The organism is Neorhizobium sp. T6_25, assembly GCF_002968555.1.
Lineage (GTDB): Bacteria > Pseudomonadota > Alphaproteobacteria > Rhizobiales > Rhizobiaceae > Neorhizobium.
In genome coordinates this window covers 1-50,047 of sequence record NZ_PVBL01000009.1, presented here as the reverse complement: position 1 = coordinate 50,047, position 50,047 = coordinate 1, and the positions used below count along the sequence as shown (strand labels likewise).

Below are 50,047 nucleotides of genomic sequence, written 5' to 3'. Positions count from 1 at the left end.
GCAAAAAATCGAACATAGCCCAGCCTCAGCGGGATAGAGCCCGACCTCATGCCGACCGGTGGCGAAGTGTCAGCAATAACAAGCGTATGCGCCAGAATGCCTCGTCCGGCCAAGAGCCGCGGGCCGTTTGTACGTTTCTGACAATCTCAAGATGCGGCGGCCCTGGCTGTGGCCAGGCTTACGTGATCGATGATCTGAACGGCGGCCGAAAAGGAAAGAACGATGACAGTGAAGCCATTCTCATCCGTGACGTTCATGATCCAGGCCGAAACGTCGGTCTCGGTCAGCATAGAACCCTTCAATCGTTCGGCGATGGTCTCGATCGCCTCACTGCGGGCACTCTGAATGTCGGGGTGCTCCGAGCCGACAGTATCAGGCAAGTTGACACTATCATGGAGATTGAAGAAGTACCGGGCCATATGGCTGTCGCTCCTGTCCAGGCAAGAGCGAAACGTAATCTCTCAGCCATCCACGCCTGTGATCGATGGCGGATGATGAAGGACTTATCGCATTTAATAACGTTCTAAACAAGGCCGCGCCGTCCCCGCAGCCATTGACGGCGCTGAGTTCCGAGCTTCTCTTGGGATATTCAGCTCGGCATCAGATGGTAGGTCAGCAAGCTAAGGCTACGGATGCAATGAACGGAGCGGTGGGAAAATGATCGGGGCGATCATCATCTGCGCGTCGCTGACCGCCGTGGACGGCGACACCGTAAAATGTGACGGGCAGAACATGCGCCTTCTCGGACAAGGCGTCGTCGACGTCCGAGGCATAGACACGCCTGAAATCGGCAGCCATGCGAAATGCGAGAAGGAGCGCAAGCTGGCCTTGATCGCGAAGCGCCACTTGGCCGACCTCATCCGAGGCAAGCGGATCAAGATCGAGGCGAAAGGCGTCGACGATTTCGATCGTCCGCTCGTGAACCTTTATCTGCCGGACGGGCGCGAGGTTGGGCAGATCCTGCTGAAGGACGGAACGGCGCGCGAATGGTGGCCGGGGAACAAGAACGACTGGTGCAAATAAAAAAAGGCCTCCCCCGCCCGTGAAGGCAGAGGAGGCCAATCAGGTCCGCTGTGGATCGCGGACGGACTATATCAAAAGTTAATCACGGGTAGAAGTCGGTTGTGGTGGTCCAGAACGGATGACACCGATGGGTCAGCTGGGCGAAGCTTCGGTTTCGAACCTCGCTGACTGGCAGGCCAATGATCCATGGGCCAGCGCGCTGATACCCGACCGGGCGGTTTGGGCTCGACGTATCGTTCGGCTCTCGCATCAACTGCACCGAGACCCTGTCGAAGTCTCCCGGCCGGTCTCCTGAAAACCAAGCTATGCCGACATATTCACAATCGCGGATCTTCCGGAACGCCGCCCGGATCTGCGTCTGCCCGTCTGCCGTCGGCTCGATCGTGAGGATATCGAGCTTGCCGACCACGGGGAAGAACCTGGTCTCCATCGCCGGCCCGACCGCATAGACGGTGAAGACCATGGCGAAGAAGGCGACGACAGCGCAAAGCATCTTCACGCCCACCACGATGGCATGAGAGATCCTATTGCCCAATGACCAGTCCTCCCTTGAACACAAAATTGGCGATGAGGGCGACAGCCGAACTACCGAATGCGGCGAGAACCCACCATCCCAGCTTGTAGACGGCCTTGATGCTGTTCTCGATGCCGGTAAGCCGCTTTTCGAGATACTCATCTCTTACCTCCTGAACGGCCTTGTCCTTGTCCATCTCAGCACTGATTTCCTCAATGCCTTTGCTGATCGCGGAGATTTTGCCGTTGTATTCGGTGATGATGCGGGCATGTCCTTGGACGTCCCTTTCGAGGAAGTCGATCCGCTCTGGACTCATCCTCTCCCCTTTCTATGCGGTGAAGGCCTGCTATTTTACTGCCGGGCATGATGGATTTCAGGGGGCGCCAATGCGCCGGTGCAAAGACTGCCGCGATACCGGGTGGGTCTGCGAGGACCACCCGACAAAGCCTTTCACGGGGACTCACGGATGCGGATGCGGCGCCGCCGGCATGCCCTGCCCCAGATGCAATGAGCGATGGGACAGCCCGCCGGACGTGTCAAAGGTGTTCCAGTCGGTTATTCACGTCAGCGGGAAGAAGGTGAACTGACGATTCTGCTCTTCATGTCCTCGCCCCATTGGGCGCAGTCCGCTGATTGCCGATCGCGATTGTCCGCGACCACGTCCCAGCGCTTCAACGTGATCACGCGCGGCTCGCTCGGCTTGGGCTTGACCCGTTCCATTTTCGCCGTGCAGCCGGCAGGAAGGTCAGGGAAAGAGGTCGAGGCCTGTGCCCGCCCCCTCGCCTCCGCTGCATTCTCCGCTCGCTCCTGAACGCTCTGGCAGCCGACCAGCAGCGTCAAAAGGATCAGTGACGCCCGTACCATTGCAACTCCTCCTCGCTCCAGGTGTCGAGGCCATCCTTGCGGGCCTGCGCATCGAGCTGATCTATCTTTGCCTCGGCTGCCTGACGTGCCAGCTCCGTCGCATCAGCGCGCTCCTGCGCCTTGGCGGATGCCGCATCGGAAATAGCCCTGCGGCGGCGCTCCTCATCGAGCTGCGCTTGAACCGTGTCGCGTTCGAACTTGGTGACCATGTTGGCCGTGGCCGCATCCATGCGGTACCTGACAATCCCTGGGACGATCTGGCCGATGAACGGAAGGCGAATGCCCTCGTAGAATAGTACGGAAAGGCCAATGCCTACCAGGACGGCGATCGGCAGCTTGATGAGGTCGGATAGGCTCGCGAACATCAGAGGCCACTCACGCAAAGCTCAGCTTCGCCGATGCGCTGCGCGTCACCCATTTCCCGGCGGCGAACCAGCCCCGTGACCACCTGACCTCCTGCCCGGTTCCAAGCGGTCTGAGCTTCGCACGCCTCCCGATATCTGCCGTCACGGATGAAACCGGCTGCTCGGGATCCGCACATGCCGGCGACACCGAAGTTATAGGCGCCGGAGATCGCGGTCGCCTGGACGCTGATCGGCTTCTTGTCAAAGTTTGCGATGCATTTCGTCAGCGGGGTGTAATAGTCCCGGTAGACGCGCTTGATCAGCATCGCCTCGCATTCGGCCGGCGTCTTCGTCATGCCAGCAGTGATGCCCTTAGTCTCGCCGTAGCAGATGTCCCAGATCTTGGCGAACGGGTCCCAATGCGATTTGAGGACCAGCCCTTCCCACGGCTTGATGAGATGGTCGACGGCAAGAACGACCGCGACCGGCGGCTTGCTGGCGAGATAGGCACTGTACCCGCCACCGCCGGCGAAGAGAGCGAGCACGCTCGCAATGGCTGCCTTGCCGCGGCTACTGCTGCGGATCTTGTTTATCGGCATGAACCGGCTCCTGTTGGACAAGTAGGCGCGCAACGAAAGCGCAGCACGTTGCGAGGAATGAAAGGGCTGCGAAGATGCCGGGAGGCCAGTCGAGCCAAAGCTGGATATCGGGAAGCGAGAGGACCAACTCGATCCCCGAGAGTATCCCCGCGATGATCAACAGCCGGATCGACCACGCACGGCGAAGCACCCGGCGCCAGTCCGCTACGAATTTCATAGGTGATGTCCTTGAGGGTTAGATCAGATCGGCCAGACGATCGGCGTGACGCCGCCGATGAACTCTTCAATGGTCGGCGGTGCGATCTCGCCTGCCTGGACAGCGGCGAGCTGATCGAACATGTAGTCCAATGCCGCATCCCGCCATGCGATGTAGGCCGCCGCCTCGGCGGCCCACTGTGGCTTGGTGCTGCCCTCGTAACTGACGATCGTGAGGCGATTGTCGTATTGCCTTTGAGCCGCGACAGCGTCGAGATGATGATCGAACGCGACCTTGTAGTGATCAAGCGTCGGAGCAATGCCAGGCAGGATGGCGGTTCCCCAGGAAGTCAGCATCAGAAGTTCCCCCACTGTGCTCCACCCGCAGAGACAATCGTCTTCTTGCCGGTCAGGTTACGGATGCGATATTTCATGTTCATACCGCTCGGTTGGGATGCGAGGCTGGCGTCACCCTGATAGAGTTTGTGCCCGCCGACATCCGAGATGAGCGCCACGGCCGCGGCTGTCCAGGTAGCGCCGTTGTCTCTGGAGATCTCGCCCACGAAATCGGTGTTCGGGACAAGAGTATCGCTGCCAACCCCCGTCTCGATGAGCACGCGGCCCTTTGCTGGAGAGCTGGTGGACGCTACGGCGATAGATTCAAGAACCATATCATCGTAGGTCTTCAGGTCTGTCTTTCCTTCGATTCCGAGGAATGCCAGGAAAGTTCCTGCAGCAAGAGCGGTGTAAGTTACTGGTGCTGCGACACCAGCTTCTTGGGCGGTCGTCTTCGAATAAGCGTTCACCATTCCAACGCCCTGCGCAGTCTGACTAAATAGTCCAGAGGTAACTGGGCAGTCGAGAGATACGACAAGGTCTCTAGCTAGATCAGGAGTAAACGCTATCCAATCGGACCAATGGTCTGTGGCAGCAAGAGGCTGAAAGCCGTTAGATCCGCCGTTCCATGTGACACGAGTGATCGTAGCCGGATCCATATCCCAAGCATTACCCGCCGCCGCCTTCTGCCCGATGAAGACGTTCGCGATAGGCTTTTGTACGCCGGTAGCTGCGCCAGCGATACAAATGCGAATGTAGGGAGTCGAGAGCCTTAGCAAGGCTGCGGATATGACAGTTCTCAACGTATAGATGGTTGCGACCGCTGCGGAATTTATTCGTGTTCCTTTTACTTGCGCAAGCTGGGTCTTCAGTTCTCTCGGATACCATTGGAATCCAGTAGAATCGTAGAGGGCAAGTTTGGTCGATGTCGTTCCATTACCGTACGGCGCTACAGGAGGTGTAAATGGTTCGAAGTTTCGCGCGATACCCTTACTAATTCTTATTTCGTCCAGATATCCGTTCCAAGAAAATGTTGCATCGAAGCCTCCACCGATAGTAGGCCCGTTTGTATTATGGACAACGTAGCTATTTGCATCAACGTAGTTCGCGCCTTCTTGAACACCGTTCAAGAACATTTTAGTAACACCAGCCTGGCGAACGACCCTCCAGTGAAACCAAGTGCTCAATGGAACTGTCGTTGTACCTGTTATTCTCGTGGCAGCGCTGACGTAGTAGAGCATGACGTTCGCTGCGCTCACATACAAAAGAGGAGCGGCGGAAGTCGCTGCAGTACGAAAATCCAGGATATAGTGAGCTACACCCGCGACGTTGCGGTAGGCCCAACCCTCCATATCGAAGTCGCCGGTTCCAAGGGCGAAATCATCAGACCCATCACCCATAAGTCTGCAATTGTTCACTCCGTCGAATGCAGCCGAGAATCCGCCAAATCTGGACTGAGCATCACTGACCTGAAAAGTTCCCTGTGGAGTCCAAGAATGCTTCGGAGATCCTGAAGCATAATCTTCATATCCACTGTCTGTGATAGACTTCTTTCCGGTTAGTGGTCCGTCAAAATGGAGCATCGAAACGGTGTACTGGTCGATCCCGCCATTCGGAAGATTGATGCCGGCCGTGTTGCGATAAGAGTCCGCAAATCCCCCGTTCATCCCCTGTATGCTGCCTGTGAGGTCAGCAAGAGCCAAGGCAAACGCGGCGTCATTCTTGCCGCCTGCGTTCGCAGCCAGAACCTCAATCGCCGTCTGGAGGGTCGCCGGAGAATCCGGAAGTTGCGCAACCGCGTTGTTGAACGTGACGTCGGCTCCCGCAATTGCAAGCCAGTTTTTCGCCTGCGCATTCGTCAACGCCTTGAGGACTTTGCCCGTCGCGCCGTCATAGCCGGCGAGCGCGCCGTCCGTCGATGCTCCCGGCCCGGTTACAAGATCGGCAACCAGCTTGCCTCCATCATCGATCGCCTTGCCGGTGTTGCTGCTGAAGGCGGCGACGCGGCCGACCGTAGCGCCGCCAGGGCCGAGCACATCACCCGTACCTGTGCCGTCGGTTCCCTTCGCCGCGGCCAGCTGCCAGTAGGCGTTGGCAGTCGCCGGCAGAATAGGCGGCGCGTTCCCGGTGGTCGCTTGGAGGGCGATCCAAGAGGAACCATTATTCAACACCATGTCACGGATGACGTAGGCCGTCGCGCCGGAATAGGCGCCACGGAAGTTCACCCCGATCTCGCCGGCGGGGATCGTGAAGGTGATCTGGTAGGGATCGCCCGGTTCACCGCTACCGGTCACCTCCATCTCGGCATTCGTGCCAGGCGCACCGGTGACGACCGGCTCAAAATCGATCTCAGGCGCCGGTCCGGCCGGACCAGTGCCATAGCTGAACGGACCCGCCCAATCGCCTGAAGTCGCCGAGGCCTTGATGTAGAGAGCGGCCGGATTGACGTCGATCGCCAGGAAGGCAAAGCCGGCCGGCCTCTCGTCATAGGTCGCGAGATCGGCCGTCTCGGCAGCCACGTCGTACCGATAGAGCGTCCCCGCCTCCATCGCGACCAGCAGCCGGGACAGGATGTTGCTGTTCGTTTCCAGCTGCTCGCTGAACGCCGTCGCACGAAGCAGAGCATAGGCATAGGTACCGGTTGCGCCGGTCCATTCCAGCGCTGCCGTCGCCGCGGTGTCGCCCTCGATCGACGCCAAGGGAAGCGGATTGCCTTCCCCCTGAACGAAGATCGTGCCGCCGGCCACCTGCGCTATTGCCCAGGCAGTATCAATGCCGGTCACGGCCTTGCTGCCGTTGGTCAGCTGAACTGACCCGGTGATGTAATAATCAGCCATGTGATGGAAACCCTAAGAGGTCGGGATGCCGAGGATGTAGTAGCGAATGCCGACGATGCGCGAAGCTGGGTAGTCAAATGCCCAGGCGTTGTTAGACCATCGCTCCTGATACGGGTTGCCCTCGTAGGTCCAGAAGGTCGCCTGGTTGCTGCCAAGAATGCAGAAGCTGCTATTGCCGGCGTTGTAGCGGGTCGAGTTGTTGTAGCTTTCGATGAGACGGGCGGACGGCGCCTTGACCCCGACACCAGCATCGGCGTCGGACATCACCGTCATGTATTTGACGAAGGGGAAGAACCCGGCTCCGTTAAAACCGATCGTGAAGCTCTGCCCCGCGTTCACCGAATTCGGCGGGGCATATTGAGGCTGCGCCCCGATCACCCGATACCCTTCGGCCAGGATCTGGATCGCAGGCCAGCGGCTATCGAGGACGATGTCAGCGAAGTTCGGCGGGTCAGCAGCGCCAGGTCGAAGGAACTGGACGACGTCCTGGTCGCCATCTTCGAACTGCCGCAGCACGTTGTTATTACCCGACGTCGGCGGTAACTGATTGTTCGAAAGAACAAGGTACCGAACCCGGCACGGTCCAGAGAGATTGTTGATGTAAAGCTTCGTCCCAGAGAACCAGTATTCGCACCTGGTGTCAGTGAAATAGCCACTGACGGGGTAGGAGATAACCCCGTTCTCATACTGCAGCATGTCGCAGATGGTGGTGTTATCGACCGGATAGCCGACCTCGATCTCGGTGAGCCCGGACGGCAGGGCAATGTCCCCCGCCTTGATCACCGCGAGCGGGCGGCCGGAGGAGTCGAAAGCCATCTGGGTCGGCGTCGCCGTCCGGGTGTCAAATCCCGGCTTTGCGACCCGACAGAACTCGCTTGTAATTTCCACCCCGCGCAGTCCAGGGACGGGCGATGGCGTGTCGCTGTCAAGCAGAGGTACGTTCGTCGCGGGAAGCCTCCAGACCACCAGCTTGATCAAATAGGACCCGCCGTCGAACCCGCCAAAGGTGTTTGTGTAATAGCGAATGCCCTTCCCTAACGGCGGGCTGCCGTAAAAGGTTTGGGTGTCATTGAGCCACCAGCCGTTGTTCATCCAGGCGATCATTGTGCGATAGCCAGGCTCTTGGCCGTTGTTATCTTCTGCGCCCTGGGTGAAGACCCTGAAGTTCTCGACGTAGCGGCCATCGGAGAGGCGCTGGTATTTCAGGTCGTAGACTGGCAGATCGTACGGGAGCGCGTCCCCGAAATACGAATTGCGGATCATGATGTAGCTGAAGCCAGCGACCGACCCGGGCATCTTCTTCTTCTGATAGTTTGCGTTGTTCGTCCCCGCCGGCCAGTAGGTCGTGGAATTCGGAGAGAACGACGTACTGTCTATGTCGACGATCTTCACGTCGTCGGCGAACTTGGAATTGTAGAGGAATGAGCTCCTGTTCGCGTCCGGCTCGGTGATCGGGTCGATTTCGCCCTTGGTGATCTTCACGCAGGGGACACCGAGGCTGTCAAAACCAATGAGCGTCTGGGTCATGAGCTGATCACGATCGTGCCGTTGTTGACGTCAATAACCATCTTGCCGTTCGGGCTCTGGATGATGCCGGCGTTGACCGTGCCGATGTTGGCGATGTTGAGCTTGAGTTCTCCGCTCTCAAACACCATCGGATAGCTTGCGTCGCCGCCGTCAGTGACGACGAACTGGTCGACGTTGAAGGCGGTCCGGGACTTGATCACGCCCTCGTCGGTATAGAGCTCGATGAAGAAGCCACTCTCCTTGAACTCATCCTCGATCTCAGCCTTGAGCAGGATGGCGTAGCGGACATTGACGCCTGCAGGGGCCGCCACCGCCTGAAAGGCTACCTTTCCGTTCGCCAGATTGTTGCCGAACTCGGCGATCAGCTCCTCTGTGACGGCAACGACGTTGGCGATGTCCGACGTGATGATCGCGACTTCTTCGGTGAAGCTCGCGCCGAGCTGCTGGAGCTTGCGTCCAATAGTCTGGGAAACGCCGCCGTTGATTTGGAGGTTCTGCTGCAGGCGCGCGAGGAGCGTTTCGTTGCGGTTCAGGCTGGCGTACAGTTCGGTGAAGACCGCCATCACATCGTCGCGCAGGTTGCCCAACCCGACCTCGATATCCGCGTTGCCGGCATCAGCCGAGGTTACAGTGATCGGGACGGTCCAATTGGTCGGGCGGTCAGCGATCAGCCTATGACGGAACTCATAGTCCGTCAGGTTCAAGATCCCTTCCTGGATGAACGTGACGGCCGCCTGTCGGTCCACCTGGCGGGTGAACTTGTTCGCCGGCTCGGTCTTGATCCACCACTCGAACACCACGCCGGTGACCGTCACGTCGTCGATCGGCGCCCAGGTCATGCGGAAGGCCGGATAGGTGCGGCCATCCGCTCCGGTCGCTATCACAGCAATGACGGCCCAGTCCTGAAGGGCATTCAGATAGACCGGCTCGCCGTTCGGGATCGGCACGTTCGGCGGGATGAGGCCGACCGAAGCGTAGATCTCGCCGGAGCGCTCCTGCAGGGACAGAACCACGTTGCGCGGCCCGTCGCTGCTCAAAGCCCGGATCGAGCGGCTCTGGACGACGAACACGATCGAGCCATAGCGCGCGGAATTCCACTGCACCCAATCGCCGACGCGGATCGTCTGGAACCGAGGGCGCAGAACGATGTCCGCAGTCGCCTCGTATCTGTTCTCATTGTAGTAGATCGATGCCAGCTGGTTCGCCTGGCGCTTCGAGCGCACCGTCGGAAAGTTAAGTTGGACGTCGCGCGTGCGCCGGTCGAGCGCCACCTGCGTCGGGTTGCTCTGGGTGTCATAGCCGGCCGGCGACCACATGTTTGCAGGCTCCGGATAGGTGCCGGAAACGGAATTGGTGAGGTCCGCCATTGAGCGGCGCTTCTGGAATCGCACTGGCTCCGTCACGATCAGATCGTCGTCGGTGAAGGTCTCGACGATGGGCTGTTCGGTTCCGATGATCGGCCAAGAGCCCTCGACGCTGTCGACGACGATCCCGCCGCAAGAAACCATGATGGATTCAATATTGTCGCCATGGTCGACGTCGGCGTCGAGCAGGACCGAGCAGCGGTAGCGAGGCTCGCCGCCGGCGTTCTCGTCGCAGATGTTCGCGGCGACGGCATAGCGGTCGATCGGCAGGTCGACAGCGTCCATGTCCATGCCGAGGAACAGGTCATTGTTCCACGAAAAGCCGCGCCGGTAAATGTAGTCGACTACGACGGGGTTTTCCGAGAACTGGTAGGTCGAGTAATCGCCCCAGCGATGCGGGCCGGAACCGCCGACAGTGTCGTCCTTGCGGAAGTCATACAGGCGGGCGCCGCGGATCTCGAAGAAGAAATCGGGGAACTGCGAAAGCTTCTCCTGGTCATACGTCAGGCGGGCGATCAGGTAGCACTGGCCGGAACCGACATGCGCGGCTGTCCAGCGGCCGAGCGGGTTGGAGTTGCCGATCAGTCCAGCATCGGCGGCCGTCTGGGTGCCGTCGTAGAAGACGAAGCTCATACGGCCGGCATAATCGCCGGTGACAACCGAGTAGTTCTTGCCGTTGGCGGTCGAGAGCTGCAACTGCTGGCCGCCGGCCCAAATCTTTGAAAGACCGTCGCAGGGGAAGTCGGAGAAGACGAACACCTGTTCAAGGAACTTGTTCGACTCGCCGTAGGTGTTCACGTAGCAATCATGGCCAGCGATGCCGACGACGCCGCAGGCCACCTTGCGGCTGATGTTCTCGCCATACTCACGCTCGAACTGCGTGCCGGATGCCTGCTTCTGCGACTTCTTCGAGCGATCGGCCTGGATCTTGGCGACGACCAGGCTGATGCCGATCCCGATCACCGCCTTGGCAATGGCAAGACCGATCGTGCCGAGACCAAGCGCGCCGCCGATCGCGCCAACGACTGCTGAGATAAAGGGCATTTATCGGACCTTGTAAGCGCGCTTGACGAACAGAACGGACGTGATTTCGAGCTCCGATCCGGTCGTTATCTCGATGCGCTTGCCGCCGACCCTCTCGACGTGGCCGTAGATGGTCTTCACCGCAAAGCCGGTCGAGACAAACACGCCGCAGGAGATCGCGCCGTCGCGCTCGATCACGCCGACGTCGCCGCGCTGCGCCATCATCGCAGGAATGGGATCGCCGAGCTCGGCTGCGAGCGCCTCCTCGACCGTCTCCTTGAAGCCGGCCTTGCGGAACACCTTGTAGCCATCCGCCTCGCTCCGATAGTTCTGGAGGTGCGGCAGGATGCGAGATCCAGTCACGGCCTCGATCGCGTCCATGGTCATCATCCAGCAGTCGGACACGCCCCATTGACCGGGCAACGCCAGATGCTTCGCCACAACCGCGTTGAGGCGCTTTTCCCAATCATCATGTCTCATTGGTCAGGTTCTCGCGGCCACTCGGCCCCAGAAGATGTCGACACGGCCACGCTTGGCCGCATGCTGGAAGAACTTGTCGTCAGGCGCCCGCCGCGCCTGGTCGGTCATGGTGCGGTACCGGCCGTTCTTGCGGGAATAGTCGAGCTGCCGCCCTTCGCAACGGGCAACGAGGATATAGCCGCGCTCCGGATCGACCTGGTGCTCGACGACATCGAGGTAACCGCGCGCGACGACCTCCACCTGGAGGAGAGCACCAGTGTCGGGATGGAAGTGGGCATCCATCACGGTCACCGGCCGGTCGCGATAGTCCTCGATCTCGATCTGGGTCAGGACATCCGGCGTCAGGCCATCGTCAGGGCTCTCGGCAAGCGTCAGGGTGAAACCGCCGTCGGCGCTCGTGCCCGTCCCGCCACCAATGTCCGACACTTCGATCAGGCCGAACGGCTTGTATTCGACACCGGAATAGGTGAACGGCTCTGCTCGGCTGATGAAACCGTAGATGCCGGAGGCGAACTGAAACCGCATCATTTGCCGGGTGGATATCCGGCCCTGGTCGTATAGGTCTTTAATCTCGGTAGTGAGTGTCATCAGATCTGCCTGCGCTTCTGAGCGTCTTTAATACTTTGCAGCAACCACTGCCTCAGAGCAGGGTCCTCGGTAAGCCAGCGCACCAGTAGGTTTCTGATCTTGTTCATTGTGCTTCCACCAGACGAAAGGAGACATTGTAGAAAAGACCGTCCCGGGGTGGCTCGAAGCTCCCCGGTACCGGACGCATGATAAGTGCAGGATTGGCAAATCGAACAACAGTGCCGGCCTGGGAAACCGTCGCAAAAGGCGGCGGCTCGATTGTGATCGTCCGGGTCGTGCCTGCGCCTGCCACTTCGGTTACGCGGCCGATGTGGTAGCGCGTGAGGCGCTCAAGCCCAATCCGATCGCCGATAGCAAGCGACAGCCCAGCATCCACGCCGGACACCGAGAGCACGTTGCCGCCAGTGACCGACACGAGATTGCCGGCATCATCCGCGGGGGCGTGGTTGTTGATATGGTTCTTCGGATACCGTGCGAACGGGAGCCGGAAGAGAACGCGTTGCAACCCCTCCCGGAGAGAAAGCCACCATGCCTCGACCTCGGCATATTGATCGTATCGGAGTGGCTTGGTCGTGACGGCCACTTCCCATGCCGGGTCGTTGATCTGTGTGTAGTTGATGAGGCGCGCTCCAGAAGGAGACGCCTTCACCGGGTCGCGCAATATCATGTCGGCCCGGACGTAACCAACATCCGGGATTTCACGAGGAAACGTGATTGCCATTAGATCACGCGCCTCTTCTGCGCATCCTTGACCGTCTGAACAACGCGGGTGGGCAGGTCGGCCTTGAGAGCGGCAAGCTCTCGCTGGACCCGCGCAAGCCCCTCAGGATCAGCGCCGGTGGCGTCGATAGAGATCGAAACGGGAGCGGTGACAGTGCTGCTGCTGCCCTGTCCTGCCCCGCCGTTCTGATTGGCGGCCGTCATTATCCGGTGATTGGGGATGACCTCTTCACCGCCCTTGAACCGCACCAACTCCGGACCTTTTTCCCCGACCCAGGCAACGCCTGGACGAGCAGCAGGCGTTCCGGCAGCGTAAAGGCCGATACCGGGCTTGGATGGGAATGCCCCTGCCCCTCCGCCACCGAACAGGCTGCCGAGGAAGCCGAAGATTCCCCCGCCGCCTCCCCCAGAGCCGGCGCTGTTCACTTGGAACAAGGCGTTCATGACGTCATCCAACAGCTTATCAGTTATCCGGTCCAGCACACCGAGCGCGGCATCTCCGAAGGACTTCCACACGCCTTCGCTATTACGGAGTCCCGCGCGGAAGTCGTCGATGAACCCGCGCGTGGTGTCCTTCGCGAACTCCATCTGCTCACGGATCTTCTGGGTACCGTATTCAAGGGAGGCCATTTGATCGGCAAGATTGGAAATCTCCAACCTCTGGGAGCCTGTCAGCGTGATCCCCCGCGCCTGAGCTTTGTTCAACAGATCCTGTTCATACCGAAGCTTCAGCGCGGCCTGCTCGGTCAGGCCCAGCGCATCGCGTTCAGCCTGGAGCGAAGCGATCCGACGTTTGGCGCCATCGATGACATCTTCATATTTCTCGGCTTCGGACTTCGAACCCTTCCTCTTTTTCTTGTCTACCGTATCCATCCATTTGGCGAGGTCCTTAAGCGCAGCGGCACCCTTGCCAGCTGCCGTCGATATTCCGTCGCCGATTTGGCCGATCCAGTTCGTGTTCAGGTCCTTCTCTATCTGCTTGTTGCGATCACCAACCGCAGAGGAGAGCGCGTCTGCGTAGGGGTTTTTGATGGTCCCGAAGTCGACATTGGAAATCTGCCCGATCTGAAAACCTCCCGGCAGCTCGCCCAAGGTGCTGTTGATGCTCTGGACCATCCCATTGAGCATGCCTGTCGCAGCGTTAATCATCTGCTGGATTGCACCTATTGTTGCGTTTGCGGCGCCGATCGCGGCAGAGCCGATTATGTTCGGGAACTGGTTCCAAACGAATTGAATATCGTGGAAAGCCGCGACGAACGACCCGATCACTAGGTTCGCGCCCCGCTTGGCGGCATCTACGACATCAAATCCGAGCATCTTTGTCAGCTCATCGCGGAAGATTGCCACCGCAGCAACGGCCGCTCCGATTCCTGCGATGAACAGGAGAGCCGGGTTCGCGAGCAGGAACGCGGCCGCAACGCCGCCCAGCTGAACAACCAGCCGGCCGAGCCAAGCGATGAGGGATATCACGCCACCGATGATGGTGGGCGCGTAGATCAAGGCCATGGCTGCGGCCGCAGCGACGGCATAGGGGGCGATCTCGTCGAGGACATCAGCCAGAGCCCTCAGCGCGCTGCTCGCCAGTTTCGACCAGTTGACGAGCTGAAGTCCAGCCGCTGCGGCGGCGACCAGCGCGATCGTTACAAGGGAAAGAGGCGACAGAAGGGCCAGGAACGCCTGCGCAAGCCCGGCTACCGGACGCTCCATCGCACTAAGTACCCCGACGAGTTGGGTGCCCTGCTGGAGGGCGATCTGAAGCGGGTTCATCGACATAGCAGCTGTTACCGCAATGTCCTGGAATTGGGCGGCAATGTTGCCAACGTTCGCCCGGCCACCGGCGCCGCGGTTCTGGTTCGCCGCCTTGTTCATCATCTCGATCTGCTTTGAGGCATTGGCAGCTGCGGCCCCTTGCTGGGCATAGGCTTGAGCGGCAGAGGAAGCCGCGCCAGTCGCCCCCCGGTTAGCGGCGGTAAGACCTTCGGTAGATGCTTCGGCTCGTGCAGCAGCGCCGGCGAGCTTCGTCAGTTCACCCGTTGCACGGTCGGCGCCCTGAGTGGTGACCTGAACGCCAAGCTGAGCAACGTCTGCCATGTCTTTACCTTTTTCCAGAACGCAGCCATCGTCCCGGCTTCAACCAGGAGGATGATTCATGCGGTTTTCGGTTCTCGTTATTTCGGTTCTCACGGCGACGTCGGCGCAAGCCGCTTGCAACGGCGACCTAATCGCGGTCCAGGACTGGAATATCCGCCCACTCGACGCGACTACCAATGAGCTCACTTACACGGTCAAATCTAACGCACCGAAGGCAATCAGAATGATCGATGGCCAAGTGGGATTCAAAGACGCACTAGGCAAGTCAATTGGACCATTGGCGATAGAACGCGATGCCGTCCTGACAGTAGGAGGGACCTTCACAGAGACTCGTCGATGGGGTCCACACACATTCGAACGGCTTCTAAAGCTGAAGAAGGACGAGGTGACGCCTTACACCTGCGTGAAGGCCGTCCTTTATGAAGACGGGTCAAAAGAAGAGTTTAAATGAAAAGGCCCGCCGAAGCGGGCACCTTATCCACAACAACTCACAGGCCTTGCCCGCTCGACTCCCGGTTGCTGCCGTGATCTCTTCTCGCTGCCAAGCCGAGGAGGGAAGTATGACAGGGATTTCAAGATCGTCGGAACGCGTATTAGAGGCTGATAGAGCCGAAGTCGCCATGACACCCGATGGCAAAACGATCGTCATCGAGTACGATGTCGGCGCCAGCGAACTTCTTCGGGTGGCGTTGCCCTTCGACCTGACGAAAGACCTGGTGGCGCGGATCATTCAAGTCGCGGGCGCGACTATGAACGGCGAGAGTTTCGTTCGGTTGACGCCGGTAACGGCGATCGATGCCCAGCCGACTGACATTCCCGGCCAAATTCTTCTATCGCTGTATGATGAACTTCGATTGGCCCACCACTACTCACTCCCATTGGAAGTATCCGCGCCACTACGGGCGCGAATTCGAAGCGCAGAAGCTCAAGCGAAACGAGGCGTCCCGACTGGTAGAGCGTGATAGCCTCCAAGTGAAAATGCCCCCCGTTGTCCGGATCTGTGCCTACTGTTCTGTTTCCCTCTCCCTGATCGCCTCGGCCTCCCGATCGATTTCGGAGACATATCGGCTATCCATCGACCGCAGGATCGCCACCTCCTCCCGCCTGAGGACGTTTCCGGTAAGCTGCAGCCAAGCCAGCATTTCGGAGGATGAGACAGGATTGGCGCCGTTGAAGCCGCTCCCCTGCCCTGCCCGTATATCCCAAAACCACTCCCACAGCATGGCGCCTTCATCGGGAATGTCAGGCTCCGGGCTTTCGACCTCGAACGCGTCGTTTCTCTCCCGACGCGTTTCGCCGTCCTTGTCCCTGACGCAGTCATACCGGGCAATGACTGCTACGGCTTCGCAGAGCCTTTCCCCAAGCTCTTCGTAAAATTTGCCCGATCCTCGGAGGCGGCCGCGACCTGGTCATAGATCCAGCCCGCTTCAGAGACGACCTCGCGGGCCATCTCGAACGAGAGGACCGGCTTTGAGCCCTTCCAATCGTGGTCACCCCAATCCCAGGAGGCAATCGCGGCTGCCGCGCGATCGAGATATTCAGCCTCGACCTTGGACGACGTCAGCTTCTTCTTCCGGCTGGCGAGGAACTTGTCGGAATGCTCCCGCACGACCCGCTTGACCGCGTCGCTTTCGGACGATCGGATCATGAAGCGGATGCCGATCAGTTCATCGGTATCCGGCCCGGTGAGCTTAAGCTCGTGCAGATCCTCGGAATTGACGAGTTTCGAAATGTCCATGTTCAGTCCTCTCAGGGGATTTCGGCCGGACCGACGACGATCGGCAGCTGGTTCAGGCCAAGGGTGAAGCGCTCGAGTTCGAAGTCATCGGACCCGCCGCCGGGATACAGCGGTCCGGAGACGACACCGCGGCTGTAGATGATCGTGTTGGTGTGGTCCGCGTCCGGCTTATCATTTCGTTCGATTTTGACAGCCAAGTTGTTCTGATTGAGCGGTTCACCGAACGTGCGAAGGATCACCTGGCCGGCGTCGTCAAAGACAGAGGCGACCTCGATAACAGGGTCGCCGGCGTTGGCCGTGCCCTTTTGCTTCTGTGTGACCGCCTCGTCCAGCGTGTTGTAGCTGTTCATGGTGGAGTTCGCGCCGAAGTCACCGACGTTGCCCACCTTCCCGACCTGAACCCAGGTAAGCGCAGCGAATGTGCTTGCGATAAGGTCATCATTTTGGGCGGCGGCGCAAACGAACACCTTCGTGCCCTTCTTAGTTGCCTTGTTTGCCATTTCAGGTCTCCGGTTCGAAGGCGATGTAGGGGATGGAGACCGGGATGTTCATCCGGTCCTCGTCCTTGATTGGGCGGGATGCCCAGGGCTCGCTGCTGATCGTGATTTTCACGCCAGAGGCGAATATCGTCTGGTTCTTGAAGCGGTTGATAACCTGATCCGCGACCTCCTGGGCGTCGATGATGGCCGAGCCCAGCGGCCACATGACGCTCACCTGTGCCAGGCCGACTTTCTGCTGCGGGTCGTCACCCATCGTCACCTGACGGGTCCGGTTCGGCATGAAATCGAACTTCAGGTACTTGGCCGGCTTGGTCTGCCCCGTCGGCGGGAAAGTGATGCCTGGCGTTGAGATCGGCAGGGCCGCAGGTAAGCCCTGCAGCCGCGTGAGCAGCGCAGCAAAGATTATTGCGTCCGTGCCCGTCGCCATGTACCGATACCCTATGTCAGAAAAGCCGCCCCTATCGGACCGCGATGTTCATGAAGCGTTGCATAACGCGTGGCTGATGCTGGCCAACGAAACCGGCGCGACCGAATACGGCAACAACACCCTGAAGGCGGCCCGCCTGTCCCTGTTTACCTTCCAGATGACCATGATGATGAAGATGGAAGGGTCTACAGAAGACCAAATGCCTTCCCCACCTTCTCCGCATTGCGGTTGACGTGGACGCTCCAGTTCTGGACGGCTCCACGGACGAAGCCAGCCGGTGCGCGTCCATTTGCGCCATACTCCTGGTGCCCCGCGTAGGCAGCCGTGTATCCAAAATAGAAGTCATCATCTAAGGATGATCCCGCGATGATTGCCTCGATCGTGCCGAAGTCAAAGCTGTAGGTTCGGCCATCGACCGGCTGCGCGCCCGGGTTGATCCTTGGCATTGTCGCCGTGGATGCCATGAGCGAAGCCCACAGGAAGCCGGTATCGAAAGGCAGTCGGCCGCCTTCGCTGTCCAGCGTCTGCATTTCCTTCACGACGTCGGCGGCGCTTTGGTTCCTGACCGCTTCGACGGCCTCCGGCACTTTGTCCGCCCAGCCTGCCACGGCCGCAGAGAACGAGAGCGTTGCCATCAGGTGGCCCTCGCCCTGTAGCGGCGAAGCCCGGCCGCGATGTAGTCGATGTCATATTCCATCCGGCATTTGCATCCAATGCGATGACGGGCCGGCACCTTCGGATCGTGCGGGTACATCAGCGCCGTACCGTCCGCCGCGATGAACGGCATGTCGATCGGCACGCCCGCCTCACGGGATTGCGTCGCGAGCTGCAGGTGTTGAAGCCGAGGATGCTCGGATCCGGAATGCTTCCACTTCTTGGTGACTTCCGCCGCGGTGATCTTTCCGGCATCGATCTGCTGGCGGACGGCATTATCGCGCACCGAGAACAAGGCCGTCCTGGTTTCCTCAAGCCCGATCATCTCGCCCCGCAGCTGCAGGTTCTTGTCCGACAGTCGGCCGATGATCTTCCCGACCATGGCGGCATCAACCGACCTGCCCTCACGGATCGCCTTGGCGACGGATCGGTCAAAGCGCCTGTCCCGCGTCTTTAGGTCGAGGTAGGAGCGCATTCCCTCCACATCGCCCGACAGAAGGTTCTCGCGGGCGCGGGCGATGAATTCCACCTGGCGTGACGTTAGCCCAATCGTGCCCCCCTCGCGCCGGCCCGTAACCCGGTTGATCCGGCCGATCACGTCGAGCGCCGTGGAAGTCGGGTTCCTTCCCTGCGACAGGCCTGCCTCGAAAGCAGTCCGCAACGCCAGCCTCTGGTCTTCGGTGATGTTCGTCACCAGTGTCGAGGACTGCTCTCTGATCAGCCGCTCTGCTTCTGGGTTGCGAACGCCGAACTGGAACAGCACCCTCGTCCCGCCCGGCGCCACCAACGTTGGCAAGCTCTTGGCCATGTTGATGCCGCCCGCATTGAACGCCTCGCGGAGTGACATTTCCAGGGCAGCGAAGGCTTCTGGCTCGAACTGCACAGCAGCCACCGCGCCCGCAATATCACCGCGCTCGAGCCGCTCCACGATCGTCTTAAGCACGACGGACGACCGGATGGCTTCAATGGCTTCCCGAAAAGCGGCCGCGACCTTCGGCTCATACTGAGCGAGCAGCTCCTCGTAGGTCACGCCAGACGCCCTTGGACGATGAAGACGACATTCGTGATGCCGTCGTAGTTGTTCGGGTCCTCGGCGAGGACGTGGTAGGTCACGCCGCCGGCGGAGACGATGTCGCCAGGGGTTGGCACGATCGCAATGCCGACGGACGAGATGTAGACCTGCCGATCTGCGGTCGTGATGTTCGTACCGTCGATGTACCGCTGGTCATATGTCATCGGCACCAGCTTGGCCGGATATGCCGTTTCTGTGCCGTCGCCCCCCTCGACAGGGTCCGGAGGCGTGATGCGCGTCACGGTGCCCAGCTGGCCGTATTTCTCGATCAGCCGTCGGGCAGTCTCCTGCAAGCGGGCGTAGATTGCGTTGGCCACTGCAGCTCCTAACGCGTTAGCAGAAACAAAATCGAAATGGACGAACGGTTTTCAGTTTCATGCACTCGACTCTGCCGGTCTTCTCTGCTTCGTTCGAATAAACAACTTCTAGGGGAATAATCATGGGTATCGGTGGTGTAATCCAAACGACAGTCGTCCTCGGCGTTTTATGGCTGCTCTTGGTACTGGGAATCCAGTATTTGGCTTTGGAGCAGCCAAGCAACATGTCGATCGCGGCTCTAAATGGGACTGTCCAAACGTGGTCTCAGGCAATGGGCCAGTTCATAAGCCCAATCCTTCAACTCGCTTTGATATTGATCATCCTGCTTGCGGCGGCTGAGAAGCTCGGCTTTTCTGCTAGTGATGCCAACAACAATACCTTCAGTCTCTTTGGATTAGCCAAGAGCACAAGCGTTCAGGCCTTTATAGCGGTGGCGATTATCGTTGCCGTCGTCATCGGCGCACTTGCGAATATTGCTCGAATAGACGTCCTGAAAGACTTGGCACTTGTGGTCGTCGGCTTTTATTTTGGCAAACGTCCGGGGGAAACCATCGCAGCGAAAGTGGATGGTTCCGAGAGTCCGAAAACGGAGTAGCGCCTCAACTCACACAGCCAGTATCCCCGGCAGGCACGGCATCAGGAACGGCCAGAGCAGTCCCTCGATCGCCGTGACCACCGGAGTGGCCATAGCGACCATGTCGTCAACGCTGGTCGACGAGGATGTCGAGTATTCGACCTCAAGCTGGCCGATCTTCTCGCGCTTCACGCTCGCGGACCCGGTCACCACCGGCGACAGGCTGCCTGGGTTGGTCAGTTCGAGGAAGGCTGCCTCGTAGCTGGCGTTGATGATGGCCGGCGGGATAATGTCCGACGGGACCGCCTCGCCCCAATAGGTCGAAGCGCCGATGCGCGGCCATGCCCTCTCCTGAGCGTACCCGCCGGTGCGATGACCGGGAAATTTCATCTCATACCGATCAATCACCATAGAGCCGCGCTGACGTGCTGCGGTTATCTGGAGAGCGGTCGTCCCGTCGGGAATGACATGTCCGGCGGCTTCGGCGTAAGCGGCAAAGCCTTCGTTGTCACCGTATCCGGCCATCTCATTTCCTCGATGTTAATTCACCCACCGTAGGAACGATCCGACAGCGTCGCGACGGGGGGATTTCGTGGGCAGTATTGATTGGGACATGGTATCCGGGTGCGCAGACGTGCTCATGGCAGCCACCGCTATCATTGCCGCTTGGTACGCACTGAGACAGTACAGCGTATCGGTGCGGCTTCACGAAATCGAGCAAATCACCACTATGTACCGCGTCACAGCCGATGTAATGCGGCAAGGTCAAGTGAAGGGCTTTGATCGTTCCAGTATAAGAGAGGCGCTAAATGTCCTTGAAATGCACGAGCGCTTGATAGCGGACCGACTACTCTCGGAAAAATCGGTCAAATTCTATCGAGACGCGATTTCAATCAATGAGCACCTCGGCGAGATTCCAGCCACGAACCTAGACTTGATTAGGGATGTGCTCGAAAATGACAAGCATGGCTATAGGCACCTTATCGCCGCTTTGAAAGCTGGCGAAACGACCAGATACATCATCAATTGGTAGCCCCGGCCGTTGCCGGCCGAGGCCAATCGCTATTCCGCCAGCTTGGCGTCGATCAGTTCCTTGAGCTTCACGTTCGAGATGTTTCCCGGATATTGCAAGCCCAGTTCATTAGCCTGCTTTTTCAGCTCGTCGCGATCGGGGCTGTCGTCGGTCTTACCGACGCTCTTGCCCTCGATTGTAAGGCTTCCCTCGTCGACCCAAGCCTTGACCACGGGGTGATCTTCAACCTTGGCCCAGTCCGACGCCTCGACCTCGATCGTGCCTTTGCCAAGGATGACCGGGCCGCCAGGGATGCCGAAGCCGCCCGGGCGATTGTTCGTGATGGTGATTTTCGACATGTCGGCTCTCCTCAAATCCCGTCGAGATAGCGCATTGCACCAGGACGACGGACCTCAACACCACCGAGGCGGAAGATCCCCGGCACCTCGAACTTCAGCAGGCGCTGCTCCGCCTGAAGCCATCGGAGGGGCATCGGGACGTGCATCTTCACCACGCCCGGGTCACGGCGATAGGCGACCAAACGGTGCGTGCTGCCGGCGCCGGCGGTCTCCAGGCCGAACACCGCACGGATCGTCAGTGGCCGGCCCGTGCGGATCGTGTAGATGTTGGCCCGCTGTATGTGCTCCAGGACCGTCGTGGTCATCGTCGCGTCGAGGCGCTTGGTCGCAATGTAGGCATACCGATCCTGATCGAGCAGAACGGTATCCACCTGCTCGATCCCGTTCGAAGCGGTGAAGACGATCCCAAGGACATCATTGACGTCCTTCAGGATCTCGTCCGGCGTTTTGGTCGGCCAGGTCGCGGTACCGCCGGCGCCGTTGGGTGCTGTCAGGGCCGTAACCGATGCGGTGTTGAGCAAGCCGGTCATGCCGAGCTTAGCTCGCCCCAGGAACGCGACGTTGTCGACGAACTGCTCGTACTTACGACGAGCGGCGTCTGCGCGGTCGCTCTCCAGGCGGATGCCGTATGCCTGAGCATGGGCGAGCTCCTGGAGATTGTACCGATAGCCGATGCCGGCCATGAAGACGCGACTGTTGCCGCTGTCGAGCTTGAAGTCGACGAACGGGATATCATCCCCGTCCGGCGAAAACTCGCGGGCCTGACCGACGTCGTCACCCATGGAGAAAAAGTCGATCGCAGTCGTCCAATCCGGCGCCGAGTTATCTACCGGCACCAGTTCACGGTACTGATAGTCCGGATACTGGCGAGCGTAGATGCCCGGCTCGATGTAGTTCTGAGCCGTGCGGAGGAAATTAAGCGCCAACGCGGGCGCGTCCATAGTGAACATGCTCGTTCTCCCTTACTTGGTGACGCCAAGGCGGAGACGTGCGAGCTGGTTTGTGGTGCTCGTGACGCTTGCCCATTCGGCATTTTCGATGAGTTGGTTTGCCGCCGAGTTGGAGACGTTCGTGAACGCGCCTGTCGGGGTCATGTAGACGGGATCACCCTGCGCGACGGCAACCAGCGCCGTAACCCAAATCGAACCGGTCTTCATCACGCTGATCTGGTCGTATGGCTTGCAGACCTCGCCGTTGGCAAACGGCAGCGTCCGGTCGACAACCGAGACGCCGGCGAACTTGCCGAGTGCGGCCGGCAGAGCGACGGTATCCTCCGCGGCAGCATAGATGACGCCACGGCCGAAGGGGATGTCACCGGATGCAGACGCGACGACCATCGACGTGATCCAGTGCGGTTCAGTTGTTGCGATCATCCCCGGATAGCCAGCGGGGGTGTCGCGCGAGTAGGAGACGGTCGGGAAGGCCATTATGCAGACTCCTTCTGATTGCCCTGCCAGGCGTTGCGATCCCGCTGCAGCATCGCCTCATAAGCCTTGCTGGAGTCACCGAGATCGGCGTGGGTGGTGAGGCCGTCCTTGACGACCGATGCGAAGGGGTCGGACCCTCCGGCCTTCTTCGCGTCTTCGGCCAAAATGTCGAAGCGAGCGTCGATGTAGGCTTCCACCTTGTCGGCTATCGCTGCATCGCCGAGCTTTGCCGCAACGACCGCCTTGCGGATTGCCGCGTCGGCGAGACCTTCCGTCTTCACATCCTTGGTGATTGCCTTGGCGGTGGAGATGAGGTCCGCACGAGCTTGGACCCGCTTATCGAGATCGGCATCGGAAAGGACCTTCGCCTTGAGCGAGTCGATCTCGGCGTCCTTCTTGGCAAGCTCGCCATCCTTGGCAGCAATCGCCGCGAGATGCGCAGTATCCGCTGTGCCCATCTTAGAGTTGGCATCGGCAAGCCGCTGCTGCAGCGTAGCGATGACCGTGGCGCCCTGGTCGGTTACCTCAACCGGGATGCCATCGACGGTAACCGTCTTCAGGTTCATGATCTTTTCCTCTTTGGGTTGATGATCATTGATCGGGGCAGCGCCCCACTCTTCGGAGGCGGCATCGCCGATCCGAGCCTTGGAACCAGCTCTCGCCTTGTCGACGATCGCGAGGTGGTTGATCTTGATGTTCGTCTGGGTGGCGTTGAATGGCTGCCCGTCTGGCGCCACGCCGTCGCCCCAGACCAGTTCGCAGACATAGCCGGCGGAAAGCTCACGCTTTCCGGTCTCGACCGCCTGGATAGCTGCTGCGTCCTTGAGGATGAGCGGCAGGTGCACCCACTCGCCGTCTTTCTTCGCCGCGGTGCTGACCTCGCCCACGGCTAGCTGCTTCCAATTGTCGGCGTTTACCGCCTCTGCCGGATGGTCCATCGTCACCGGGGCGTGCGTGAAACTCTGGAGGCTGTCGGCCGAGAACACCTGGTCGGCGGGGCGATAGACCCGAACGACGGGCAAATCGGGCTTGCCGACTTCCGAGCCCGTATAAAGCTGGATGCCAGTTCGCACCGACCGAGCTTCGGCCACGAGGTATCCATCGGCCGTCCGACGCGTGCCGGACACCGTTACAGTGTCAGTAAATTGCATAGGCTATAGCCTCATAGAAAAAGCCGCCTTGATGGGCGGCTGGTGATGTCTTGGTGTCGCGGGGTGCCACGCCTTTTGAGATCTGCGAGCAGGGCGCGAAAGTGGGGGTAGGTCGGCGGCGATCTCAGCGCCTACGAGAAGGCAAATCGGGATGTCGTATCCGCGGCGCCGAAAGATAAGAAGAGCCCTTCTACTGCAAATGATAAGGGCGCATCTGGCGCCCTTATCTTATCCGGCCATCACCCGGAGCATTACGTTTGGCAGCAGCTTGTGCAGTTCTCCAGGGTTATCAAAGAATACAACTCGCATGCTTTGTAGGTCGAACGGAACATGAGACTCGTGTTGCGCCACCAGCAAAGTTTGCTTCCCTAGAGCCTGAGCAAGCCCCAGTTCATAGAAGACGTTGGGATTTCTTGAGCCAACGTTGGCAACGATGAGCTTCGCTTTGCAGATCTGTTTGATGACGTGCGTGAGGATGTCCCCTTGGACCTTTTGCTCATCACCGCGTACCGCGAGAAAACCTTCTTCCCGACATGCGTCAGCAATCGCCCGGAAAACTTCACTCTCTTCTGAAGCAAAAGGCGTCAGGACGAAGATCAGCTTGTCGTCTACCTCCAAGTCCTGCTCGGTGATGCCGAACTGCTCCAAGAAGGGCGTGGGCTGTTTGGCGCTTCTGTTCACGCCCACTCTCCGCTGCCCGGAGAGGACCAAATGGTTCACCTCCTGAAACCGCTCATTCGTAAAGACGAGTTCACGATTGAGCCTCGCGATCTCGGCCTCAAGAGAGCTTCGTACAGCAGACAGCTCCACCTTCTTGAGTGCGTCGTTGTAGTAAGAACTCCTGCGCGAAATCAGGACGGCGGTCATGATGGTGATTGCGGTCGCAAAAACGGCAACAACGCCGGATATTATTGGGAGTATTTCCCAGAGTTTGTCGATGGTCAGTTCGGTCACAGTGCCCCTCCAATCGCAAGGGTTCCGATCAAAAGCGAGACAGCGATGCAGTAGTTGAATACGGCTAGCATACCGCTTTTCCAATAATGAGCTGCAACCATAGCCTTGTCCGTCTTCCGGCAAAGGGCAGTGACTATCACCGTAAGGACCAGAAATATTAGGAATGCGCTCAAGACATCCTTCTGCGAGAACGCTGCCGAAGGTTGAGGCGGGATGCTGTAGACGAATGCCGCGAAGAACGAAAACGACAGAAATGCCATATCGAGCGGAAAGGCACACAGCGCCCGAAAGACGTCCAGCGCTTTCACCTCTTGCTCAATGAACAGCTTGTAGACAAATTTCAGCAGCAACACGCTGCTTGGGAAAAATATATCAGGGAGCATTTAGATGAGGCACCTCTGGGTGGGCGTCGGAGTGAGACCCTCTATAGACCGACTCCATTGAAGGCAACTACTAGTATTTATAGGGAAATATTGCACCATGACAAAGGGCGCCAGAGGCGCCCTTGATCATGCTCACTTGTTGAAGTCGACAGGGCAGGCACCACCTGCGCAATCGATGTGGACCTTGTCCACGTCCTCGGCCATCTGCTAGTTGATGACTGCTACCCATGGCCTCGCAATTAGCCTTGTTTCTTTATTCGTTTATGCCCTTCTGCCAGTCTTCCTTGATCTCTTTGAATATCTCCGGCCCAAGGATGATCCTGCCCTGGTATGGCTCGACCTTGGATAGATCGATATCGCCGCCGACCTGGATGGTGATGTGGGGCTGGTATTCCGGCCATTCCCACGAAGCACCCTTCTCGACGATCTCGCGGTGACGCCAGATCAGCTCCACGGCGGTGATCAGGAGAGCCTTGTACTTGCCATCGGCCCCAAAGCCTTCCATCTGGCGCGGGCCCCCTGCTCCGATCTCAAGCCGCGAAGCCCAGCTTTCACCCATGGCAAACCAGTCGACCGGCGTGCGGCTGTAGGCGATCGTGACGTGCAGATCCGGCACGATGTTGGTAAACCCCTGCTCTTTCGCCCACTGGACGATCTCAACGCGGTTGATGACGTCGCGTCGAACATACAGCGTGCGCGGTGCGGAGTCGTTCGCTGCCTGCCTCCGGTTGGCCGGCGGCCGGTTCTGGTTCGCTGCGGCTGCCGCGGCGGTAAGCTCCTCTTCCGAGGGCTCCTGCTCGCTAAGCTTGCCGTATTCCTCAATCGCGGCGTCCAAGCCCGGCAAGACGCCATCCTCGACCAGACGGTTGACTAGAGCATCGGAGACGGCTTCGCGCGGAATGATTTCCTGCCCTGCGGTCGAGCCCACCAGCTGCCGGGCAGCATCCGCCGTGGTCTTGAAGATCTCGGCCCGCTCCTTCTCGCTCATCTGCTCGAGCGGTGCCCACTGATAGTAGACGTCCGGATCGGTGACGCCGGCGGAACGCTCCAGGCATTCGTCGAGCCGCATCATCGCCGGCTGCATCTCCAGCTCCTGCATGGACTGGATTCGGTCGTGATAGTTCTTCATGTCCGACGTGCCGGTGGCGTTCATGCCGGCCGGCGACTGGCCCAGGAGACGGGTTACCGGGATATCAGCCGCTCCCGAAACGATCTGCATGAATGCCATCAAGATGTCGGTTAAGGCCGCGAAGGAAGCGTTCTTGCTCTCATATTCTTCCTCGCTGTCGAGGATGAGTGTGCCGTTGATGCCCTTGATGGTGTTCGCCAGCGTGTACCGGCGGAGCACCGCGTCCTCATAAGCCTGGTTGCCGATGTTTGCCGAGAACTGAGGGACCTTGATGATATCGATCTTGGCTTCGAAGATCAGCGAGGCGATGTTGCCGGCGGTGCTATCCGCGTTCTTTATCGCGTCGAGCGTTGATGTCAGTACGCTTTCGCCCCAGCTGAGGTTGACCGCCTGGTTGAAATCTTCATCTGGCGACATGGCCCCGTTGAAGATGACTAGCCGGGAGGGATGGATGTCCATCTGCATGCCGTTGGCGCCGCTGAGCTTGTAGAGCTTCGGGCGGCCGTACCAATCCGATGCCGGATCCCGGTCGATCTCGCCAGCCGTCAGCTGCCGGCGTGTCATCACCGTAAGGTATTTTAAGCCGCCCTTGCCGACACGCTCCACGTCCAGCGCCTCGGCCGGGTTCGCGTCGCCCGTCCCGATATAAACCGCGGCGCCGCCGAACAGCCGGCCCTTCTTCGATGCCTCCAGGATCTTGCCCTTGACGTTGAGGCGCGTCTCCTCATCCTCGATCGCCTCGATCTGGGGCTTCTTCGCCTGCCAGTCGCGCCACTTGCGGCAGCTGTCCAGCGCAGGGATGTCCACGATCTTCCGCGGCAGCCAGGATCCGCGATATGCCGCGATGATCTGCTCGTCGCTGAGCAGAGGTTGGGCATAGAAGGTGGTGGCAGCCTTGTCCCTGTCGGTCCCCATGCGGGACGCAAGGCTCATCAGCCCGTCCCTCAGCATCGAGACGACATTTCCCATGGGATTCCTCAGAAGTTATCGAAGGAGAAGGACGATCCAAGCGCCAGCTCGTTCAGAGCATCGGCGAAGGCGTCGACCTGGTCATCGAATTGGCCGTTCGGGAACGAGCAGACCTCGTCCAAGAATTCTTTGTTCCACTGACCCCGCAGCAGCTTCACGTTCCCGGCTTCAGCCTGGGCGGATGCGGGAGTGGCGCGGGTAGCTTTGTCACCGGTTGGCGGCACCACCTTCACCGCATATCCGGCAAGGATTTTCACCTTCGTCTCGGCGTCCGCCTTGCCCGCGGCGCCCGGATCTTGCGGGGTCCGGATGGTGACCGTCGGCCCGTCCTGCGAGGCGTGGTTCTTGAGCTTCGTGTTCACCTCATTCGGTGACCAGCGCCCGCGATCGACATCCTCCACATAGAAGGTGCCCTTGAAGTAGGCCATGCGCAGACCGACGGTCCAGTCAGGCTGCTTGCCAGGCTTCTCCTTCGATGCCGCGAAGTCCCATGCCCTCACCCGCTTGGCACCGGCCGGCACAGCATCGACGACCTCGAAGTCACCACGCTGGAACATACCACCGGAGCGAGGCGCCGGCCGCTGCTGATACTGCCCGGCATAGGCATAGCTGCCCATATCGCGCTTTAGCTTGGCGACCGCCTCCGGACCGAAGCGGACCGGGTCCAGCAGCTCACCGTCTTCGGTGCGCGGATCCTTGAACCCGATTTCGGTTTCACACGCCCTGTCCGGCTCGAACTCCATCGGGAGCATGAGATGGACGTATTCCATCCCGACCTCATGGATGACGCCAGAGACGTCTTCCTCGTGCAGGCGCTGCATGATGACGACGATCGCCGACCGCTCCTGGTCGTTCAATCGGTTCTGCGCACCCTCGCGGAACTTTCTGGTCGTCGCCAGTCGATCGGCCGCCGACTCCGCCGTCTCTGTCGAGTGCGGATCGTCGATCACCAGCCTGTCACCGCGCTGGGACGTCAGGGAGCCGAACGGCACACCCTCACGCGTCCCTGTCTTGGTGTTCGAGAACGACGTCTCGCCGGTGCGGTTCAGCTCCACCTCAGGCCAAAGGGAGCGATACCAGTCCGACAACATAAGGTCGCGGCACTTGCGGGTGTCGCGCTTCACCGGGCCATCGTTGAACGAGGTCGTCAGGTAACGCATGGACGAGAGACCGCGAGGGCCCCACTCCCATGCCTGCCACATGACCGAGACCAGCAGCGACTTCGACGAGCCTGGCGGCACGTTGATCAGCAGCCGATTGATCTGGCCGTCGGTCACCGCCTCGAGGTGCTGGCAGATGGCGTCGACGTGCCATCCGTGAACGTACTGCGCCCGAGGCTCCAGCACATGCCATGCCTCATGAACGAAGCCAGCCAAGGTCTGGCAGCGCGCCCGTATGCGCTCTGCATCCTTAGCGATCCTCTGCCGTTCCGCCTCAGCCGCCCGCCTCGCCTTCTCCGCCCGGATCAGCCTCATCATCTCCGCCGGGTCCACCGGCAAGCGGACCCAAGATAGATTCGAGGCGTTCGAGGTCATCGGCGCTCATGTTCGTCAGGTCGACGGTTGGGATGGCACCGCCGGTCGGTCCGGCATGGCGCAATTGCGTGGGCGGGTAGCTGCCCTGCATCTTGTTCGCTTCGGCGATGGCAGCGATGGCCACACGCGCGTCTTTCTCGGCATTGCTGTCGAAGATCGCCTTGAGGGCGAGAAGCCTGTCAGCGGCCGACCATTCGGCCTTTTCGGACACCCGAGCGGCGATCTCTCGAACGCGCTTCATGATGCTTTCATTTGCTTTCAACCGTGCTGCATTACCCCGGTTCGCAGTGTAACCCGCTGCTTCATATGCTTCATCCGCCGTCTTGCCTTGGGAGAGGGCTTGGGCGAACCTTTCATGACGGGCATTTTTCAGAACCGGCATCTGTCACCTCGGAGGAATGTGGGCGACGTGTCGATGACAGAGGTGACCGAGCTGTGGATTGTGTGGATGGTGTTGCGGCAAGCCTTGCGACTCATGGCCGTTCATCGTTTCGTTGTGATGCAACCATTGGATAAGAACGATGCCTGATGTCCCGGATTTAGCAACCGCCGTAGCCACTGAACTCGCAAAGCAAATTCCCATCAAAGATGCCTATTCTGATGCACTCTCGCCTGGAATGAAACAGACCGGGGCCGCTATTGAGGACATCACTAAAACACTTCGCCTAGCACTCGCTCCTTTCCAGGTCGGCGCCGACTTCAAGACCGTTTGTCACGGTTTATCGACAAATCTCTACGCGGAATTCCAGAAGAACGAAGGGCGTCACCACCGCCGCAAATTTTAGGGCCAACAATCGAGGCGATAAAATACGAGCCTGCGGATACCGCAATAGACGAGATGTTCTCTGAGCTTCTGAAGCGAAGCATGGATATCGACAATGTGCACCTTGCGCATCCTGCGTACACGCAGGTGATCAGACAATTGTCTGCAGACGAGGCGCAAATACTTCATGAGATCCACCGATACCAGAAGGCCGGTGCGGCAGCCAAAAAGCGATACACGATGGACATAAATCACCCTGCGCCGCCGCACTGGAAGAACATCAGGGTTGAATTGGACGAGATGTCGCGGGAGACCCTGCAGTTCCCAAACAACTTTGACTTCTATTTTCAGCACCTTTTTTCGATGGGTTTGGCAGCGATCTACAAAGTCGACGAAAAGCCCACCTTAAACCCTGACCGCAGTCAAAGAGGCACAAGAGTGCTCGAGGAGTACCGCTTAACTGAATTCGGCTCTAGTTTTATGAATGCCGTTACTAAAGAGAAGTGAATGCCCGCCGTGGCCAATCGTGAGCCGCGCGGCTTACCGTTTGCCCTGCCTGCTGAAATGAAAAAGCCGCCCGATGACAAGTCGGACGGCTTTCGTATTTTTACCACGGTTTCCGTGGTTTTTCTCTTGCATCACCACGGTTTCCGTGGGATAACAGTTTCACCGAAGCAATCCCGCTTCGGTAGGACTAGGAGGGCCTCATGAGCATCAAGCTCACCGTCCAAGTCCGGATCGGAAGATGGAGACTGACAATCTCCATTAGCCGGTAACCGGGGGCCGGAGGGGTCTAGACCACCTCTCCGGTTCCCGAAATGTATCAAATCGTTTGGAGACCTTCAATGGACCTCAAGATAATGCGAAATCAGATCGGCGTCACTCAGGTCGCGATGGCCGAGGCAATGGGGATGCCCCTCCGTAGCTATGAAGATGTCGAGAGCGGCAAGAGTGCCACCAGGCCGATCCACATCGCCGCTGCGAAATGGGCCGCAATCAAGATCAAGGCCACAGGTAAATCCGACAACCCGCTGCCCTCTGACGTTGCCGAGATGGCCCGGCATGCGCTGGAACAGGATGCCGGGGACATCTCCGTATAGCCTCCGGCCGTGTAATCACCTCGCTCCGAGGCTGCGGTTTCGATCACTATGCCGCGCCCGGATCGCCCGGTGATCGAGTGTTCTTTCCGAGGGAAGACCAGGGTCGATATGCGGCCTTCCGTCCGGTGCGATCCAGTGTGTGGCGCACTTCTCGGACGATACCGTTGATGACGTGTGTTCTACGCTGATTTGCGACACGCCGTCCATGGGATTATCAAACCGAACCAAATGCTTACGGTTGATAGCTAATGCAATTGTTTGACAGCACCGATTAATCTTGCGTTCGAAAGTTCGGCGCACCATGTCATTTCGTTCGAGATACCGCTCAAGATACATGCCTTTGCGGGTTTTGATGAAGCTGTAATCGTAGACCAGCTTGCGGTCGACCTCGCCGAGGAAGGTGTTGATCCAGGTCCATGTTTCCTCCATTCGGGAAAGCGCACCGGGGGCGAGGACGCGGCGGTAGCTGGTGGTGCCGTAGCCGTAGCTCTCTCCGATCTCGCGGACAACGTCACCCATGGCGCCCCCAGCCATGCGAGGCCCGAGGCATGCCGGAGTGGCGAGAAGCGTCTCGGCAGCCTCCACGATCCGCGCCCGCACCTGCTCATATGTCCAGTCCTGAAACACTGCCATGTTCACGCCGCTCCTCCTATCATGTCCAAAAGATCGCCCTGGATGGGCCTGTAAAAGCGCACCGAAATCAGCACATACAGCGCCTTCCAATTCTCGACCGGCATCCGCATGGCCTTTATCTTGCGGCGCAGGCTGCCGAGGTCGATCGCATCGAAGTCCTTGGTGAGCGTCGGCGATTTCACGAGATCCGGGTTCTCGATCAGCAGCGCCGACACCGCCTTGATCATGTCGGCGAACAGTTCCGCCGCGTTGGCCCTGGTGCCGGTCATCAGCATGAAGACGAGGCGGAGGTGATCCTCGCCATGATCTCGGCCGATATCGCGCACCGTGGGCTTGCAGTAGCATTCGAATGCCTTCCGGCTGGTCGGGCTATGCTTGGAGCCGTCGAACAGCTTCACGCCGCACTGGCGCGCGACCTTATAGATATCGCAGCGGTGGGCGCCGGCTGGTGTCATTCCGTCCTCGCCTCCCATCCGTGCCGCTTCCTGATGCCCCTCACGGTGCTTTCGACGACGCCCAATTGCTGGGCGATCTCAGCGATGGAGAGACCCTGGTGATAAAGCTCCCGAGCAAGGCGGTCCCGCTCTCCCGAATGCAGCACGCGCTTCGCCTTCTCAGGGATGCGACCTAGGGCATGCAGGATGGTGGTGTGGTTCCTGCGGAAGTACTTCGCCAGCTGCGCGATCGACATGTCGGGATAGCGCCGGTTGGTCTCGCGGATGATCAGGTTCCGAACCGACACGATTGCGGCCGCCCGGTCATGCACGGTGATCTGATCGAAGGTGATGGAGCGCAAGGCGCAGCGGGAGCGGATGAAGTCAACCGGTGTGAGGAAGGTTCTCCCCTCGTCGAGCTCGTGTGGTTCATCCGCAGGCAGGCGCAGAGTCGGGGCGATGTTCACCACCTTCGCCTTGCCGTAGCATGCGGCTCTCGCGGCCTTGGCGCGGGAGATGACGCGGTCTTCGTATGTGGATGGCTGGACGTGGGCTGTCATACTCCGCAAGCTCCTTCGCAAAGGTCAAGCATCCCTTGGCCTGTGTCTTTCGCCCCAGAGAAATCTATGTCTGCTAAGGGCATAAGCGATCGGTGAAGGTATTCCTGATGTTTCATGCCGGGGGTGTCACGTATGAGAACATCAATCTCGCAAGCCACAGCGAAAGCTTCCGGATCATTTATCTTGAGCCAGTTCCATTCGGCGTCGGTGCGGTATGGGCAATAGACGCATGCAGACTTCGGTGGGACCGGATAACCATGCTGTATGAGCCATGCAACGCAGTCGCGGCGGCTCATCCGCAGCTCAAGAAGGGGATATCGAGTGACTTCCCACCGATCGAATGCAGCCCCGGCCCTGACAACCTCGTCGGTGGAAATCCCGATCCACGTCTCGACGACAACGCCGGTTGGGACGCGCTGCCCTTTGGCGTATCCCAGCAGGCGTCGTTTCTCTCTAGCCATGGGATCAAGCTTGAAATCGCGGGTGCATTGGCGTTTGCCCATACCCCCGTTGGCCGTGAAAGCGGGAATGGTGACAAACCGATCCTGCAACTTGCTTCCGCCGCCATTGGCACGAGCGCGGATTCGATCGCTCAACCGTCCCGCGGTTACACGAACAACGGCCATCTGCCCGTTGGTTCGGCGGGTGATCTCGCCTTCCAGCCAATCGAGATGCGCCATCGTCGTCAGTGGCTCATCACCAGTATCAGCGAAAATGACAACATCTGGGCGCGGCCCCACAACGCCCTCCAGAGCCATGAGCGCAAGCGTCGTCGACTGGATACCGGCTCCAAGCGACAGAACGCGAAGCTGAGCATTTTCTACGGGGCCCCACGACCAGCCTCCACGTCGAACGCGGGGCGATTTCTTCTGCTCTGGGGCGACGAGCTGGAAGAGTTCCGTCATGCCCTCTCCCTCCGCTCGACTTCCGTGCGCCTTTTGCTTCCCCTTTGACGGATGAAGGGTTTGAGGCCATTGAACACCGCGTCGGCGGCGGACTGAGCTTCGACGACCGCCCCGTCCCTCACCAGTGGCCCGTTGATGTAGGCGACAATCGCCTCGCCGGCCGCGGCCTTTGCTTCAGCCTTGGTCTCGTAGATGATCGGATGACCGCCCTTGCCCTTCAGGATCTCGTTGTCGCACTTGTGCACCTTGCGGAACCAGGCGATGAAACCGCCGGCGACTGGCATGTAGCCGATTGCGAACTCGTTCATGCGGCGGCCCTCCAGGATGAGGCAATGTTCATATTGTTTGCTCTGCAGATGAGATGTTGGGAGGGTTGAGAATGAGCTGGGGATTTGAGCGCGGGACCGCCTACAACCGGAGGCAAGACATCCATGCCCGCTTCGGGGGGCAAAGGCAGAGCGGCATCATCACGCCTGCCAGCCACAACGTCATATTTATCATCAGCGGCCAGCGGGGATTGGAGTACGGCTATGACGACCGGCAGCATCCGGATGGGCTGATCGACTATTTCGGCGAAGGCCAAAGAGGCGACATGACCATGACCGGTGGGAACCGGGCGATTGCTGATCACCTGGCTGACGGGAAGACGCTGCTTTTCTTTGAGAAGGAATACCCGGCGCGCCATATCGTCTTCAAAGACGAGATGATCTGCCAAGGCTGGCATACCAAAGACGCCCTCGACAGGGACGGGAATATGCGCAAGGCGATCGTCTTTGAACTGCGGCCGCTGGATTCCGTTGTCCATGTCGCCGATGACAAGATCGCTCCTGTGCTCGATGATCTTGCCACTCTTCGCGCACGCGCTTTTTCGGCAGCCAAACCGACGGTCTCGGCTAAAACGGGGACGAGGACGATCTATGAGCGGTCCGCGGATGTGCGTGATTACGTTCTCGCGCGAGCAAAGGCCGTTTGCGAAGGATGCGGCAGCGGAGCGCCGTTCAAACGCCCGAACGGTACCGATTACCTGGAGCCACATCATATCCGCCGGGTATCTGACGGAGGACCTGACGATCCGCGGTTCGTTATCGCGCTTTGCCCAAACTGCCACCGAAGGGTTCATTTCGGAGGCGACGGCACTACCTACAACGACAGCCTGCACACCAAAATGAAATCCATTGAGTCTAACTGAGGTCAAAACATCTCCTCCTGCTGGCGCTTGGGCTTCTGCGAGACGTAGCGGGTGTATTCGGCCTCGAATTTCACCGTCTCGACGATCGAGGGGTCGCCGAAGCGAACCTTGATTGACGCGATCTCGGCGATGCCCTCGATTTCGGATCCGAACACGGTGTTGATCACCTTCCAGTCCTGGGCGGTGGCGGCGACCTTCTCCATCTCCTTCTTGTATTTCTCAGGCCGGTAGAGGGTCATGATGGCGTCGTAATCGGCCTTGGCCCCCTCGCCTCCGTAAAGGTCCTTGGCGATTGGCCGCGGGTTCTGCCGGCGGCCGCTCTCGCCGTTTCTCTGGTTGAGTATGAGCACCGAGGCGCCGATCTCGTCGGCCAGCGCCTTGAGCTCGACGGTGACCTCACCCGAAATCCTGTCCGCCGAGAGCTTGTCGTTCTTCGGCTTCACCTTCCCGATGTGATCGATGACGATGAACGGCGTCTTGCCATTTGCGCGCTTCTTGATGAACCGGCGGGCATAGGCGACGAGCTTGTCCACCCCTTCCCGCTGGCAACGGATGATGTCGAAGGGCTTGCTGTTGATCTCGGTGGCGAACAGGACGCATTTGTCGCGCTCGTAGTCGGTCATGAGGCGGGATGGCTCCCGCTGCTGCCGGACGCTGATCTCGTGAACCTGGGCGATCATCTGTCGGACGCATTGGGCGGCAGACTGGTCATAGGAGAGGAACAGCGTCGGGTGCCCGTGGCTAACCGCGTGGTAGATGAGCTGCATCGTGAGACTGGACTTGCCCTCGCCTGACGACGACAGCAGGCCGTAAAGGTTGCCGGCCTCGAACACCGGCTCCGACAGCACCTTGGCAATCTCCGGCAGACCGATCGGCACGCCGAGGACGCCGTCGCGTTTGGCCGATGCCTCGAACATGGTGAGGTAGGAGGCGCCCGGCGATGCGATCGAGGTCGTCTCGCGGAAGCGGTCCTTGAGGTCCTTGAGGCGCTGCTCCATGTGCTCGATCTCATCGGCAAGCGTGAGCAATGTGTGGCCTTCGGCGGCAATCTCGCCCGCGATCTGGGCTTCCCGGGCAAGCTGCCGACCGAGCGACACGCTCTTGATCACCTCAATGGCGCCAGCGATGTTCCGGCGGACCATAGGGTCGGCGCCGAGCATCATCAGGTTTGAGAGGTATTTCGCCGGGGTCACGTCGCCGAACCGGTTGGAGCTCACCAGCTTGGGCATGAATGGCTTGAGCGATACAGCGTTGACGTGCTGCCCGCCCTCATGAAGTGCCAGCGCCTCGCGGAACGCGATCTGGTGGACGCCCTCGCCGAAATCATCCGGCTCAAGTCCGCATTCGATCAGCAGCGAGTTGTCGTTGAAGATGCAGGCGAGCAGCAACTCAGTTGCCTGGAAAGCATCGTCCTCGGTTATCCGGTCGAAGACGTCGCGGTTGGATAGCGCGTTCATGCTGCCTCCCCGAATTTTCCTGCCTCATCGCCCCACGCGGTCCAACCCTTGCGGTCCGTCCGGCTGAAGAGGTCGAGACGGTTTGCGCGCGGCATCAGACGCTCGGCCGCCGCGTAGGCCTCTTCTGGCTTGCGAGAGTGATCGCGGATGAGCCCCGTGAACCCAGACCGGACATTCCTCGCCGTGCGGGGGCTACCGCGGGTGCCGATCAGGAAGGGCTCGTTGGAGCCTCGCAGGATGTAGCCTGTCCCGAAATTGATCTTGCCGTGCTTGGTCGTCTTCAACCAGGTGCCCGCCGTCTTGAACTCGAATCCCCATGCCCGCATCACCTCGAGCGCCTGCGGCAACATCGGGTTGACTGCCCACAGCCAAAGGAGCGTGTCGGCCGCAGCAAGGTCGAGGACCGGCAGCCGCTTGATCTCGTCAATCTTCATTGTCCGGTATTGAGCCTGCGGTGACTTCCCCTCGCCCGCTTCCGAGTACATGCGATAGGTCCACGCCGGATCGGCCATGATGAAGTCGAAGCTGTGCGGCGGGAGATCGCCGAAGGGCCACAGATCCTGGAAGAGCCTCATGCCGACACCTCAACCGGAACGAGTCCCAAAGTGATTCGTTGAGTCGGGTGATTCGCGTGAGGTACTGCGTTATGACCACTCGAAGAAGAATGGGCTTCAGCCCCGTGAAATTCAGGCTCGCTGGCGACGGCCGCTACCGGGTCGTGAGAGATGCTCACGACGCCATCAAGGTCCTCGCCACCGAGTGGCCGGTGGATAATAGCCCGGCGATGTCCCGCGCGACTCTCGCATGCCTGAAGTCGTTTAACGATGATGCCGAGCCGGACGATGTTCGCCGGGCGTTCATTGCGGCGGCGAGAGAAGCTCATATTGACGTTGCCGCGTGAAGTTGAGGGTTTTTGATGTTCGATGTTGATTGGGCCGTTCCAGTCTCGGTTGAGCTGCACGGGCCGGGAGACCATGACCTGATTTTCTGCACGAGAGACGCGGCAGACTGCCTGCTCCACGAGTGGCCCACGGAAGATGGTGAGAATTTCCATGAGGCGCTCCGGATGTTCATGCTCGTCCTCGATGGGAGAGCCGAGCCCGAAGAAGCCCGGATGGCTTTCGTCGCCGCTGCAAATGAAGCTGGGTTGCTGGTGATTGAGTAGGGTCATGCCGCCACCTGCCCGGCCTGCCGCTGTGCCAGCGCCTTCGCTGCGCCGGTTCGGAGATCCATCCAACGCTTGCGCATCCACGAAATGTCGAGGACCGAGCACCAGTGCCAGCAGGCCGAGATGCAGACGGCTTCGGCAGCGTCGCGCTGCGCCTTCTTGGTCGGCGGCAATGGGACGTGCTCACGCTCGCAGGAGCGGATCGCCACGTCTTTCCAGTCTTCCTTGGGCTCAGGCTTCACACCTTTGCCGTGATATTTCGAGTGCCAGGACCGCGACGGGATCGTGCCGCAGGCTACACCCATCATCATGCAGACGCCGATCGCTGCGCCGGATATGCCGGAGAGCTGCAGAGCGTTCGGATTGATGGTGCTGCTTTCCTCGATCGCGCCTGTGACCGGATTTTTCTTCTTCTTGTTGAACTGCGTTACCCGATGCTCGGGCTCCTCGATCGCCACGAAATCCGGCTTGTGCTCGATGATGAGCTTATAGACTTGGGTGGATGTCAGGGCGTACTTGGTTTCCCACGAGACCTCTTCGCCGCTGTCGTTCTCGGCGACATTGAAGGTGCCGCACTTGATCGCCGCCGCGTTGCGCCAGCTATAGCGCACGGCCCATCCGCTATTCGTGGCAAGGTCGAGCCCCAGGATGACGATGCAGCCGCATGACCGCACGCTGGCGAGTGCTTCTTCCGAGAAGATCGGTTCCCGTCCGCATGAGCATTCGCACTTCCACCCGCCGACGGCTTCGCAGATCAGTTTCAGGCGGCCGACTGTCTTGCCGGCGAAGAACTTGGTGTTGCTCATACCCGCGCCTCCCGCTTCCGCATATCGCTTGCCGAGAGCGCCTGCTCGATCGGCATTCCGTTCTTGATCCGACGTCGTATGGTGACTTCCTTGACGCCGCTCATCGCCGCCAGGTCCGAGAGCTTCACCGCCCGTCCGTCTAGTTCGTACCTGCCAGAAACCCGGCGCCCGGGCTGGCCCGAGAACTTTGAAAGGTCCACATCGGCAAGGATCTCGTGAATAATGCCCTCATGGGCGACGGTCTCGACGATGGCCTTGGCCATTGCAGTTGCGGTGACGCCGTACAAAACCGCTTCACGCTCGAGTATCTTTTCCGTCTTGGACTGAATGACTGGTTTGATGCTCATGCTTCACCGGGAGAGAGAGTGACGCATTCGCGCGTCTAGTTGGGCGGCCGGGAGGAGGATGGCCGCCTGGAGGAACTCAGTGGGCCGTGTCGCCCGTGGTCGCGAAAGGGTCGTCTTCCGAAGGCGGTTCTTCCTTGGAAGCCGACGCCTCGATGCGCGCCATGATGTCGGGGATCTCCGTCTCGTATTCGGTCTTGCCAGCGTCGTAGGAGGACAGCCAGAGCTTGTCGTCGGAGCTGCCGGCGTCGTAGCCGGACCGGCGATCGAGATTCAGCAGTCCCGCCTTGTAGCCCTTGGCCTGGATTAGCTGCTCGCGGTCAACGCGGTCGACCTGGGCGAGGAGATCCCCGCCGCTGGTCGTCGGGATGAGCCCCAGCCATTCGAGGTTTTCGCGGTCCGACTTCAGGCGATCGACCGGCTTCTGGTCGTCTTCGCCGAAGTGGGCCTTAAGGTAGTGGTCGAACTTCTGGCCAGAAAAGGTCGGGTCGGCAGCCTTGGCGACCTTACGGTTTACCGTCTTCTCGGCAGCCGCTTCCCGTCGCTTGGTTTCCGCCGCCAGTTCCCTGCGGAAATGGTAGGCGAACAGCTTCTGCCGTTCCGCGTCTGTGAGCTTGGTATTACTGCCGGCCGTCGCCATCGCATTCACCTCTGGTTTGCTGGTTTGGGATGGGTTTTGATCCTTGCCTTCGCAGCTCGCGCTTCAGCTTCCAGAGCCTCCAGCTTTGCTGCAATATCCGCCACAGGAGCATTTCCGTGGGCCTCCTCTACTGCCTTGACCTCGTTTTGAAGCTGGTGGATGAGGCGGAGATTGAAATCGAGGAAGGCACCCCGGACCCGTCGATATGACCGGAGACCGAAGTCCTTGAACTCGCCCTTCATGAGCCGCTTGAAGCTTCGGGGAGACATGCCGCACCACCTCGAAACCTCATCGAGTGCCTGAGTTTCATCACCCCAGCCCTCGCACCTGCGCCTGAACATCTTCTCAGCGAAAAGCTGAGCTTCTTCCGGGCTGAACGCGTCTACTGCTGACATTGTCGCTTTCGCCTCTGCTTCGTTTGTTGCCGCCAAATGGTGAGTTTCTTGCCACTTCATGGTCCGAGCTCCTGATAGCTTTGCCCCTGTCGGAAGCGCGGAGGATCATGAAGGATTTGAGATCAGCGCCCGCCCGAAGACGGAGAGTGAACGATGGAGAGAGCGGCGCGGACAGCACCCGCCAAGATGAGGCGCGCCTTGCTCTTCAGTTTTGAGATGGATTTCGTAATGCCAGGATCATCCGCAGCGAACCCGCCGGCAAGCATGCCGAGCGGTACCGAGATGAGGAACCACGCGATGAAGGCGCAGACGTAGATCATGCCGGCACCTGTTCTGGCTGGCTGGTCAGGAGCGCGGTGAAAATGGAGATGTCGGTCTTGCGCTCGACGACGGGACGGAATCGGCGAGGTACAAAGCCTGCCTCCATCACCCCGGCGTCCCACTTCCGAACCGGATTCACGATCTCATCGAGGAGAATGATCGTCACGACGGGACCAGTGCAGGCCTTGAACGTGAAGAGCTGCCGGATGGTGTAGACCTGACCCTTGACAGGCGTTTTGACGATGCGATCCCATCCACACGTGAATCTGTCATCCACGCAAACGACCTTCTGCCCAACCTGAAAAGTGCATTCCATGATCAGCGCCTCCCCGGCCTCTGTACCTGCTTGCGATCTTCAGCCACGCCGCGCTCCACAGCTCGGCGGGCAATTTCGTTTTCGGGCTCGTCTGGGAACTCTTCCGCAAACCTATTGCCAAGGTCAGCAAGCCAGTCTCGGCCGACGGGTTCGCGCTGGAGGGTCATGCTCCACTCCCGCAGTCGTCGACGATCGGAAGGTTGATCTCGGTATGCCGGTGAACGATGACCGCGTTGCCGGGATGCTCCGGGACGACGTACGGCTGCCAGGCAATCGGCGGCTTGCCGTTCGTTGCGAAGCCGGCCCACTGCTCGCGCTTCTTGTCCCAGGTCGTTGGGATGACCTTCCCGCACTCGGAGGCCATCCAGAGGCGCTGGTCGCGCGGGGCGCTGGTGATGTCGTGGTTCCAGCTCATGCGAGCCCCCTCCCGATTCCCCACTCCTTGAGCAGATCGCCGCATTCCCGGAGGCTGGTGCGCTGAACCTTGTAGACACTGACAGGCTGGAGAAAGCCGACGTTGTCGCCGGTGTCCCGGTGCTCGACCGCTTGCGAGTTGGCTCGCGTGAAGCGGCCGTCGTCATTTGTGGCTTTGAGCTGATCCGCGTGGGTCGGCTTGCCCTTGTGCCGGCGGATCGCATTGTAGACCATGTCGGTCCCAACCTCGTACCGCTCGGCTATCTCCTTGACGGTCATGCCGCCTATGCGGAGCTCGAATACCTTTTCATCTGGCGGGAGCTTTCTCATGCCGCCACCTCAGCCGAAGGTCGCTGCACAGCATGAGGCCACTCGGCACCATCCGGCCAGTTCGTCGAGAACCAAGCCAGCGCCGCATTGTATCGGCCGACCGTGATGTCAGACCCGGCGCGGATCGCGCCGAGCTTTTTGCTGTCCTGGAAGACACGGCTGCTGACGGTCTTCTCTTCGACCTGAGCGGCTCGGCCATATTCGTCGGCCACGGTGATGAGATGTTCGATATTGAGCATGACGACATCATCGGTAAATTAACCGCTCATGTCAACGGTTTTCTTACCGCTCGCGAAAAATCCTGCTCATCGGTAAATTTACACGATGATTGATGTCCAAGAAATCCTGCAGCTGGTCGATGAACATGAGTTCAAGACCGGTGAAACCATGACCGAGCTGTCCCGGCGCGCCACCGGCAGTACCGAGACGATTCGTAATTGGAAGCGCAGCCTCAAAGAAGGGAAAGACTTCAGCGCGAAGTTCGATTACGTCCAGGCTGTCCTAGAAGCGATGGGCCATAGCCTCATCTTGAGGGATGCACCGAAAAAAATATCAGGGGAAGTTGAGGTTAAGCGTCTGCTGGCTGTGATCGATGGGCTGCCGACTGAGGCTGTTAATCCGGTCTGGAGAATGATCGACGGCTACATCAAAGACGCCGAGCAATCGCCAGGAAGCCAGCCTCATGATCGATCTGAACCCGCCAGTCGCCGCCGTGTACCAACGCCATGAGTGTGGATAGTTCAGCAGCTTTTCGCTTGATTACGATCTCTGGAGCTGCGGGCGCATCTGCCCCGGCAGCCGCGAAGAGTCCGGCGACGATCTCTTCGTTCTTGGTCTTGAACTTCAATTGAATGCGATCCGCAATCCGCGACATGCCTTTTTCCACCACACGCTAAACAAGAACCAATAGTGAACAAACGGTAGAGACATTTCAAGGCTCTGGAATCTAAATATCCGCAAACGCTTGATTCATGAGGGGTAAAACTTGACTAAACCTGGGCGAGACGAGCCGGACCCTATGGATGAAAAAGACAGGGTCACGCATGATCAGTTTGTAGCCTATCTCGCCGCGAAAGCTCCTGAGAAGCCGTGCCCCGAGTGTGGGGTCAACGATTGGTTCACGAGTCAAGCGGTGGGTGACGATCGGCCTAATCCCCATCTTCAGGTAGGCATAATCCCCGGCGCATGGACAGACAAAGTCATGCCAGTGCAGACCTTAGGGTGCCGCAACTGCGGTTATATGAAGATGTTCTCAGCCAAAATGGTTCAGGACTGGGTGAGGGAAAATGGCTAAAGTCACAAAGGTCTACCTCGCGACCAGTAACGACAACGACCTTACGCTCGGCAGCGGCGAGCCACCAGGAGGTGATGAGTTGGATTCCCGGGTTCAAAAACTCGAAGGTGACCTTAAGGAAATCAAGGGAGATCTGAAGGCCCTCGTTAAGGACGTTGCCGAGATAAAGGGACGCGTTTCGGCTATGCCGAGCAGTTTTCAGCTTTTGGGAATGGTCCTCGCCATAATGGGCGCAACGTTCGCATTCATCCGATTTGGCTTATCCGGCCTCTAGTCTCCTCCCACCCTTCCAACTACTCCCCTCAGAGCAAGAACAAGAGAAAGAGATAGACTCTTTCCGTATTTCAGCCTTTCCGTATCTCGTATGACAGCGGTGTCATAGGTGGGTATGACACCGGTGTCATAGGTCAAGGCTGTAGACGCTCGATCGTCCCGGCTGCCGGCGCACCCTCACCCACTCCTCGACCTCCAATTCCTTGAGCGCTCTCGCGACGTGCCGAGGCGAAATCCCCAACGCCTTCCCGATAGATTTCATAGCCGGATAGCAGAATGGCCGCTTCGCGCTCAGGCGCAGCGCCAAGTGCATACCGACAAGTTTTCCATTTCGGCTAACGAATTCGTTCCCGACGAGCGCGCGCATCCAAGCGTCTCGACGCCGGAGCCACTTGCCCGTTTCCAACTTCGCAGTTTGATCCATGAAAACGTTTTAGTCGGTTTTTTTACCGCCGTCTATTGCATAGCGGTTTTTTTACCGCTACAACTTCCTCATCAGCCGACGGAATGATCTGGCCTAGCCACGAAGAAACCGAAGGCGCCAGCGGGCTCAGTACCGAGTGCCCGCGAAGTTTCAGGATGGGGATCCGCAATGGCATTCGTTACCCGCTACCGCGTCGAAGACCTTCAGGGCCGCACGCTCGCCGACGACTTCACTGATGAAGCCGAGGCTGTCGAACTGGCTAATGAACTTGATGCCGATGTTGTCGAGTACCGCCGGCCCGGCTTCGACCTTCCCCGCCTGTCCCAGCAACACCTGATGGCAGCGGAGTGAAGACCATGCAGAATATCAAGTTCATCAGCATTTCCGGCCACGCGACTGAGATCGCGAACCACGCCCACACCGCCTACTGGCGCGGTGAGAGCCAGGGCAAGGACGCGGCGGATTACCACCGCCGCGAGATCGAAAGCTCGCTCCGGCAGATGGCAGCCATCCTTGGCTTCCGCGTCGAACCCCTCGAAACAATCGAACATCAGGAAGCTGCAGAATGACCGAGCAGTCCATCGGCGCGCTTGCGCTCAAGATCGTCGACCCTTGGAAGTGGTGGCAGACCGCCCTCAAGGATCCGTCCAAGATTGGCAGCAAGGATCTGCCGGTCCACGACAGCGACCCGCAGCAGGGATATTTCCGCGTCCGGTACAGCAAGGACAAGCCGTTCGAGCCGGTTGCGATTTGGAAGGAAGACGGCGCATGGCTGGCCTATCGCGCCGGCCGCGAAGTAAAGGCTGAGGACATCTGGACCTCTTGCTGCCGTCACCCGATCAGCCATGCGGCATACGAAGCCGCGATCGACGGCAAGGGCTGGCCTGATGACGACGCGACCGTTGCCGCTCAGGTGAAGCCGCCGGAACCGGGCATCGGGGACAACTCCGCGCCGGTCGACGAAGCCGACGTGCTCAAGGATCAGATCGAAAACGCACTCAAGGGCATCGACGCCTACAAGAAGATTACCGACGACGCGACCGCGTCGAAGGCTCAGTCTCTCCGCAACCGGCTGAACGAGCTGTCCGGCGATGCTGACAAGAAGCGCGATGAGCTCAAGCGTCCGCACCTCGAAGCCGGCAAGGTTATCGACAAGCATTGGATGCCGCTGGTCAAGTCGGCCAAGGAAGGCGCCAACGCCGTCAAGGCCGCCATGGATGCCTATGAGACCGAGAAGCTCCGTAAGCGGCGCGAGGAGGAGCGGAAGGCTGAGGAGGCCCGTATCGCCGCCGAGGCCGCCGCTCGTGCCGCACATCCCGAAGGTGAGGTGCTGGAGGCCCCGAAGGTCGAAACACAGCCTGCACCGCCTCCCGAGCCGGTCGGCCAGATCCGCGCCACCTACGGCAAGGCAGCGTCCGTCAGCGTCAAGATCGTAGTCGACCAGGTCACCGATTGGCCGGCTCTCGCGACCTACATGTCCAACCATCCTGAATGCCAGGACCTGTTGCGGAAGCTCGCCCAGCGCGCGCTCGACGCCGGCCGCACGGCCATTCCCGGTATCACCACAACCGAAGCAGCAAAGGTGCGCTGATGACCGACTTACTCACCCCCGCCCTCGCCGTCGCTGCTGTCAAGTTCAAGTGGCAGAAGGGCGACGACCAGAAGACCTACGACTACCTGATACCGCACGAGCTCGAACTAGCCGTCGGCGACAAGGTCATGGTTGAGACCAAGCGCGGCGAGACCGAGGTCGAGGTCGTCGAGATCAAGGCCGAATCCGAAATGGCTTCGAAACCGATCCTGCCCCGCGCTGATCCGGCGCCAGCCGAAGCCGCGCCCGCCAACACCAAGTCGGAGTGGGATTTCTGATGAACGCGATCGCCCGGACAGACGCGCCGAAGCCGCTCCTCGTCGAGATGGCGGACAAATACGGCCTCCAGCCCGCCGAATTCTCCGCAACCGTGCGCAACACATGCGGAATGGCGAAAGCCACCCCAGAGGAATTCGCGGCCTTCATCATGGTCGCGAAGGAGTACGATCTGAACCCGCTGCTGAAGGAGATCTATGCCTTCCCGGCCAAGGGCGGCGGCATCGTGCCGATCGTCTCGATCGACGGGTGGGTTAACCTCGTCAACTCTCACCCGGCATGTGACGGTTTTGAGTTCGATTTCGAGCACGCCGAAGACGGAACGCTGATCTCCTGCACATGCCGGATGTACCGCAAGGATCGCGGCCGGCCGGTCACCGTCACGGAATACCTCTTGGAATGCATCCGGAGTACCGACCCGTGGAAGATGAAGCACCGGATGCTGCGCCATAAGGCGATGATCCAGGCAGCTCGCTACGCGTTCGGCTTCTCCGGCATCTATGACGAGGACGAGGGTTCCCGATTTGCGGACATGAAGGACGTCTCGCCTCAGGCGCCGAAGCCGCCAGCTCCGCCGAAGCCGCCCGCGCCTCCAGTCCCGGAGGAGACGGTCGTCGACGCCGACGGAGTGGTGATCGAGCACGACCAGCAGGAAGGCGACCACACCGACAGCCCGGCTGAGGAAGTCGATGCCACCGCGTTCTTCGAAGCACTCGAAGCAGAGATGGCCCAGGCAGCGACCGCGGAGGATGTCGAGGACGTCTGGACCGCCCGCGATGCGCTCGCTGTGTTCGAGGGTGACGATGTCAACCAGGGCATCGCCAAGGCGATCAAGAACCGCCGCCTGAAGGAAATCGGAGCCTGATATGCGCGAGCTCACCCAAAAGGAACATGACGTGGTGGCCGCTCTGGTCGAAGCATGGAACGCTTTCCTTGAGCTTCCTATCCAGCACGGCGACGACATCTCCGAGTTCCGCCACGGCATCCACCGCCTTCAAGAGAAGGTCCTGGCGCGACCGACGCGCAGGATGGACGGACAAGGGAGGTTCGCATGACCAAAGGCGACTTCCCCGCGCTCCGCATGACCATCGACGGCGGACGGCTCGTACCGGCTGGCCAATTCGACGCCGAGCGGCTCAATAGCTACCGGCGCGGCACAGTCGTGTTTGTCCGCTTCACCGAGGAGAAGGACCGCGTCCTAATCCGCAAGTGGTGGGCGATCCTCGGCCTGGTGGTCAAGCAGTGCGACACGCCGTGGAAGACGAAGGAGGAAGCCAGCGAGGCGATCAAGCTCTCGCTCGGTATCGTCAACCTGTCGAAGACGGTCGGCGGCCAGTTCATGCAATACCCGCGCAGCCTCTCCGAACTCGAAGATCCGGAGTTGCAAGATGCGCTCGATAATATGACCGAGCTCTTGAGCCGCATGACCAGGGTGGACGTAGGAACCCTCAAGAAGGAAACGGCCCATATCGGCGCCGAGCCTGACCCCGATCAACCCGCTTCCGGCGACGTCCCCTCCTCGCCGGATACCGCCGACGACCCCGCCACCGCGTCGTCGGCCGCAGCAGACGAGAACAGCGATTCCCCTCCCGCTGGCTCGTCTGCTGCCACCCTTTCCGAAGCCGATCTTGATTGGCTGAAAACGGTCGCCGTCATGCTGTGGTCGGCGACCCATGCCGGGAAAGAAAACCTCCACGTCCTCGAAACCCAGAAGATGTGCGTCCCGAGCGGCAAGCCTTTCTCGGAAGAAGCCCGGGAGAAGGCCCGCAGGATCTACGAGCAGTTGGAGAAGGTTCCGACGCTCGGACACGACAAAGCCGGCAAGCGCGGAATCGTCGCGAACATCGCCGGCATTAGCGAGAAGGAATTGAGCGATGGCTGAGAATTTCGAACTCGGAGAAACTTATTTCACGGCCGCTGGCGAGAAGGTCTATCTCGACGCGATCACGACCGATGGGAAATTTGTCGTTTCACAGATCATGCGGTTTGAGGACCACTACGACAGTTTCTACGAGGATGTTGGGCCGTCGAAACTGGTCGATAAGATTTTCCAGGCAGCGCCAGTTGCTGTCATCGATGAGCGCTTCATTGCAGCACAAACGAAGCTATCGGACATTGAAAACCAGTATCAGGCCCGGTTCGCCGAAATAGTGAAAGCGGAGCGCCAAATAAAAGACCGGCTCGCCAAACTCAAGAAGTACGAAGGGCTCGACCGCCTAGAAGATTTCATCGACGGCAACATTACCCACCTCGTCCTTGTCGACGAAGATTACAAGATCGTTGGCCTCGAACGCCTTGACGAGATGGAATATGGGCGCAAGCGCGGCATGAAACTCGTTACGTTGTTCGGGGCATCAGGCGGAGATTTGGTCTGGAGGGTAAATCAATACTCTGATGGATCGGGAAGTGGCTCTTGGGAGATCATTCCATGCGCCAGCGAGGAGGAGGCCGTGGCCAAGCGTGCCGAGCGTATCTTGAGAGATGTTCAGGATAGCTTCGCTGCGTTCGCTCCTGATCGCCCATACTGGCTTTTGCGCCGGGTCGAAAAGGCCATCGAGTTCGATATCACCGTGCCTGATTCCATCATGGCCCGTTACAAGGAATGCAAGAAGCTGGAGCTTGCTACAGCAGAAGCCAATGCCCGGAAAGCCGTCGCGGATGCACAGGCGAAGCTGGACGAATTCCTGGCAAAGGGCGGTGCAGCATGATGGCCCTCGCCCACACCCTGATCATGCGCTCCCACTCCTCCGGCAACCCGATCGCCACGACGGACAGGGACGCCGAGTTCTACCTGATCAATCACGGATTCGCCGCTTACAGCCAGAAGCCCCTCATGGTGCTGACGAAGAAGGCTGAAGAATACGCCGAGCGGGAGAAGGCTTGGAACGCCCAGCAGCAGCGGAGGAGGACGCGATGATCCCCTATCCACTCCAGTGGCCTGAACACATGCCACGCTTCAAGGCGGCCCGCGAGGCCGGCCAGTTCCGCACCACGCTTGTCGGCGCCATCAACAACGTGAAGGACAGCCTGAAGCGCTTCGCCGCCGATAGCGGCAAGCCTCTGGCGAACGTCGTCATATCCAGCAACGTCACGCTCGGCGCCGACAAGCCGTCCGATCCGGGCGTGGCCGTCTGGTTCGTCTGGGACGGCATGACCGTCTGCATCCCTGTCGATCGATACGCGAAAGTCGAGGCAAACCTGCAGGCGATCCACCACATCGTAGAGGCCCGTCGCACTGAGCTCCGCCATGGCACACTGGCTTTAGTGCGAGCGACGTTCACGGGGTTCGCAGCTCTGCCGGCGCCGCAGCCTGCGTCGAAGCGCTCCTGGCGCGAGGTCTTTGGCTATCACGACACCCAAATGCCGACCACCACCGAACTGAACCGCACATGGCGCGATCTTGCTGGGAAGCGTCACCCGGACGCCGGCGGCAGTCACGACCTCATGTCCGAGCTCAATGAAGCTCGCGCCGCGGCTCTGAGGGAGATCAAGGGATGAGCCGGTCGACGGAGGAATGGGTCGCAAAGCACCACGACCAGAAGGTACCGGACCGCGTCAAGGTCCGCGTCTTCGAGCGCGAGGGCGGCATCTGCCACCTGAACGGCGCCAAGATCGACCCGGTTCGCGATGAGTGGGACCTTGACCATAAGATGGCGCTCATACTCGGCGGCCAGCATCGCGAATCCAACCTTTTCCCAGCCCTTCGCGAACCTCACCGGAAGAAGACCGCCGTCGAGATGGGCGTCAAATCGAAGATCGCTCGCGTGAAGAAGAAGCACATGGGGCTTGGGAAATCAGACGGCCGCGGCTTCTCGCAGCGCCTGGGCCAGCGCATGGACGGCACGGTCTACGACAAGCGGACCGGCGAGATCATCAGGGAGGGACGACGGTGACCGCGTTTCAAGAGCTCTACATCCAATTTACCCAGGCAGAACCTGGCAACGCGACGATTGGGAAGTGGTCGCAGTTTCCGTTTGCCCGTGGCGCGGAATTCGGCCTCACCGCCGCCCTCCAGGCAGCGGCAGACACCCCACCACCCTCATCACAAACGGTGGGGGCTGCTGCGGATGCTCTACTTGTTGAGGGCTATCATAAGGACAGAAGCGCCATTGTCCCGGTAGGCCAAGAGGACGATATTGTCGATTACCACGACGCCCTTCTCGCCGAGCTGTCGCCAAACTGTTTCAAGTTGCGCCTCGTCCACAGATGTCGCAGCACGCATGAGCTTAAACGCGTAGTTCGAGTAAGCGGGAAACTCGCAGAAACAATTCAGTGCGACGGTATCAGTGCTGCTTGTTTTAGATGCACTCGCCACCGAAAACGATACCTCTTTGGAGACAATCAAAGAGCACGCAAAGAAGTTAGCCTCCTCCTGCTTGCATTCTTGAAACAGGTACTCCCCGGGCATCAAAAACGTTGGAAACATGTCGATGAGTGCATCCGGCCGAACATCCCAAATCCTATCAACAGGGGCAGACACAGCAGGACCGACAGCGAACAGCACAATCACCGACAGCAACCACGCCAGCTTCATAAACATCTTCTCACCACAACGATCTGCGTGTTCTTAGCAAAGCTGGAGTTATGCACAAGCGGCTTCCCATGCCCACCACCCGCAACGAAACCGGGTGGACTAGTCGAGCTGAACTGCGGATCGGAACAGCACCTCCCGAAGCACAGTCCCGTCCTCGGCGGTGATTTCGAAACGGGTCACGTCAATAACGTCGTTGGCCAGACCCACCTCCGCAATTACCTCCCGCGCGGCCTTGACGGCATAATTGTAGGCGTCGTCGAGGTTGGCAAATTTAGTTCCCTTAGGATCTTTCCCGAGGACACCGCCCTCTCGGACATGGAAGTAGTACCTAGGCATTCGGCCTCCATTGAGCCAATGGACCATAACTCCAATATTCGATCCGGGTTCTCGCCATCGCCCCCACCAAATGTGGGAGCTTAGCTTTGATGCGCCCAATCCAGCGTGGTTCAATTTCCGCAGGCGGTATTGCGAGATTTTTCATCGGCAATGTAAGCGGGATCATAGTCGTCCAAGCAACGGCTAATGTGGTCATTCAGATGCCAATCCCACGCCGCAAAAGCAAATATCACCAGCAACAGAACCAAAAATATGCGCCGTCCGCCAAGCTTCTGCATCGCTGCCGTTTCTTCCAACCGCATCTGGAAAAAGCGGTAGCAAACGGTCAACCTTTGAGCAAGCTCACGCCGGCAATCGATATCGGCAGTGGGCAAAGCCCCTCGCCCTCTGTCAGTGAGGGGCCTGAAGGTGAAGCTTACTTAAACGGTCACAAAGAGGACGGAGGTTTTGCAAGGGGTTCAACGTTAGCCGTAATTTGTTCGAGGTACGCCGCTAGCTTGCGCGCCTCACTCAATTCAATCGGAACCCATACCGTGGCATCTCCACCCTTGGATTTGATCACCACGTACGTTTCCGACGACGACTTGCGTCGCCTCAACTGGCACCAACAAAGTGCTTTTCCTACTGATGAGTCGATCGCAATTTCTGAAACTATCTCGTCAGCCATCAAGCCTTTTACGGCGTTGAATTGCGCGCTCAACCAAGAGATCGTAAGCGCTGTCCTGACCCCACCTTCCGGATCATCACTTGATCATTGATGTTCAGCCTCGAAAGAGGGCTTGGACATATGTCGATTTCAGAGCTTACGCTTAACTCCAAGGATGAGCCGGTCCACCG

The 50,047-nt window shown here is 59.5% G+C and carries 77 protein-coding genes (1 of these 77 cut by a window edge); 27 read left to right on the top strand and 50 right to left on the bottom strand.

Features of this window, described 5'->3' with window-relative positions; all coding sequences use genetic code 11:
• Both C5L10_RS14375 and C5L10_RS14370 read right to left on the bottom strand, forming a co-directional pair.
• Positions 1–16, bottom strand: partial view of a Crp/Fnr family transcriptional regulator gene (locus C5L10_RS14375; protein ID WP_105430243.1) — the 5' portion only. Its footprint begins 710 nt before the window's first position; the window shows 16 of its 726 coding nt (coding positions 1–16); the start codon lies at positions 14–16; its stop codon lies beyond the left edge, outside the window.
• 130 nt (positions 17–146) lie between these two features.
• A complete protein-coding gene (locus tag C5L10_RS14370; protein WP_105430242.1) occupies positions 147–419 on the bottom strand; it encodes a hypothetical protein in 273 nt (90 codons plus the stop codon).
• Positions 420–657: 238 nt separating this feature from the next.
• Between C5L10_RS14370 and C5L10_RS14365 the strand changes: the two genes are divergently transcribed.
• Positions 658–1,023 (top strand): thermonuclease family protein, encoded by a 366-nt coding sequence (locus C5L10_RS14365; protein ID WP_105430241.1) that lies wholly within the window; start codon positions 658–660, stop codon positions 1,021–1,023.
• Between the two features lie 82 nt (positions 1,024–1,105).
• Here C5L10_RS14365 and C5L10_RS14360 read toward each other — a convergent pair whose 3' ends face one another.
• The 14 genes from C5L10_RS14360 to C5L10_RS14290 form a co-directional block, all read right to left on the bottom strand.
• Entirely contained in the window at positions 1,106–1,558 is a 453-nt protein-coding gene (locus C5L10_RS14360; RefSeq protein WP_105430240.1) for a hypothetical protein, read from the bottom strand.
• A complete protein-coding gene (locus C5L10_RS14355) occupies positions 1,548–1,853 on the bottom strand; it encodes a hypothetical protein (RefSeq protein ID WP_105430239.1) in 306 nt (101 codons plus the stop codon). The genes C5L10_RS14360 and C5L10_RS14355 overlap by 11 nt, the downstream gene beginning before the upstream one ends.
• A 248-nt stretch (positions 1,854–2,101) precedes the next feature.
• Entirely contained in the window at positions 2,102–2,401 is a 300-nt protein-coding gene (locus tag C5L10_RS14345; protein ID WP_105430237.1) for a hypothetical protein, read from the bottom strand.
• Positions 2,383–2,766, bottom strand: coding sequence for a hypothetical protein (locus C5L10_RS14340; RefSeq protein ID WP_105430236.1), 384 nt, complete (start codon positions 2,764–2,766; stop codon positions 2,383–2,385). Before C5L10_RS14340 ends, C5L10_RS14345 begins: the two co-directional genes overlap by 19 nt.
• Positions 2,766–3,344: a lysozyme gene (locus C5L10_RS14335; protein WP_105430235.1), complete on the bottom strand. Its 579-nt coding sequence runs from the start codon at positions 3,342–3,344 to the stop codon at positions 2,766–2,768. Before C5L10_RS14335 ends, C5L10_RS14340 begins: the two co-directional genes overlap by 1 nt.
• Positions 3,316–3,561, bottom strand: coding sequence for a hypothetical protein (locus C5L10_RS14330; RefSeq protein ID WP_105430398.1), 246 nt, complete (start codon positions 3,559–3,561; stop codon positions 3,316–3,318). Before C5L10_RS14330 ends, C5L10_RS14335 begins: the two co-directional genes overlap by 29 nt.
• A 23-nt stretch (positions 3,562–3,584) precedes the next feature.
• A complete protein-coding gene (locus C5L10_RS14325; RefSeq protein WP_105430234.1) occupies positions 3,585–3,896 on the bottom strand; it encodes a hypothetical protein in 312 nt (103 codons plus the stop codon).
• On the bottom strand, positions 3,896–6,712 hold the full coding sequence (locus C5L10_RS14320) for a LamG-like jellyroll fold domain-containing protein (protein ID WP_105430233.1): 2,817 nt from the start codon (positions 6,710–6,712) through the stop codon (positions 3,896–3,898). Before C5L10_RS14320 ends, C5L10_RS14325 begins: the two co-directional genes overlap by 1 nt.
• 12 nt (positions 6,713–6,724) lie before the next feature.
• A complete protein-coding gene (locus tag C5L10_RS14315; RefSeq protein WP_105430232.1) occupies positions 6,725–8,239 on the bottom strand; it encodes a hypothetical protein in 1,515 nt (504 codons plus the stop codon).
• Positions 8,236–10,647 (bottom strand): phage tail protein, encoded by a 2,412-nt coding sequence (locus tag C5L10_RS14310; RefSeq protein WP_105430231.1) that lies wholly within the window; start codon positions 10,645–10,647, stop codon positions 8,236–8,238. The genes C5L10_RS14315 and C5L10_RS14310 overlap by 4 nt, the downstream gene beginning before the upstream one ends.
• Complete coding sequence (locus C5L10_RS14305) at positions 10,648–11,106, bottom strand: hypothetical protein (RefSeq protein WP_105430230.1); 459 nt, start codon at positions 11,104–11,106, stop codon at positions 10,648–10,650.
• Between the two features lie 3 nt (positions 11,107–11,109).
• Positions 11,110–11,694, bottom strand: coding sequence for a DUF2163 domain-containing protein (locus tag C5L10_RS14300; RefSeq protein ID WP_105430229.1), 585 nt, complete (start codon positions 11,692–11,694; stop codon positions 11,110–11,112).
• Positions 11,695–11,797: 103 nt separating this feature from the next.
• Positions 11,798–12,415 carry a hypothetical protein gene (locus C5L10_RS14295; RefSeq protein ID WP_105430228.1) on the bottom strand — a complete coding sequence of 206 codons (618 nt, stop codon included), beginning with the start codon at positions 12,413–12,415 and terminating at the stop codon, positions 11,798–11,800.
• Positions 12,415–14,505 (bottom strand): phage tail length tape measure family protein, encoded by a 2,091-nt coding sequence (locus C5L10_RS14290; RefSeq protein WP_105430227.1) that lies wholly within the window; start codon positions 14,503–14,505, stop codon positions 12,415–12,417. Before C5L10_RS14290 ends, C5L10_RS14295 begins: the two co-directional genes overlap by 1 nt.
• A 58-nt stretch (positions 14,506–14,563) precedes the next feature.
• Here C5L10_RS14290 and C5L10_RS14285 point away from each other — a divergent pair, with 58 nt between their 5' ends.
• Complete coding sequence (locus C5L10_RS14285; RefSeq protein ID WP_105430226.1) at positions 14,564–14,956, top strand: hypothetical protein; 393 nt, start codon at positions 14,564–14,566, stop codon at positions 14,954–14,956.
• Positions 14,957–15,065: 109 nt separating this feature from the next.
• A complete protein-coding gene (locus tag C5L10_RS14280) occupies positions 15,066–15,467 on the top strand; it encodes a hypothetical protein (protein WP_105430225.1) in 402 nt (133 codons plus the stop codon).
• A 42-nt stretch (positions 15,468–15,509) separates the two neighbouring features.
• On the opposite strand, the gene C5L10_RS14275 is transcribed toward C5L10_RS14280, so the two are convergent.
• From C5L10_RS14275 to C5L10_RS14260, 4 genes are all read right to left on the bottom strand, one after another.
• Positions 15,510–15,728, bottom strand: coding sequence for a hypothetical protein (locus C5L10_RS14275; protein ID WP_245448003.1), 219 nt, complete (start codon positions 15,726–15,728; stop codon positions 15,510–15,512).
• 113 nt (positions 15,729–15,841) lie between these two features.
• Positions 15,842–16,243 carry a hypothetical protein gene (locus tag C5L10_RS14270; RefSeq protein ID WP_037076074.1) on the bottom strand — a complete coding sequence of 134 codons (402 nt, stop codon included), beginning with the start codon at positions 16,241–16,243 and terminating at the stop codon, positions 15,842–15,844.
• 11 nt (positions 16,244–16,254) lie between these two features.
• Positions 16,255–16,743 carry a hypothetical protein gene (locus C5L10_RS14265; protein ID WP_105430223.1) on the bottom strand — a complete coding sequence of 163 codons (489 nt, stop codon included), beginning with the start codon at positions 16,741–16,743 and terminating at the stop codon, positions 16,255–16,257.
• A gap of 1 nt (position 16,744) precedes the next feature.
• Positions 16,745–17,170, bottom strand: a complete 426-nt coding sequence (locus C5L10_RS14260) for a phage tail terminator-like protein (protein ID WP_105430222.1) — start codon at positions 17,168–17,170, stop codon at positions 16,745–16,747.
• Positions 17,171–17,183: 13 nt separating this feature from the next.
• Between C5L10_RS14260 and C5L10_RS33660 the strand changes: the two genes are divergently transcribed.
• On the top strand, positions 17,184–17,402 hold the full coding sequence (locus tag C5L10_RS33660; RefSeq protein WP_172717037.1) for a hypothetical protein: 219 nt from the start codon (positions 17,184–17,186) through the stop codon (positions 17,400–17,402).
• Here the strand turns inward: C5L10_RS33660 and C5L10_RS14255 are convergent.
• Genes C5L10_RS14255 through C5L10_RS14245 form a run of 3 tightly spaced genes read right to left on the bottom strand, consistent with a single transcriptional unit; the run spans position 17,356 to position 19,213 of the window.
• Complete coding sequence (locus tag C5L10_RS14255; protein WP_105430221.1) at positions 17,356–17,805, bottom strand: hypothetical protein; 450 nt, start codon at positions 17,803–17,805, stop codon at positions 17,356–17,358. The two genes, C5L10_RS33660 and C5L10_RS14255, sit on opposite strands and share 47 nt — an antisense overlap.
• Positions 17,805–18,854 (bottom strand): head morphogenesis protein, encoded by a 1,050-nt coding sequence (locus C5L10_RS14250; protein WP_105430220.1) that lies wholly within the window; start codon positions 18,852–18,854, stop codon positions 17,805–17,807. Before C5L10_RS14250 ends, C5L10_RS14255 begins: the two co-directional genes overlap by 1 nt.
• Positions 18,851–19,213: a hypothetical protein gene (locus C5L10_RS14245; protein ID WP_105430219.1), complete on the bottom strand. Its 363-nt coding sequence runs from the start codon at positions 19,211–19,213 to the stop codon at positions 18,851–18,853. The genes C5L10_RS14250 and C5L10_RS14245 overlap by 4 nt, the downstream gene beginning before the upstream one ends.
• A gap of 122 nt (positions 19,214–19,335) precedes the next feature.
• Here C5L10_RS14245 and C5L10_RS14240 point away from each other — a divergent pair, with 122 nt between their 5' ends.
• Positions 19,336–19,809, top strand: a complete 474-nt coding sequence (locus C5L10_RS14240; protein WP_105430218.1) for a hypothetical protein — start codon at positions 19,336–19,338, stop codon at positions 19,807–19,809.
• Between the two features lie 9 nt (positions 19,810–19,818).
• Here the strand turns inward: C5L10_RS14240 and C5L10_RS14235 are convergent, their stop codons facing one another.
• Positions 19,819–20,313 carry a DnaT-like ssDNA-binding protein gene (locus tag C5L10_RS14235; RefSeq protein WP_105430217.1) on the bottom strand — a complete coding sequence of 165 codons (495 nt, stop codon included), beginning with the start codon at positions 20,311–20,313 and terminating at the stop codon, positions 19,819–19,821.
• Between the two features lie 115 nt (positions 20,314–20,428).
• Here C5L10_RS14235 and C5L10_RS14230 point away from each other — a divergent pair, with 115 nt between their 5' ends.
• The gene (locus C5L10_RS14230; RefSeq protein ID WP_105430216.1) at positions 20,429–20,821 is read left to right on the top strand and encodes a hypothetical protein; all 393 of its coding nucleotides are present in this window, start codon (positions 20,429–20,431) and stop codon (positions 20,819–20,821) included.
• Between the two features lie 29 nt (positions 20,822–20,850).
• On the opposite strand, the gene C5L10_RS14225 is transcribed toward C5L10_RS14230, so the two are convergent.
• The 9 genes from C5L10_RS14225 to C5L10_RS14185 all read right to left on the bottom strand — a co-directional run bounded on the left by C5L10_RS14225 (position 20,851) and on the right by C5L10_RS14185 (position 29,089).
• Positions 20,851–21,159 carry a hypothetical protein gene (locus C5L10_RS14225; protein ID WP_105430215.1) on the bottom strand — a complete coding sequence of 103 codons (309 nt, stop codon included), beginning with the start codon at positions 21,157–21,159 and terminating at the stop codon, positions 20,851–20,853.
• 11 nt (positions 21,160–21,170) lie between these two features.
• Entirely contained in the window at positions 21,171–22,109 is a 939-nt protein-coding gene (locus tag C5L10_RS14220) for a DUF2184 domain-containing protein (RefSeq protein WP_105430214.1), read from the bottom strand.
• Between the two features lie 12 nt (positions 22,110–22,121).
• Positions 22,122–22,586: a DUF2190 family protein gene (locus C5L10_RS14215; protein ID WP_105430213.1), complete on the bottom strand. Its 465-nt coding sequence runs from the start codon at positions 22,584–22,586 to the stop codon at positions 22,122–22,124.
• Positions 22,586–23,737, bottom strand: a complete 1,152-nt coding sequence (locus tag C5L10_RS14210) for a DUF2213 domain-containing protein (protein ID WP_105430212.1) — start codon at positions 23,735–23,737, stop codon at positions 22,586–22,588. The genes C5L10_RS14215 and C5L10_RS14210 overlap by 1 nt, the downstream gene beginning before the upstream one ends.
• A gap of 228 nt (positions 23,738–23,965) precedes the next feature.
• Positions 23,966–24,691 (bottom strand): hypothetical protein, encoded by a 726-nt coding sequence (locus tag C5L10_RS14205; protein ID WP_105430211.1) that lies wholly within the window; start codon positions 24,689–24,691, stop codon positions 23,966–23,968.
• Positions 24,688–25,074: a hypothetical protein gene (locus C5L10_RS14200; protein WP_105430210.1), complete on the bottom strand. Its 387-nt coding sequence runs from the start codon at positions 25,072–25,074 to the stop codon at positions 24,688–24,690. The genes C5L10_RS14205 and C5L10_RS14200 overlap by 4 nt, the downstream gene beginning before the upstream one ends.
• 253 nt (positions 25,075–25,327) lie before the next feature.
• A complete protein-coding gene (locus C5L10_RS14195) occupies positions 25,328–27,172 on the bottom strand; it encodes an anti-CBASS protein Acb1 family protein (RefSeq protein ID WP_105430209.1) in 1,845 nt (614 codons plus the stop codon).
• Positions 27,173–27,180: 8 nt separating this feature from the next.
• Entirely contained in the window at positions 27,181–28,650 is a 1,470-nt protein-coding gene (terL, locus tag C5L10_RS14190) for a phage terminase large subunit (protein WP_105430208.1), read from the bottom strand.
• On the bottom strand, positions 28,607–29,089 hold the full coding sequence (locus C5L10_RS14185; protein ID WP_105430207.1) for a hypothetical protein: 483 nt from the start codon (positions 29,087–29,089) through the stop codon (positions 28,607–28,609). The genes terL and C5L10_RS14185 overlap by 44 nt, the downstream gene beginning before the upstream one ends.
• 139 nt (positions 29,090–29,228) lie before the next feature.
• On the opposite strand from C5L10_RS14185, the gene C5L10_RS33655 reads away from it, so the two are divergent.
• The 3 genes from C5L10_RS33655 (at position 29,229) to C5L10_RS14175 (ending at position 30,570) form a co-directional block, all read left to right on the top strand.
• Positions 29,229–29,492: a hypothetical protein gene (locus tag C5L10_RS33655; RefSeq protein ID WP_172717036.1), complete on the top strand. Its 264-nt coding sequence runs from the start codon at positions 29,229–29,231 to the stop codon at positions 29,490–29,492.
• Positions 29,417–29,977 carry a DUF4393 domain-containing protein gene (locus C5L10_RS14180; protein ID WP_105430206.1) on the top strand — a complete coding sequence of 187 codons (561 nt, stop codon included), beginning with the start codon at positions 29,417–29,419 and terminating at the stop codon, positions 29,975–29,977. The genes C5L10_RS33655 and C5L10_RS14180 overlap by 76 nt, the downstream gene beginning before the upstream one ends.
• A 338-nt stretch (positions 29,978–30,315) precedes the next feature.
• Complete coding sequence (locus tag C5L10_RS14175) at positions 30,316–30,570, top strand: helix-turn-helix transcriptional regulator (RefSeq protein WP_105430205.1); 255 nt, start codon at positions 30,316–30,318, stop codon at positions 30,568–30,570.
• A gap of 15 nt (positions 30,571–30,585) precedes the next feature.
• Here the strand turns inward: C5L10_RS14175 and C5L10_RS14170 are convergent, their stop codons facing one another.
• The 3 genes from C5L10_RS14170 to C5L10_RS14160 are packed head-to-tail and all read right to left on the bottom strand — an operon-like array spanning position 30,586 to position 32,197.
• On the bottom strand, positions 30,586–31,209 hold the full coding sequence (locus C5L10_RS14170) for a hypothetical protein (RefSeq protein ID WP_172717035.1): 624 nt from the start codon (positions 31,207–31,209) through the stop codon (positions 30,586–30,588).
• Entirely contained in the window at positions 31,206–31,658 is a 453-nt protein-coding gene (locus tag C5L10_RS14165) for a hypothetical protein (protein ID WP_105430203.1), read from the bottom strand. Before C5L10_RS14165 ends, C5L10_RS14170 begins: the two co-directional genes overlap by 4 nt.
• Positions 31,655–32,197: a helix-turn-helix domain-containing protein gene (locus tag C5L10_RS14160; RefSeq protein ID WP_105430202.1), complete on the bottom strand. Its 543-nt coding sequence runs from the start codon at positions 32,195–32,197 to the stop codon at positions 31,655–31,657. The genes C5L10_RS14165 and C5L10_RS14160 overlap by 4 nt, the downstream gene beginning before the upstream one ends.
• 92 nt (positions 32,198–32,289) lie before the next feature.
• Here C5L10_RS14160 and C5L10_RS34900 point away from each other — a divergent pair, with 92 nt between their 5' ends.
• The gene (locus C5L10_RS34900) at positions 32,290–33,150 is read left to right on the top strand and encodes a hypothetical protein (RefSeq protein ID WP_172717034.1); all 861 of its coding nucleotides are present in this window, start codon (positions 32,290–32,292) and stop codon (positions 33,148–33,150) included.
• Here the strand turns inward: C5L10_RS34900 and C5L10_RS14150 are convergent.
• Entirely contained in the window at positions 33,099–33,410 is a 312-nt protein-coding gene (locus C5L10_RS14150; protein WP_245448002.1) for a hypothetical protein, read from the bottom strand. The two genes, C5L10_RS34900 and C5L10_RS14150, sit on opposite strands and share 52 nt — an antisense overlap.
• A gap of 71 nt (positions 33,411–33,481) precedes the next feature.
• Here C5L10_RS14150 and C5L10_RS14145 point away from each other — a divergent pair, with 71 nt between their 5' ends.
• Positions 33,482–34,291: an HNH endonuclease signature motif containing protein gene (locus C5L10_RS14145; RefSeq protein ID WP_105430201.1), complete on the top strand. Its 810-nt coding sequence runs from the start codon at positions 33,482–33,484 to the stop codon at positions 34,289–34,291.
• Positions 34,292–34,293: 2 nt separating this feature from the next.
• Here the strand turns inward: C5L10_RS14145 and C5L10_RS14140 are convergent, their stop codons facing one another.
• Both C5L10_RS14140 and C5L10_RS14135 read right to left on the bottom strand, forming a co-directional pair.
• The gene (locus C5L10_RS14140) at positions 34,294–35,748 is read right to left on the bottom strand and encodes a DnaB-like helicase C-terminal domain-containing protein (protein ID WP_105430200.1); all 1,455 of its coding nucleotides are present in this window, start codon (positions 35,746–35,748) and stop codon (positions 34,294–34,296) included.
• Positions 35,745–36,323 (bottom strand): MT-A70 family methyltransferase, encoded by a 579-nt coding sequence (locus C5L10_RS14135; protein ID WP_105430199.1) that lies wholly within the window; start codon positions 36,321–36,323, stop codon positions 35,745–35,747. The genes C5L10_RS14140 and C5L10_RS14135 overlap by 4 nt, the downstream gene beginning before the upstream one ends.
• A gap of 71 nt (positions 36,324–36,394) precedes the next feature.
• Here C5L10_RS14135 and C5L10_RS34895 point away from each other — a divergent pair, with 71 nt between their 5' ends.
• Together C5L10_RS34895 and C5L10_RS34890 are read left to right on the top strand one after the other, a co-directional pair.
• Entirely contained in the window at positions 36,395–36,649 is a 255-nt protein-coding gene (locus C5L10_RS34895) for a DUF982 domain-containing protein (protein WP_105430198.1), read from the top strand.
• Between the two features lie 15 nt (positions 36,650–36,664).
• Complete coding sequence (locus C5L10_RS34890) at positions 36,665–36,913, top strand: DUF982 domain-containing protein (protein WP_105430197.1); 249 nt, start codon at positions 36,665–36,667, stop codon at positions 36,911–36,913.
• A 2-nt stretch (positions 36,914–36,915) separates the two neighbouring features.
• On the opposite strand, the gene C5L10_RS14120 is transcribed toward C5L10_RS34890, so the two are convergent.
• From C5L10_RS14120 to C5L10_RS14080, 9 genes are all read right to left on the bottom strand, one after another.
• Entirely contained in the window at positions 36,916–37,722 is an 807-nt protein-coding gene (locus C5L10_RS14120; RefSeq protein WP_245448000.1) for a hypothetical protein, read from the bottom strand.
• Positions 37,719–38,069, bottom strand: coding sequence for a hypothetical protein (locus C5L10_RS14115; RefSeq protein ID WP_105430196.1), 351 nt, complete (start codon positions 38,067–38,069; stop codon positions 37,719–37,721). Before C5L10_RS14115 ends, C5L10_RS14120 begins: the two co-directional genes overlap by 4 nt.
• A gap of 76 nt (positions 38,070–38,145) precedes the next feature.
• On the bottom strand, positions 38,146–38,706 hold the full coding sequence (locus C5L10_RS14110; protein ID WP_105430395.1) for a hypothetical protein: 561 nt from the start codon (positions 38,704–38,706) through the stop codon (positions 38,146–38,148).
• A 5-nt stretch (positions 38,707–38,711) separates the two neighbouring features.
• Positions 38,712–39,161, bottom strand: coding sequence for a hypothetical protein (locus C5L10_RS14105; RefSeq protein ID WP_105430195.1), 450 nt, complete (start codon positions 39,159–39,161; stop codon positions 38,712–38,714).
• A gap of 62 nt (positions 39,162–39,223) precedes the next feature.
• Complete coding sequence (locus tag C5L10_RS14100) at positions 39,224–39,421, bottom strand: hypothetical protein (protein ID WP_105430194.1); 198 nt, start codon at positions 39,419–39,421, stop codon at positions 39,224–39,226.
• Positions 39,418–39,738: a hypothetical protein gene (locus C5L10_RS14095; protein ID WP_105430193.1), complete on the bottom strand. Its 321-nt coding sequence runs from the start codon at positions 39,736–39,738 to the stop codon at positions 39,418–39,420. The genes C5L10_RS14100 and C5L10_RS14095 overlap by 4 nt, the downstream gene beginning before the upstream one ends.
• A gap of 163 nt (positions 39,739–39,901) precedes the next feature.
• Positions 39,902–40,153, bottom strand: a complete 252-nt coding sequence (locus C5L10_RS14090) for a hypothetical protein (RefSeq protein WP_105430192.1) — start codon at positions 40,151–40,153, stop codon at positions 39,902–39,904.
• Complete coding sequence (locus C5L10_RS14085) at positions 40,150–40,482, bottom strand: sigma-70 family RNA polymerase sigma factor (protein WP_105430191.1); 333 nt, start codon at positions 40,480–40,482, stop codon at positions 40,150–40,152. The genes C5L10_RS14090 and C5L10_RS14085 overlap by 4 nt, the downstream gene beginning before the upstream one ends.
• Entirely contained in the window at positions 40,479–40,721 is a 243-nt protein-coding gene (locus tag C5L10_RS14080) for a hypothetical protein (RefSeq protein WP_105430190.1), read from the bottom strand. Before C5L10_RS14080 ends, C5L10_RS14085 begins: the two co-directional genes overlap by 4 nt.
• 85 nt (positions 40,722–40,806) lie before the next feature.
• Between C5L10_RS14080 and C5L10_RS14075 the strand changes: the two genes are divergently transcribed.
• The 13 genes from C5L10_RS14075 (at position 40,807) to C5L10_RS14005 (ending at position 48,233) form a co-directional block, all read left to right on the top strand.
• Entirely contained in the window at positions 40,807–41,211 is a 405-nt protein-coding gene (locus C5L10_RS14075) for a hypothetical protein (RefSeq protein WP_105430189.1), read from the top strand.
• 557 nt (positions 41,212–41,768) lie between these two features.
• Positions 41,769–42,050 carry a hypothetical protein gene (locus C5L10_RS14065; protein ID WP_105430187.1) on the top strand — a complete coding sequence of 94 codons (282 nt, stop codon included), beginning with the start codon at positions 41,769–41,771 and terminating at the stop codon, positions 42,048–42,050.
• A 591-nt stretch (positions 42,051–42,641) separates the two neighbouring features.
• Positions 42,642–42,824: a hypothetical protein gene (locus C5L10_RS14055; RefSeq protein WP_105430185.1), complete on the top strand. Its 183-nt coding sequence runs from the start codon at positions 42,642–42,644 to the stop codon at positions 42,822–42,824.
• A 5-nt stretch (positions 42,825–42,829) separates the two neighbouring features.
• Positions 42,830–43,042 (top strand): hypothetical protein, encoded by a 213-nt coding sequence (locus tag C5L10_RS14050; protein ID WP_105430184.1) that lies wholly within the window; start codon positions 42,830–42,832, stop codon positions 43,040–43,042.
• The gene (locus tag C5L10_RS14045) at positions 43,039–44,064 is read left to right on the top strand and encodes a hypothetical protein (protein ID WP_105430183.1); all 1,026 of its coding nucleotides are present in this window, start codon (positions 43,039–43,041) and stop codon (positions 44,062–44,064) included. Before C5L10_RS14050 ends, C5L10_RS14045 begins: the two co-directional genes overlap by 4 nt.
• Positions 44,064–44,342 carry a hypothetical protein gene (locus C5L10_RS14040; protein WP_172717033.1) on the top strand — a complete coding sequence of 93 codons (279 nt, stop codon included), beginning with the start codon at positions 44,064–44,066 and terminating at the stop codon, positions 44,340–44,342. Before C5L10_RS14045 ends, C5L10_RS14040 begins: the two co-directional genes overlap by 1 nt.
• Positions 44,342–45,205 (top strand): RecT family recombinase, encoded by an 864-nt coding sequence (locus tag C5L10_RS14035; RefSeq protein ID WP_105430182.1) that lies wholly within the window; start codon positions 44,342–44,344, stop codon positions 45,203–45,205. The genes C5L10_RS14040 and C5L10_RS14035 overlap by 1 nt, the downstream gene beginning before the upstream one ends.
• Position 45,206: 1 nt before the next feature.
• Entirely contained in the window at positions 45,207–45,395 is a 189-nt protein-coding gene (locus tag C5L10_RS14030) for a hypothetical protein (protein ID WP_105430181.1), read from the top strand.
• A gap of 26 nt (positions 45,396–45,421) precedes the next feature.
• Entirely contained in the window at positions 45,422–46,222 is an 801-nt protein-coding gene (locus C5L10_RS14025) for a hypothetical protein (protein WP_172717032.1), read from the top strand.
• The gene (locus tag C5L10_RS14020; protein ID WP_105430179.1) at positions 46,215–47,048 is read left to right on the top strand and encodes a hypothetical protein; all 834 of its coding nucleotides are present in this window, start codon (positions 46,215–46,217) and stop codon (positions 47,046–47,048) included. Before C5L10_RS14025 ends, C5L10_RS14020 begins: the two co-directional genes overlap by 8 nt.
• Positions 47,045–47,257, top strand: a complete 213-nt coding sequence (locus tag C5L10_RS14015) for a hypothetical protein (protein WP_105430178.1) — start codon at positions 47,045–47,047, stop codon at positions 47,255–47,257. Before C5L10_RS14020 ends, C5L10_RS14015 begins: the two co-directional genes overlap by 4 nt.
• Positions 47,254–47,838, top strand: a complete 585-nt coding sequence (locus tag C5L10_RS14010; protein WP_105430177.1) for a J domain-containing protein — start codon at positions 47,254–47,256, stop codon at positions 47,836–47,838. Before C5L10_RS14015 ends, C5L10_RS14010 begins: the two co-directional genes overlap by 4 nt.
• The gene (locus C5L10_RS14005; RefSeq protein ID WP_105430176.1) at positions 47,835–48,233 is read left to right on the top strand and encodes an HNH endonuclease; all 399 of its coding nucleotides are present in this window, start codon (positions 47,835–47,837) and stop codon (positions 48,231–48,233) included. Before C5L10_RS14010 ends, C5L10_RS14005 begins: the two co-directional genes overlap by 4 nt.
• 179 nt (positions 48,234–48,412) lie before the next feature.
• Here C5L10_RS14005 and C5L10_RS14000 read toward each other — a convergent pair whose 3' ends face one another.
• Together C5L10_RS14000 and C5L10_RS13995 are read right to left on the bottom strand one after the other, a co-directional pair.
• Positions 48,413–48,880, bottom strand: coding sequence for a hypothetical protein (locus C5L10_RS14000; RefSeq protein ID WP_105430175.1), 468 nt, complete (start codon positions 48,878–48,880; stop codon positions 48,413–48,415).
• 93 nt (positions 48,881–48,973) lie between these two features.
• Positions 48,974–49,210 carry a hypothetical protein gene (locus C5L10_RS13995; protein WP_105430174.1) on the bottom strand — a complete coding sequence of 79 codons (237 nt, stop codon included), beginning with the start codon at positions 49,208–49,210 and terminating at the stop codon, positions 48,974–48,976.
• Between the two features lie 86 nt (positions 49,211–49,296).
• Here C5L10_RS13995 and C5L10_RS33645 point away from each other — a divergent pair, with 86 nt between their 5' ends.
• The gene (locus tag C5L10_RS33645) at positions 49,297–49,968 is read left to right on the top strand and encodes a hypothetical protein (protein WP_172717031.1); all 672 of its coding nucleotides are present in this window, start codon (positions 49,297–49,299) and stop codon (positions 49,966–49,968) included.
• Positions 49,969–50,047: the final 79 nt, after the last annotated feature.

Bases quoted from the DNA above. Each gene is read 5' to 3' on its own strand.
- C5L10_RS14370 (WP_105430242.1), bottom strand. From the start codon at position 419: ATGGCCCGGTACTTCTTCAATCTCCATGATAGTGTCAACTTGCCTGAT.
- C5L10_RS14365 (WP_105430241.1), top strand. From the start codon at position 658: ATGATCGGGGCGATCATCATCTGCGCGTCGCTGACCGCCGTGGACGGC.
- C5L10_RS14355 (WP_105430239.1), bottom strand. From the start codon at position 1,853: ATGAGTCCAGAGCGGATCGACTTCCTCGAAAGGGACGTCCAAGGACAT.
- C5L10_RS14345 (WP_105430237.1), bottom strand. From the start codon at position 2,401: ATGGTACGGGCGTCACTGATCCTTTTGACGCTGCTGGTCGGCTGCCAG.
- C5L10_RS14340 (WP_105430236.1), bottom strand. From the start codon at position 2,766: ATGTTCGCGAGCCTATCCGACCTCATCAAGCTGCCGATCGCCGTCCTG.
- C5L10_RS14335 (WP_105430235.1), bottom strand. From the start codon at position 3,344: ATGCCGATAAACAAGATCCGCAGCAGTAGCCGCGGCAAGGCAGCCATT.
- C5L10_RS14330 (WP_105430398.1), bottom strand. From the start codon at position 3,561: ATGAAATTCGTAGCGGACTGGCGCCGGGTGCTTCGCCGTGCGTGGTCG.
- C5L10_RS14325 (WP_105430234.1), bottom strand. From the start codon at position 3,896: ATGCTGACTTCCTGGGGAACCGCCATCCTGCCTGGCATTGCTCCGACG.
- C5L10_RS14320 (WP_105430233.1), bottom strand. From the start codon at position 6,712: ATGGCTGATTATTACATCACCGGGTCAGTTCAGCTGACCAACGGCAGC.
- C5L10_RS14315 (WP_105430232.1), bottom strand. From the start codon at position 8,239: ATGACCCAGACGCTCATTGGTTTTGACAGCCTCGGTGTCCCCTGCGTG.
- C5L10_RS14310 (WP_105430231.1), bottom strand. From the start codon at position 10,647: ATGCCCTTTATCTCAGCAGTCGTTGGCGCGATCGGCGGCGCGCTTGGT.
- C5L10_RS14305 (WP_105430230.1), bottom strand. From the start codon at position 11,106: ATGAGACATGATGATTGGGAAAAGCGCCTCAACGCGGTTGTGGCGAAG.
- C5L10_RS14300 (WP_105430229.1), bottom strand. From the start codon at position 11,694: ATGACACTCACTACCGAGATTAAAGACCTATACGACCAGGGCCGGATA.
- C5L10_RS14295 (WP_105430228.1), bottom strand. From the start codon at position 12,415: ATGGCAATCACGTTTCCTCGTGAAATCCCGGATGTTGGTTACGTCCGG.
- C5L10_RS14290 (WP_105430227.1), bottom strand. From the start codon at position 14,505: ATGGCAGACGTTGCTCAGCTTGGCGTTCAGGTCACCACTCAGGGCGCC.
- C5L10_RS14285 (WP_105430226.1), top strand. From the start codon at position 14,564: ATGCGGTTTTCGGTTCTCGTTATTTCGGTTCTCACGGCGACGTCGGCG.
- C5L10_RS14280 (WP_105430225.1), top strand. From the start codon at position 15,066: ATGACAGGGATTTCAAGATCGTCGGAACGCGTATTAGAGGCTGATAGA.
- C5L10_RS14275 (WP_245448003.1), bottom strand. From the start codon at position 15,728: ATGCTGTGGGAGTGGTTTTGGGATATACGGGCAGGGCAGGGGAGCGGC.
- C5L10_RS14270 (WP_037076074.1), bottom strand. From the start codon at position 16,243: ATGGACATTTCGAAACTCGTCAATTCCGAGGATCTGCACGAGCTTAAG.
- C5L10_RS14265 (WP_105430223.1), bottom strand. From the start codon at position 16,743: ATGGCAAACAAGGCAACTAAGAAGGGCACGAAGGTGTTCGTTTGCGCC.
- C5L10_RS14260 (WP_105430222.1), bottom strand. From the start codon at position 17,170: ATGGCGACGGGCACGGACGCAATAATCTTTGCTGCGCTGCTCACGCGG.
- C5L10_RS33660 (WP_172717037.1), top strand. From the start codon at position 17,184: ATGTCAGAAAAGCCGCCCCTATCGGACCGCGATGTTCATGAAGCGTTG.
- C5L10_RS14255 (WP_105430221.1), bottom strand. From the start codon at position 17,805: ATGGCAACGCTCTCGTTCTCTGCGGCCGTGGCAGGCTGGGCGGACAAA.
- C5L10_RS14240 (WP_105430218.1), top strand. From the start codon at position 19,336: ATGGGTATCGGTGGTGTAATCCAAACGACAGTCGTCCTCGGCGTTTTA.
- C5L10_RS14235 (WP_105430217.1), bottom strand. From the start codon at position 20,313: ATGGCCGGATACGGTGACAACGAAGGCTTTGCCGCTTACGCCGAAGCC.
- C5L10_RS14230 (WP_105430216.1), top strand. From the start codon at position 20,429: ATGGCAGCCACCGCTATCATTGCCGCTTGGTACGCACTGAGACAGTAC.
- C5L10_RS14225 (WP_105430215.1), bottom strand. From the start codon at position 21,159: ATGTCGAAAATCACCATCACGAACAATCGCCCGGGCGGCTTCGGCATC.
- C5L10_RS14220 (WP_105430214.1), bottom strand. From the start codon at position 22,109: ATGTTCACTATGGACGCGCCCGCGTTGGCGCTTAATTTCCTCCGCACG.
- C5L10_RS14215 (WP_105430213.1), bottom strand. From the start codon at position 22,586: ATGGCCTTCCCGACCGTCTCCTACTCGCGCGACACCCCCGCTGGCTAT.
- C5L10_RS14210 (WP_105430212.1), bottom strand. From the start codon at position 23,737: ATGCAATTTACTGACACTGTAACGGTGTCCGGCACGCGTCGGACGGCC.
- C5L10_RS14200 (WP_105430210.1), bottom strand. From the start codon at position 25,074: ATGCTCCCTGATATATTTTTCCCAAGCAGCGTGTTGCTGCTGAAATTT.
- C5L10_RS14195 (WP_105430209.1), bottom strand. From the start codon at position 27,172: ATGGGAAATGTCGTCTCGATGCTGAGGGACGGGCTGATGAGCCTTGCG.
- terL (WP_105430208.1), bottom strand. From the start codon at position 28,650: ATGATGAGGCTGATCCGGGCGGAGAAGGCGAGGCGGGCGGCTGAGGCG.
- C5L10_RS14185 (WP_105430207.1), bottom strand. From the start codon at position 29,089: ATGCCGGTTCTGAAAAATGCCCGTCATGAAAGGTTCGCCCAAGCCCTC.
- C5L10_RS33655 (WP_172717036.1), top strand. From the start codon at position 29,229: ATGCCTGATGTCCCGGATTTAGCAACCGCCGTAGCCACTGAACTCGCA.
- C5L10_RS14175 (WP_105430205.1), top strand. From the start codon at position 30,316: ATGGACCTCAAGATAATGCGAAATCAGATCGGCGTCACTCAGGTCGCG.
- C5L10_RS14165 (WP_105430203.1), bottom strand. From the start codon at position 31,658: ATGACACCAGCCGGCGCCCACCGCTGCGATATCTATAAGGTCGCGCGC.
- C5L10_RS14160 (WP_105430202.1), bottom strand. From the start codon at position 32,197: ATGACAGCCCACGTCCAGCCATCCACATACGAAGACCGCGTCATCTCC.
- C5L10_RS14150 (WP_245448002.1), bottom strand. From the start codon at position 33,410: ATGAACGAGTTCGCAATCGGCTACATGCCAGTCGCCGGCGGTTTCATC.
- C5L10_RS14145 (WP_105430201.1), top strand. From the start codon at position 33,482: ATGAGCTGGGGATTTGAGCGCGGGACCGCCTACAACCGGAGGCAAGAC.
- C5L10_RS14140 (WP_105430200.1), bottom strand. From the start codon at position 35,748: ATGAACGCGCTATCCAACCGCGACGTCTTCGACCGGATAACCGAGGAC.
- C5L10_RS14135 (WP_105430199.1), bottom strand. From the start codon at position 36,323: ATGAGGCTCTTCCAGGATCTGTGGCCCTTCGGCGATCTCCCGCCGCAC.
- C5L10_RS34895 (WP_105430198.1), top strand. From the start codon at position 36,395: ATGACCACTCGAAGAAGAATGGGCTTCAGCCCCGTGAAATTCAGGCTC.
- C5L10_RS34890 (WP_105430197.1), top strand. From the start codon at position 36,665: ATGTTCGATGTTGATTGGGCCGTTCCAGTCTCGGTTGAGCTGCACGGG.
- C5L10_RS14120 (WP_245448000.1), bottom strand. From the start codon at position 37,722: ATGAGCAACACCAAGTTCTTCGCCGGCAAGACAGTCGGCCGCCTGAAA.
- C5L10_RS14115 (WP_105430196.1), bottom strand. From the start codon at position 38,069: ATGAGCATCAAACCAGTCATTCAGTCCAAGACGGAAAAGATACTCGAG.
- C5L10_RS14110 (WP_105430395.1), bottom strand. From the start codon at position 38,706: ATGGCGACGGCCGGCAGTAATACCAAGCTCACAGACGCGGAACGGCAG.
- C5L10_RS14105 (WP_105430195.1), bottom strand. From the start codon at position 39,161: ATGAAGTGGCAAGAAACTCACCATTTGGCGGCAACAAACGAAGCAGAG.
- C5L10_RS14100 (WP_105430194.1), bottom strand. From the start codon at position 39,421: ATGATCTACGTCTGCGCCTTCATCGCGTGGTTCCTCATCTCGGTACCG.
- C5L10_RS14095 (WP_105430193.1), bottom strand. From the start codon at position 39,738: ATGGAATGCACTTTTCAGGTTGGGCAGAAGGTCGTTTGCGTGGATGAC.
- C5L10_RS14090 (WP_105430192.1), bottom strand. From the start codon at position 40,153: ATGAGCTGGAACCACGACATCACCAGCGCCCCGCGCGACCAGCGCCTC.
- C5L10_RS14085 (WP_105430191.1), bottom strand. From the start codon at position 40,482: ATGAGAAAGCTCCCGCCAGATGAAAAGGTATTCGAGCTCCGCATAGGC.
- C5L10_RS14080 (WP_105430190.1), bottom strand. From the start codon at position 40,721: ATGCTCAATATCGAACATCTCATCACCGTGGCCGACGAATATGGCCGA.
- C5L10_RS14075 (WP_105430189.1), top strand. From the start codon at position 40,807: ATGATTGATGTCCAAGAAATCCTGCAGCTGGTCGATGAACATGAGTTC.
- C5L10_RS14065 (WP_105430187.1), top strand. From the start codon at position 41,769: ATGGCTAAAGTCACAAAGGTCTACCTCGCGACCAGTAACGACAACGAC.
- C5L10_RS14055 (WP_105430185.1), top strand. From the start codon at position 42,642: ATGGCATTCGTTACCCGCTACCGCGTCGAAGACCTTCAGGGCCGCACG.
- C5L10_RS14050 (WP_105430184.1), top strand. From the start codon at position 42,830: ATGCAGAATATCAAGTTCATCAGCATTTCCGGCCACGCGACTGAGATC.
- C5L10_RS14045 (WP_105430183.1), top strand. From the start codon at position 43,039: ATGACCGAGCAGTCCATCGGCGCGCTTGCGCTCAAGATCGTCGACCCT.
- C5L10_RS14040 (WP_172717033.1), top strand. From the start codon at position 44,064: ATGACCGACTTACTCACCCCCGCCCTCGCCGTCGCTGCTGTCAAGTTC.
- C5L10_RS14035 (WP_105430182.1), top strand. From the start codon at position 44,342: ATGAACGCGATCGCCCGGACAGACGCGCCGAAGCCGCTCCTCGTCGAG.
- C5L10_RS14030 (WP_105430181.1), top strand. From the start codon at position 45,207: ATGCGCGAGCTCACCCAAAAGGAACATGACGTGGTGGCCGCTCTGGTC.
- C5L10_RS14025 (WP_172717032.1), top strand. From the start codon at position 45,422: ATGACCATCGACGGCGGACGGCTCGTACCGGCTGGCCAATTCGACGCC.
- C5L10_RS14020 (WP_105430179.1), top strand. From the start codon at position 46,215: ATGGCTGAGAATTTCGAACTCGGAGAAACTTATTTCACGGCCGCTGGC.
- C5L10_RS14015 (WP_105430178.1), top strand. From the start codon at position 47,045: ATGATGGCCCTCGCCCACACCCTGATCATGCGCTCCCACTCCTCCGGC.
- C5L10_RS14010 (WP_105430177.1), top strand. From the start codon at position 47,254: ATGATCCCCTATCCACTCCAGTGGCCTGAACACATGCCACGCTTCAAG.
- C5L10_RS14005 (WP_105430176.1), top strand. From the start codon at position 47,835: ATGAGCCGGTCGACGGAGGAATGGGTCGCAAAGCACCACGACCAGAAG.
- C5L10_RS14000 (WP_105430175.1), bottom strand. From the start codon at position 48,880: ATGTTTATGAAGCTGGCGTGGTTGCTGTCGGTGATTGTGCTGTTCGCT.
- C5L10_RS13995 (WP_105430174.1), bottom strand. From the start codon at position 49,210: ATGCCTAGGTACTACTTCCATGTCCGAGAGGGCGGTGTCCTCGGGAAA.